The following is a 55,952-nucleotide window of genomic DNA, read 5'->3' as shown; positions in this document are numbered from 1 at the left end:
ACCCGTAACTCCGCCTTGAGAGGGCGACGTCTTAACCAATTTGACCAACGGGCAAAATACTCTTATTATTATACATTCATTCTGAACAATGTCAACCTTATTTTTTAACAAAAAATTGCACGTAAAAGCAGCATATGAAGATAATTATACAATAACAAACACAGAAAATTATAACAATATCGAATACCTGACTATTAATGAATTGACGTGAAAACATGAAAAAAATTGTAGTTACACTCCACTTCAATAATCTAATATATAATTCTCTCAAATCTGTATTCATTCTTCATTCTATCCTCTTTTATAATCAATTACCAAGTCAGGAACAGCTTCAAAATTGCGATTATAAAATTGCACATGCAGATTATTCTGCACACCAATCTCAATCAACGCGTAGGTCCCGCCTATACTGCTGTATTTCCCTCTTGGAAAGCTAATACTACCTGGATTAAGAAATAAGCACCCATTATTCATTTCTGCACCTAAAAGATGTGTGTGACCGTACAACGCAATTGTTGCTTCATTTTCCTGCGCTAAGAGGTCCAGACTATTCAACCCGCTATTTACACCATATAAGTGCCCATGTGTCAATAAAACAGTTTCAGAGCCCACAGTAGTAACTATTTTTTTTGCAAATCTAGAATCATAATCACAATTTCCCTTTACCACATGAAAATCATTGAATAATTCATCATCCGCTTCAAGCTCTGAGTCCCCACAGTGGAACATCGCATTAACCTTTCCCTTATACTTTTTCAGAAGTCTTACCAAGATGTCACGGTCTCCATGGCTATCACTCACTACCAATATTTTTTCACCCATTATTCTTTAACCCACCAATCGTCAAATTTTTCACTCAATTCCTTAATTGCCTGTCCGCGATGACTAACCTTATTTTTCTCAATGGGTGTTAATTCTGCAAAAGTTTTGTCAAGCTTAGACAAATAAAATAATGGATCATATCCAAAACCAGCAGCACCCCGTAATTGCTTCAATATCCGCCCCTTAACATTCCCACTAACTATCAGTGGTTCTCTCCCAATACGAGTAACAACTAACGAAGTATGAAATACTGCAGTTCTTTCCTCATCAGGAATATCTTCCAACTTACTAAGTAACTTCTTATTATTAGCAGCATCATCATGATCACCTGCGTAACGCGCAGAGTAAATCCCGGGTTCTCCTCCGAGCGCATCCACCATTAACCCAGAATCATCAGCTACAACAGCTGTCTGCAACAGGTTAGTTAATGCCCATGCCTTGATCAATGCATTTTCCGTAAAGGTTTCCCCATTTTCAATAATTTCTGGAATCTCGTCTAATTCATTTAGGGTTTCAACCCTGAAACCTTTTGGTTCAAAAAAAGCCCTGAATTCGCGAGCTTTCCCCTTATTTTTTGTTGCTATTAATATTCTTTTCATAATAAACCTCACTGTTAAATAATGTAGTTCTCTTCACTAATTATACAGATAAACCTTGATAGTAGCAAAAATCTTCACTATTATTTAAATTTTAAATTAGTTACAACTTTTTTTGACATTTCAATGTATAATCATTAGTAGATCGAATTAAAGGAGAGTCGTCATGGACGTAAATAAATATCTAGAATTGTCACAAAATAAGGGGTTGGAAAATACTCTTGGCTATGAAATTATACGTGACATCTTGGTCCCAGAACTAATCGGGGATAACTCCAATATTCTCTATTGGGCGGGAAAGCGATTGGCACGCAATGTATACCTTGCTAAAGATGATGATTTGCCAGTCTTCTTTTCTAAAGCCGGCTGGGGAGATTTAAAACGAATTAAAGGACATCAAAAACAGCAACTTTTCGAATTATCAGGTGACGTTATCCAGTTGCGCAACGACATTATTGAACAAGCTGATTTTCTATTAGAGGCCGGCTTTCTTGCAGAGACAATTCAATTACAAACCGGTTTTGTTTGTGAAGCTATCATTAAGGAAATCAAAAAAAAGAATGGCACCGTATCTTTCTTAGTCCAATTAGATCCGGACGATCCAATTGACAGCATATTGATTCCCGAAAAAGAACCACTTCATTTCTCTGAATAATTTGTAATTAGACTCTTAGAAATGTGAAAATCCTGTTGCTTTAAATATTACTATAGCATGGGTTAAAGGGGTTTGGGAAAATGCGTTCTTGGATAAAAATAAGCATAATAATTGTGATTTTAGACCTCTTAATCGTATTTGGAGTCTATCACTGGTATGAAAAACTGATTTGGAAAACACCCTACTATAGCAGCACACAAGATATTGAACTTGTATCTGATGATCAGCAAGTCCAGCGCTTGACGTCACAGCAGTATCATGGATTTATCCGCTTGACTCATCGCGCAATCAAACGACAACTAGATGGATATAATTTCGAAGATCTGCATGGTTATAATATAGAAATCTGGAAAACAAAGCAGCCACATGTCTATTACATCAATTACGTTTGTGGAACAGATTTTTTGGTTCAACGCTTCAGTACTGTGATGAGCATTCGCATAAAAGAACCAACACTTAGAGGAAATCCGCACTTTAAAATTGTGAAATTTATCAGTCATTTGCCACGCTAACAAGCAATGCCTGCATCTAAATACTAAAAAATAGATCCTGAGTCAAAATTTAACTTTTGACTCAGGACCATTTTTATTTTATATAAATCTTAGCTATTTTAATAATTAATAATCTAAATTCTGCCACTTCTTCGTATAAAAATAATTATCCATCTTATATTGCGGTTTTGCCTGTTTTTTTGTCAAAAACGGATTAACATACTGATCAACGGCCAGCCAGCCACGCCAACCAAGATGAATTGTATCTTGCATAAAGTATGGCTTTTTACCTTCTTTAGACAAATTCGCAATGTGGGTGAATCCTTGTGAATTTAATTGATACGTAATCTTATTGTTAAAAGTTTGAATCATCGACATTGATAATCCAGTATATTTTGCCCATTTTTCATTGACTGGTGGAATGATAAACAAAACATTTATATGATGCTTTGCAAACTCATTTAATACAAGCTGAAAATCTGAATACTCGACAGACTTGACATAACTAAAGTTTCTTTGTTCCCCTGCCAATTTTTTGTAAACAGGTTTTAATTTGTGATTCCAAAAATTATTATCAATACGCAAAGAATTATTTGTTGTATTGGCCTTGCCTAATTCATACCCTATCTTGTCAAGTTTAGCTTCATTATAAACTGCAGGTAGTTCCTTTTCTCTTTTTTTAATCAATGCTTCTCGATTATTTAGCGAAATCGTTGAAAATAATTGATCTTCATGATCAAGTTCGTTTTTTACCGAATGCAAATAGGTCTTCTGAAAGCTAGTTAATCGTTGTCCTGCAGCAATCCGCAAAACACTATCATCAATTTCATCCGTAGAGTCTTTAGGATTTAGCGCGAGTAATCTTTCAGCCGCGTATCTATTTTCAGTTGTTGGCTTTGCCTTCAGTAACCAATTCACAATTTCCGGTCGTGGGTAAAAATAATTGAAAGCTGCAGGATCAATTCCACCTTTAACAAACCATTGTGGTGAAATAATAAACACAGCTTTTTTATTATTCAATTCATTGCCAAATCCCTGCATCTGCCAGAACTGAGTTATCGACTGCGTTCCTGCAGTTCCTAGTAAAAACGGACGATAGCTACGATGATATTTTTGCGCCAATACTGATGGATGAAGTGCGTCTATTCTTGAAAGTTCTGATGATCCAAAAAAAGGAACATAATTTTCCTTAAAAGCTGCACGTTTAACCGCCATTCCCTTAAAAACCTGTGGGGATTGGGAGAGCGCTGCCTTTTGAATCGTGCTTTGTGAAATTTTATCTGGCCTGAATGGGGAAAACAAGAAACCAAGAACAATTATGGCTGCACACACAACCGGGCCGAAAATCAAGAATAGTCTTTTGAAAATAATCATGCTTTTAATGATTCAACTTTCGCAATAATCTTGTTAGGTGTTTCCCATTCACTACGTTCAAATTCTGAAACTGGTACATCGACTCCGCATTGTGTTTGCAATTCAAGTAGTAATTGCACAGTTGCCATTGAATCAATCAGGCCTGCATCAAAGAGATTAATATCAAGGTTAGTTGCAACCTCATCGCTTCCGGTTAAATCTTGTAAAATTTCAATAATTTGTTCTTTCATTTTAAAAACTCCCTTTTTATTTCATAATATGGTGAAACATCATTGTGTTTAAGAAACCTGAAAAAATCAAGAAACTAAAACAAACTGTATTAAATGTTAGAAAAATAGCAAATAATTTCGTAAAACGATTACTTGGAATTTGCTGGCGGTGCTTCTTTTTAAAACGCAACCATGCATCACAAATAATGATTGCACACGCATGAAATAAACCATAAACAATGTAATACCATGTTACTCCATGCCAGAATCCCATTATTAAGAATAATGTTAAGTACCCTAAGTTAGCAATCGTTATGCGACTTTTAATCAGTTTCTTCTTCATTATAAAAAATACCAGTCGCATATAAATGTAATCTCTAAACCAAAATGACAATGTCATATGCCACCTATTCCAGAATTCCTTAATATTTGGAGCAGCAAACGGTTTGTTGAAATTCATTGGCGTTGCAATTCCCATAATATAGCTCGTTCCAACTGCGAACAAGCTATAACCCGCAAAATCAAAAAACAAATCCATTGACCAAATATACATATAGGCAACAAGCCACCAGGATAATCCGCCATGTGCTAATGCATTTTGAGCAACTTGTGGCATTAGAAGTGTTCCAAAAAAGTACGCGATAAAGAACTTATAAAGAAATCCCAGAAAAATATACCAAACTCCCTTTTCAAGTAAATCCAAATACTTTTCCCGCGAAAGCTGCTTATTATAATCTCCGATAAATCGACGATATCGATCAATCGGACCTGAAGAAATAGTTGGAAAGAATAGTAAAAACTGGATTGTTTGCCACAACTTAAATTCTTTAATTGCTCCATCACGAATTTCCATAATCATTCCAACGATTTTGAAAGTAATATAACTAATTCCCAAAAAACCGATAATTGAAACTTGTCCACCATAAATCGCGGGTGTAATCTTGACAATTATCAAAGGAATAATAGCTATAAACACAGTCAGATAGAATATCCATGAGTTATTTGACCTTAACCTATAATTAAAATATAGCTTAATCAAAATAATTTCTAAAACCACATAAACAATTAAAGCGATTCCTTGGTGCCACTTTATCCCCCCAAAGGACAATAGTAAAAAGCCAAAAGAAATAAGTGTTTGATACCAATAAATTTTCTTTTCACACAGATTCGCAATAACTACTGGTAACAGCGTCAAAGCTATCAACAAAAAATATGTTGGATTTTGATACGGTTGCATATTAATCATTAGCTATTGACCTCGTTCAGAATCTTCTTACGATCCACCTTGCCATTATTAGTAAGTGGTAATGACTCTACATAAACATATTTCTGTGGAATCATATAGGGCATCATCAAAGTCGTTAGTTCTGTTTTGATTGCCTTTGTTAGTGCAAATTCCGATTTAAACTCGTTTTCCTTTGGAACTACATAGGCCACAATTTGTGTTGCTTTATGATTAACATCGTACTTAACCGCACATGCAGCCTGCTTAATCAATGAGACCTGGTTTAGATGGTGATCGACTTCTTCAAGCTCAATTCTGAAGCCATGAAGCTTGACTTGAAAATCAATTCTTCCATGATATAACAGCTGTCCCTCATCATCAATTTCAGCTAAGTCACCAGTGCGGTAGGCATGCTTGCCCTTAAAATCAACAAATGCTTGCTGCGTTTTTTCAGAATTATTCAAATATCCTTTAGAAACACTTGGACCAATTATTAGTAGCTCTCCTGACATTCCAGCTGGTAATTCATGCAGATCTTCATCCACAATCAACAATTCGGTATCATCCTTGGCAACTCCAATTGGTAATCTAGGATAACGCTCAAGAACATTTTCATTAATCAGCACCTGACTAACCGCAACTGTAGCTTCAGTTGGCCCATATGTGTTATAAATACTTGCTTTTGGAAAACGCTCCTGCAGCTTCTGTGCTGCCTTATGCGTGAACTCCTCACCACAAAATAGAAAATGTGTAATTGTGGGATAATTATCTTCATTGAAATTCTTATCGAGTAAACAGATATCCATGAATGAGGGTGTTGAAACCCAGATATTTAATTCTAATTTTGGCAGTAGTTCAAATAACTTTTTAAAATTATCAGTTACTTTCTTCGGTAATACAGTCAATTTTCCACCCTGTGTTAGTGCAGGATAGAGCGACATTACAGATAAATCAAATGAATATGCCGGTTGCGCTAGAAATGTTTTTCCAGCTGTAATTCCAAAATCACTTCTCATCCAATCCAAGAAGCTTTGCAAATTATTAGCACTTATCTGTACCCCCTTGGGCACTCCCGTAGTTCCCGAAGTAAAGATTGTATAAAAGATATCATCATCGCTAACTTGATATTTCGCAGCAGTAAAATCTTTTGTCTCATTATCAAAAGTCTGCTCTAGCGCTTCTCTATCTAAGATAGTGAGGCCTTCTAATTTTACCGTTAACTTTTCAACAGCAATGCATGCTGCTGGTTTTGCAATTTCATTAATTTGAATAATTCTTTCGTTTGGTGATTCCCCATCTAATGGTATATATGAATGCCCTGACTTTACAACTGCTAAAAAAGAAACAAGCATTTCAAAGGTTTGTCCACCAAATACCAAAATAGGTGCTTTTTTGGGTAAGTCCAAACTTATTAATTTCTGAGCCAAAGAATCCGACATCTTCCTCAACTCTAAATATGTGCGCTTGTCACCCAGATAATCATACACAATTGCATCTGGCATCATTTCGGACCATTTATCAATTTGTTGAATAATGTTCACGAGCAAAAACATCTCCCTTTTTAAAACTCATTATAGATAAAGTGCGGACCATTCATGCCACTATAGCTAAACAAGTACACTAAGCCCAATATAATAACTGTATAAAAAACAGTTTTTAAAAGAAATTTTGTAACTTCGTTTTTAATCAACCTATTACTAAACTCTTTCAAACAAAGTCCCCCCAATTCCTTGATTGTTACTAAATTCAAGTTCATATAAAATTCGTAATAAATTCACAAGGAATTCACAATTTATACAACTATAATGATTACATCTCTTGTAAGTTGTTACAAGTAATTTTCCTATAAGATTTCTTAAAGAATTTGTAAAGTCTACTTAACTTTGTAATACTTTTGTAAAAAAGTAAAGTAGCATATTGACAAATCATATAGTTTTCCTCACTAATCGCATAAAAAAGAAGCTGCACAAATTACTAACTTTGCTACAACCTCAATTTTTATTTTGCAAATAGTCTACATCAGACAGATGTCCATTTAACTCTACTAGTTAATTATTTTTGTCTCTGAACTCTCCTTCAACAACATGATCATCCCCATGATTGCTACCATCATCTTCTGGCATAACAGATGCTGCAATAATATAAATAATTGCACCAATAACCACTTGACCTGGAAAAATTATCAAAATTGCACCAATAATGCGTACGACTGCCTTGTCTAATTCTAAATATTCTGCAAGTCCGCCTAAAACTCCTGATAATATTTTATCTTTTGACTTCATCAATTTTTTATTTTTCATTATTTATCCCACCTTATTTTATTTCGTTATCGCCAGATATATTTGATAGTTTAATTTGAGTTAGCTTCTTTTTCCCCTTTATAACTTGGCTTCCAACATCTTTTCCGAATAAAGTATTATCACCATCTCCATTCACCATCGAATATCCCGTATTACTGCTATCTAATAGTGATATTGTATTATCACCATCACTATTATTAATACTGAGGTTTCCAGTTACACCAATCTTTGTGCCCTCAAAGTCTCCATCGGTAAGCTTGAGTTGTCCGCCACTAATAGTCGAACCAAGAAGATCAATATCTCCGTTAGAGTTTGTCATTGTAACATTATTAAACGTACTTTCGTGGTCAGTCAAGTCTCCATTTTCTAATGAAAATATTCCAGCAGTAAGCTGACTTTGCGCTGTTATATCAACATCCCCATTTTCACTAGCTATCTTAAGCCTATCAGCAGTAAGATTTGCGATATTTGTATCACCATCAGTATTTTTAACTCCAATCTTTTGAGCCTTAATATTTTGAATATTTAGATCTCCTTCAGCAAGGTTTGCACTAATATCTTGTAGAATAACTTTTTTTGGTACTGTAATTACGATTTTCTCACCATTTTCAACTATGTTTGAAATACTAACATAATTATTCAAACTCTTTTTTTGCTGAATATTCAAGCTCCCATCAGAAATTGAAACACTGGGCTGATATCCTCTAATACCTTGATAACTGACTTGATAATGTGCACCTCTAGTAATTACAATATCATTTGTGTTATCTTTGATATTTATTTTTTTAAAACTAGTATTCTTCGATAATACCTGTTTTTTTTCAATTTGCATTAGTATTTGCGGCTTCCAACCATCCAGATATAATAATTTAGCACCGTTTTTAATGTATCCATAACCAGTAAGAAATACTCCAATTAGCATAATACAAAGACCAATAACTATCGTTTTCTTCATTTTCTCTCACCACCCGCTTGTCTACTTCTGAATTTCTTGTACAAATACCGTGCAAAATTCGCAATACACTGTAAAATAACGCGACAAATCCAATAAGCAATTGGTAACAACACCAGTAAGAGCCCTAAAATTATTAGAAATACACCGATATAAAAAAGACCTGTATTTAAACTCTGAAACAATAATGAAACACCTAGATACAATGCAAGCGCCATTCCAACAATTAGACCAGCGAATAAGACAACAACTATAATTATCATTGAAAGAATAATCGCTACCAATGCAATCAACAAACCTCCACCAACTCCAAGTGTCACTGGTGATGATAATACTACTAAAATTATCAGCCAAATCATTTTAGAACTTTTATTTGCTGGCCTAACTTTTTCTTCTTTTTCATCATCCATTTTAACTGAGTGATCTGCCATTATTTTACGTGCCAATTGCTTTGGTGTTCCAAGTCGTGTTTCAATTTCTTTTCTTGTTGTAATTCCTGCGTCAGAAATAAATTCAGAATAAAAACCGACTGCTGCTTCGACCTCGCTTGTTGACAAACCGCTTAACAGTCCCCCCAGTTCTGCTAAATATCTTTGGCTATCCATTCCCATTTTCCCCCTTTCCCCCAAAAAAGATCTGATCCAAGCTTAGCTTATAGCTTTCCCACATCTTCTCTACTGCATGAAGATGATCAATCCCCTCAACTGTAATCTGATAATAACGTCGATTTCGTCCCTGGTAAGATTGATCATATGTTGTTAAAAAACCATCTTTTTGAAGGCGGCGTAAAACTGGATACATTGTTGATTCTGAGATAGCAATTGCAGCCTGTATATCCTGAGTTAGCGCATAACCGTAATAATCCTTTTGCGCTAGTAATGCCAGAACCATTCCATCCAGCAAATCAGCTGATATTTTTATTTTCATAGCTTAACCTCCGCTAACTTTGTAACCAACAATATTATATGTCGTATAATATTGTTTATGTAATTATTATATAAAAAAAAGCAAAAAAGTCAAATGACTTTTTTGCTTTTAATGAGTTTCAATCAGAAACAAATTAAATATATTGTTCCAACTTAGCCTGTAACTGTTCCTTTGGATGATAACCAACCAAAGTATCGACAACTTGGCCATCTTTCTTAATCAAAAGTGTAGGAATACTCATAATTCCAAATTCACTTGCTGTTGCCTGATTTTGATCAACATCAACCTTAGCAAAAGTTACCTTATCACCAATTTCTTCGGATAATTGTTCTACAACTGGTGACTGCATGCGACAAGGTCCACACCATGTTGCCCAAAAATCAGTCAATGTGACACCCGTACTTGTCTCTTTTTCAAATGTTGAGTCTGTCAATTCTTTAATCATTTAATACGCCTCCTGCTATTCTTTAGTAAGTAAATCATAACAAATTATGTGATAAAATCAAGCTTTCTGCCTTACTACTTAAAATATACTACAGTTGCACCATTTCCACCCGCATTAGGTGCCGCAAATTTAAAACTTTTCACAGCTCGGTTTTGTGACAAAAAATCAGTGATTCCTTGCCTTAAAGCCCCGGTCCCTTTTCCATGGACAATTGTCACAGTTGAATATCCCGCCAAAACCGCAGCATCTAGATATCGATCCACCTTTACAAGTGCTTCCTCATAACGTTCGCCACGTAAATCCAAGGTTGGTGATACATGTGCTATATTAGCAGATTTAACACTTGTTCTAATTGCTGTCTTCTTATTATCTTCGACTTTGATTTTCTCCAAATCATCTTCTGCAACCTTCATCTTGAGAATTCCCAGCTGAACTTCCCATTCATGATTTCCGGCTTTGCGCAGCAATACCCCGCGTTGTCCATATGATTTCACAAGGACATCATCATCTGGCTTCAGAATCTGCTTCTCTCTTGCACGACGCAAGACACTATTCTTCTTCAAATTCGTAGGCTGTTCAAGATTATTCAACCGCGTCTTTGCAGAAATTAATTCATCTTCTTTAATAACTGTTCCTGCATTCAGTCGCATTTGTCGTAACTCAGTAATAATTTTTTCAGATTTTTGAGACGCTTGTTCAACAATTTCGTTGCCTTTTCTTTTTGCCTTATCGAGCAAATTTTCTCGTTGATTAACAAACTCATCATATTTCTTATCTAAATCATTATGGAGTTTACGAGACTCTTCTAGATTTTTGTGTAATTCTATTGATTCCTCTTCAACCTGGTGTCTCTTTGAAACCAGGTCTTGAATCATATCATTCAAATCTTGATTTTGTCCTGCAGTTAGTTGTTTTGCCTGCATTATGATGACCTCATTAAGGCCTAGTTTCTGCGAAATGTCTAAAGCATTGCTACGCCCAGGAATTCCTAACAACAAATGATACGTTGGCTTTAAGCTTTCTATATCAAATTCCATACTTGCATTGATTGTTTGCGCACGCTCATAGCCATATGCCTTAAGCTCTGGATAATGGGTCGTTGCCATTACATAACTGCTCTTAGAACCAACATAGTCAAGGATTGCAATTGCAAGTGCTGCGCCTTCTTGTGGATCTGTCCCAGCCCCTAACTCATCGAATAAAAGCAATGAATTATCATCAATCTCAGATAAAATCGAAACGATATTAGTCATATGCGATGAAAAAGTACTCAAACTTTGCTCAATTGACTGCTCATCTCCGATATCAGCAAAAATGTTGTCAAAAATACCAATTCGGCTCTCTTCGAAAGCTGGAATAAAAAGACCAGCCTGTCCCATTAACTGAACTAAACCAAGTGTTTTCAAAGTAATTGTTTTTCCACCTGTGTTTGGTCCGGTGACAACAATCGCTTTGTAATCATCACCTAACATAATATCATTTCTGACTGCTGCTTTCATATCAAGCAGCGGATGCCAAGCTTGTCGCAAATAAACCCTATTTTCAGCCGAAAGCAAAGGTTCCGTTGCTTTAATCTGGGCAGCATATTTAGCTTTTGCATTTACAAAATCAAAAACACCCAGTAGATGTACATTCTGGCGAATTTCTGTCGTATAAGGCGCAATCAATTCTGAAAGCTCCCGCAAGATTCGCACAATTTCTTCTTTTTCGTTTGCTTGCTGTTGCTTCAAGCGATTATTCAATTCCACAATCTGCCTTGGTTCAACAAATACTGTTTGCCCTGAAGCACTTTGATCATGGACAACACCTCCAAAATGGCTACGATATTCCTGCTTAACAGGAATCACATATCTGTCATTCCTAATCGTAATAACTGCATCACTTAGATACTTGGATGAGCTACCATGCACTAATCCATTTAATTGAGCTCTCAATTGACCCTCAATCGCTGCAATCGAACGTCTGATTCCAGCTAAAGCAGCTGAAGCCTCATCCATTACATGACCATCACCCTCAATTGAAGTTAATAAGCGTTTGTTAACTTCAGGTAAAACTTGCAATTCATCAGCTAATTCATCTAGTGAAATCAACTCAATTGCATCATCATCGAGTTTTACAAAAAATCTTCTAACCTCATTTGTCGCACGCAAAACTTTGCTGATAGCTGCTAATTCTTTGCCATTCAAGCTGGCTGCAATATCTAAGCGCTTTAATGATTGCGAAACATCCAATAATTTAGGAACTGGGATTGCGCCTTTCATTCGCAAAATATCTGCACCATCTCTGGTTTGCGCAATTCGCTGTTTAATTTCTGCTATATCACTACTTGGTTCAAGTGTTGCTGCTTGCTTCTCCCCCATTGGAGTACTTACAAAAGGCAATAGATTTTTTTTTACTTTGGCAAACTCTAGAGTCTTCAAAGTTTTACTATTCACAAAACTTCCCCCTATACACTACTATCATTTTCTTGCAGCCAATCTTTTATATTCTGTGACATCACAGGCGTCTTTTCCAAAATAAATTGAGCCACTCCCGATTCAGAAACTGTCTCTCTGACACTCGTAGTTGGCCAAGACTGCATAATAATTAAAGCTGCAAACGTAATTAAATAAGTTAATATAATTGAAACCGCCCCACCCGCTAAAGCGTTTAGTTGGCCAATCACCGGAATCTTCTTTACTAGATTAAATGTTCTGATTATCCGATAAACTACAAATCCACCTACGAGCATAATCAACCAGTATGCCAATCCATAGTAAAAAGTTGAACTCCCGCTTAAACTTCCTTGATCCGCACTCCATGTTGCAGAGCTCTGATTGAAGGATTCTACCAATTGCTGTAACCAGCCACCAACCGTTCCTGCAAAACTATGTGCAATAAAGAACAGCACCACTAATCCAACCAAATTCAGCAACATCAATAGTAATCCTCGATGCATTCCATGTATAAAAGCCAAAAACAATACTACAATAATGATCACAGATAATATCATCTAATCACCTACTTTTCTCTTGCATCCAACAACGCTTGTAGCTTTTCAACCTCTTCTTCTTTATACAACTGATCTGAAATGGCATTAATTGCCAACAAAACAGCCGCACGTTCCTTACTTAGACCTGGCATTAGCCTTTGAATTTCTTCAAACTGTTCTTCAACAAGTTTTACTACTGTACCCATATGTTCGTCTGTACTATTTCCGATAATAGTATAATCATCACCGGCAATTTCTGCCCTGAACCGGCGTTTTTCGTCAGACATTCTTATATCCCTCCCAGATTGAATTATATGACGTTAATTCTAGCATACTATCATAATAAATCTGTGTAATTATCCAATATTTATCAAAAAACAAAATCTTTATTATATCTAATACCTAAAAACTGACACTGGTCATAATTTCTTCATAGATTCCAACTCTGTAATTTCAAATTAATACTCAAAGTTTTGCCTTCTCAAGCTGAATCTTCATTAACTTGCGTACCACAACGCCAAAATATAAGGGCCAAGTCAAAGTATAACTTTTGACCCAGCCCCCAAAAAATTTTACTAATAATCAGACAGAAGCTGGGTCAAAAGTCAAATTTTGATTCAGTTTCTCTATTTATTCCGTATAAACGTGTTTCATAAGTCAAAATTCTCTGTCTAACTTCAAATTTTCTCAACTTATGGCACACTCCCTACTGCATATTCTCATCGTTCAAAAATGTATCGAGTACACCCTCAACCATATCCCATTCATCATCACTCTCGATATCATGTAACTGTGCATCGACAGCTTCTCCATCTTCGTCCGGATCAAATGAGAACGCTAAAACATCAACTTGTTCTTCAGGCTGTGCTCCAGAAGGAATTAACAAAATGTACGACTTACCATAGTCATCCGACTCAAAAGTAAAGAGCACCTCATATAATGTCTCATTTCCATCTTCATCAACTAAGGTCATTAGGTTGTCATTATCATTCATCATGTAATACCTCATATTCTTATTTTTTATTAGTTCTGCAAAAGAGGCCCTTTCTTATCCAGATAGTTTTGTAAAATCAGACCTGCTGCTACCTTATCAATTACTTTTTTCCTCTTCTTGCGTGACGTATCAGCTTGTTCAACCAGCATTCTTTCTGCAGCAACCGTCGTAAGCCGCTCATCTTGAAAATCAATTGGCAATTCAAAAGTTGTTTTGAGTAATTCGCCATATTTTTTCGACGCTTCAACTCTAGGCCCAGAAGTATTGTTCATATTCTTGGGTAATCCCACCACAAAGCCACTGACTTCATACTGCTGTACAAGTTCCTTCACACGTTCAATTCCAAATTCTTCATTATCCTCATCAATAGGAATAATTTCAATTCCTTGTGCTGTCCACCCAAGCAAGTCGCTAATTGCAACTCCAACAGTCTTAGATCCAACATCTAGTCCCATTAATCTCGTCACTTCTTATCCTCCTTATGCAGGTAAGAGCGGACCAATTCCTCAACAATCTCATCGCGCTCATGCTTTCTAATCAGATTACGTGCATCATTAAGTCTTGGAATGTATGCCGGATCCCCCGAAAGAAGATATCCTACTATTTGATTAATCGGATTATAACCCTTTTCTTCTAAAGCTTGGTATACAGTTACTAAAGTTTCATGTACATCCTTTTGGTGATTATCACCAAAATCAAAATACATCGTTTTATCTAACGAACTCATCGCAAGCACCTCCGCATGCATAACCTAATACTATTTTACTAAAGAAAAAAGATTGTCACAATCAAAACACGTGCTTGTAATCATACCGTAACACAATTGTTAATTTTTATTACTACTTATCCTATAAGTTATTACCATTTCTTTCAAGTATAAAAAGGAGTTGAACCAATTATTGATTTGGTTCAACTCCTCCGACCTTCAGTACACTTTATGGGTGGGTGTGCCATAAGTTGGGAAAATTTGAGTACCAACTATAAATTGCGAACATAGTAAGAACTTCGCTATGAGTAATTCGAAGTTAGACGGAGAATTTTAACTTATGAAACACGTTTATTCGTAATAACATAGAAGAACTGGGTCAAAATTTAACTTTTGACCCAGTCCCGGAACACTACTGAAAACAAGTTAATTATAGCTTAAACCAATTAGGCAGTCTTATGATTGAAAACTCTGGCCAAGAAATCACCAAGTAACTGAATAATTAATACAATAACCAATACTAAAAATGTGGCTACAAGTGTAATATCATTAGCGAAGCGCCCATAACCATAAGCAATTGCCATGTTTCCTAGTCCACCAGCACCAACTGCCCCAGCCATTGCAGTTAAGCCAACTAAACTAATCATTGTCACAGTGGTAACTCGAATTAATTCGGAACGTGCTTCCCTAAGGTAGACATCAAAGACCAAGTCCCAAAAGGTCGCTCCTATTGATTGTGCCGCCTCAATAATTCCATGATCAACACTCTTCAGGGCAACTTGAACCTGACGTGCATAGAAAGGAAAAAGTCCTAACGATAGTGGTACTAAAGCACCCAGCGTTCCAATCTGCGTTCCAACGAGCAGGTTAGTAACGGGAGCTATAAAAGCCAACAGAATAATAAAAGGAATTGCTCTGAAGAAAGATACAATCTTGTCGAATATTCCAAAAAATGCTTTATTCGGCAAAATTCCATCTGTATCAGTCAAAACTAATCCGACCCCAAAAAACAGTCCCAGTAATCCGCCGAAAATTGCTGGCCAAAAAATCATATAGAAGGTTTCACCAATAGCTGTTAGCCAACCGCCATCGCCACTCCAACCTTGGGCTACAACATTAGGAAAATATTTTGCAAATAGGTCAGCCATTCTTCTTCACATCCCGTTCTTTAACATCCTTAATGATAACTTCTTGTTCCTTCAAATAGTTAATTGCTTTACTACGACTATCCTCTGTTCCTTTCAGAACAACAAAAATTGTTCCAATTGGTGTGTCGCGCAGAATTTCGATATTACTGTAGATGATGTTGGTCTCAACGTTAAAATCACGGTATAGCTTGACCAGAATTGGTTCACTAACTTTTGAACCCTTATAAATGAGCTGCACTAAGCGCTCATCTTCGGTTAACTTGTTAAGTTCAGATTCTTGCAATACCGCAATTGCTTTCGCAGAACCGCTACCTAAGAATTCCCGTGTCAGTTGTTCCTTAGCATTAGTGAAAATCGAAATCAAATCACCGCGTTCAATAATCTGACCATCTTCCATGACAGCAACTTTATTTGCAATCCGTTTAACCGCATCCATCTCATGTGTAATTAAAACAACGGTTAACCCTAATTTTTCATTAATTTCTTTCAACAAATCAAGAATTTGACTCGTATTTTTAGGGTCAAGTGCCGAAGTTCCTTCATCTGAAATCAAAATCTCTGGATCATTTGCCAATGCTCTCGCAATAGCTACTCGCTGCTGCTGTCCACCCGAAAGCTGTGCGGGATATACATCTGCTTTTTCACTTAAACCAACAAGATCCAATAAATTTTTTGATTTTTCTAAAATATTCTTTTCTTTCAAATTACTGTGTTTTAACGCAAAGGCAACATTTTGTATTACAGTTTGTTCATTAAGCAGATTGAAGTGTTGGAAAATCATTCCTATCTTTCGTCTTCTTTCACGCAACTTCTTATCACTGATAATCTTCTCACCAGAAGCATCCTTCTCATATAAGATCTCGCCATTAACCTCAACCTTTCCAGAGGTAGGATGCTGTAACAAGTTGATTACACGAACCAAAGTTGACTTACCTGCACCTGAATAGCCCACAATTCCATATATATCACCTTTTTCAACATGCAGAGTCACATCCTTTACGGCATCAACTTTCTTATCTTTTTGCGTAAATGTCACACTTACTTTTTCTAATCTAATCGCTTCGCCAGCCATACACTCTTAGCCTCCTACTTATGAACAAGTGTAATTATTTTAATTTAATATCCCATGCACTAATTTCTGCTGTACCATATTGTTTCTTAATTTCCTGTTTTGTCTTTGCTGTTTCGTATGCTTTAACAACTTCTTTGTACACTTTTTTGTTCCTATCTTTCTTATTTGCAGCAATAATATTAATCCATTGTTCTGAATCCTTATTGACTGGTTCTACATAGATTGCAGATTTGTAATCAATTTTTGCAGCTTGCGCATAATTTGTATTGACAACTGCTGCAGTTACATCTGATAACGAACGTGCAGTCTGGCTAGCATCTAATTCTTTGATTTGCAAATTTTTTGGATTCTTAGCAATCGTTTTAATTGTTGCTAAGGCTGTATTTTTTTTCAGTGTAATCAGGCCTGCATTCTTCAAGAGATACAATGCTCTTGATTCATTTGTTGCATCATTAGGAACCGCAATTGTTGCACCATCGGGAATATCTTTAATTTTCTTAACCTTATCAGAATACAAACGAATTGGAGTAATAAATGTCTTACCAATTGCTACAATGCTGGTTTTGTTAGCTTTGTTCCATGCATCTAAGAATGCGTAATGTTGGAAAGCATTGAGATCAACATCACCATTTGCTAAAGCCTTGTTAGGTTGTGAATAATCAGTAAATTTCTTAAATTTCAAAGTAATATTGTACTTTGACTTTGCTGTTTTAGAAACTACTTTCCAAATTGCATCGTCTTGTTTAACACCTGACATGATTCCAATAGTAACTGTTTTGCTAGCAGCTTTCTTTTGTCCCCCACCAAAACTAAAATATCCTACAATAATAATTACAATTGCTACAATCGCCCAAATAATAATATTTTTCTTTTTCATAATTGAATGCACTCCTCATTTTTACACTTTTTGTTACAATTTTTTATTTTTCACTTTCTATCCCCACAGTATTTTTTAATCGAAATAAAAAACCCGTCCTATGAAAAGGACGAGCTAGTCGTGGTACCACCTTAGTTTGTGACAATAAATCATCACCTCAGTAAATCGCAATATAGCCTCTAGAAAACTATATAACAACCTTGCAATTATAACGTCTGCAACCACGTCAACGGCTTAACACTCACCATCACCATTCCAAGTCCATCTTCCAAAATATCTTGTTTCACTTCTTCACACCAACCAGAAGCTCTCTTAGAAACTCAATTCTGTACTCTACCCTTCAAGATGTTTTCATTCGATTATTAATACTATAAGATACATTCTAATCGAATCTTTAATTTTGTCAAGAAAAAAATAACGTAAGACTTTTTTTCTCTATCAGAAAACATTTTATTGTACTAAAGATTATTATACTGGATGCCAATCAGCAGTTATGTTTTTTCTATTTTAATAAATATTCCTTTGCAGCTTCCAGGGCAGCAATAATTCCCTCCGGTTTCTTTCCTCCAGCTTGGGCCATATCAGGCCGTCCACCGCCACCGCCACCTACAAGAGGTGAAATTGTCTTGATTAAATTACCTGCTTTTACGCCTACTTCAATGGCAGCTGGGGAAGCCGCAACAATCAAATTGACTTTATTTTCAGCAGTAGAAGTTGCCAAAACGAGTACATCCGAAATACGTTTTTCTTTCCATTGGTCTGCTAACTGTCGCAACTGATCCATTCCTGAGACTTTAACCTGCGCAGCAATTAACGTCAAGCTACCAATTCTCTCACTTTTATTGAAGATATCAACTGCTTGTTGCTTTGCAAATTTAGCTTCTAATGAACTTTTTTGCTGCTCCAGATCTTTGATCTCAGCTTGCAGTGCTTCAACTTTTCGAGGGACTTCCTTAACTTGAGTTATTTTCAATTGATTAGCAACATCTTGTAACAAGTTACCCTTTTGTTCTAAAAATTCAAAGGCTTCCCGTGATGTAACAGCTTCAATCCGCCGAACCCCTGCACCAACACCAGATTCAGCAATGATTTTGAACAACCCAAGCTCACCAGTATTAACAGCATGATTACCTCCACAGAATTCCATTGAGTAGTCACCAATTTTTACAACACGAACTAGATCACCATATTTATCAGCGAATAATGCGATTGCACCCATTTTTTTAGCCGTTTCTAAATCTGTTTCAACCGTATTAACTTCAAGATTAGCCCATATTTTTTCATTAACGATCTGCTCAACTCTGTGTAAATCTTCAGGAGTCACTGAACCAAGATTTGTAAAATCAAAGCGCAGATAGGTTGGTTCAACCAGTGAACCTGCCTGGTGTGTATGTTCTCCTAAAACATCGCGCAGTGCCTGATCTAACAAATGCGTTGCAGTATGATTCTTACGTACTTTATTGTGGAACGTCTTGTCAACAATTAACTTGTAATCTTCATTGATAGCTAATGGACTAAGGATCTTCACTGTATGCATATTTTGTCCGTTTGGCGCATGCTGAACATTTGTGACCTCTGCAACTACAGCACCAGTTTGATTCATAATTACACCTTGATCTGCAACCTGTCCACCCATTTCAGCATAGAAAGGTGTCTCACTGAAAATTAAATCAGCAAACCCTGTAGCAACGGTATCAACTAATTGATTATTAACAATAATATCCTTTAGCGTTCCCATGGTAATCAACTTCTCATAACCAACGTACTTGCTCTTTGTTTTAATATCCGTCAAAAGTCCATTTTGCACACCCATCGACTTAGCATTGCTGCGAGCTGCACGGGCACGTTCTTTTTGTTGTTTCATCTGTTCATTGAATTCAGTCTCATCAACTGTAAAATTCTGTTCTTGGACATATTCAGTTGTTAATTCAAATGGAAAGCCATAAGTATCATAAAGTTTGAAGGCCAGCTTACCAGAAAGTTTATTTGAGCCCTTTTCTTTTGCATCAGCAATCATTTCATTCAGTAATTGCAGACCGTCTTTCAGTGTTTCATTAAAACGATCTTCTTCCATTCTCACTACCTTGGCAATATAATCAGATTGTTCCAAGACTTCCGGATAATATGACTTCATTATCTGCCCCACAATTGGTACCAAGCGGTAAAGGAACGCTTCATCAATTCCAAGCTTTTGCCCATGCATTACTGCCCTTCTGATCAATCTTCTGATAACATATCCCCGACCTTCATTTGAAGGCAAAGCGCCATCACCAATTGCAAAAGTTACGGCACGAATATGATCTGCAATAACCTTAAATGAGACATCTGTTACTGGAGAATCACCATATTTTGTGCCATTTCCTAATTCTGCAGATTTCTCAATCAATGGTAAGAATAAATCTGTTTCAAAGTTAGTGCGTGCATTCTGGAAAACAGAAACAACACGTTCCAATCCCATTCCCGTATCAATATTCTTATGCGGTAGTGGTTCATATGTTCCATCTGGTTTGTGATTGAACTCAGAGAAAACAATGTTCCAGATTTCAAGATAGCGCTCGTTTTCACCACCAGGATAATTTTCTGGGTCGTCTTCTGAAAGGTTATTGAATTCTTGCCCGCGATCATAGAAAATTTCTGAATCTGGTCCACTGGGTCCTTCACCAATATCCCAAAAGTTGTCTTCAACCTCATAAACATGGTCTTTCGGAAGCTTAACTTCTTCCAACCAAATACGTTTTGCTTCGGTATCTTTTGGATAAACAGTGATATACAACTTATCTGGATTCATTCCAAACCATTTTGGACTAGTCAATAACTCCCATGCCCACGTGATTGCTTCTTCCTTAAAATAATCTCCTACTGAAAAATTTCCCAGCATTTCAAATAAAGTATGATGTCTGGCGGTATGCCCAACATTTTCAATATCATTTGTCCGGATACTTTTTTGTGAACTAGTAATTCTTGGATTATCTGGAACTACTGACCCATCAAAGAACTTCTTCATTGTAGCAACACCAGAGTTAATCCACAGTAAGGTTGGATCATCATGTGGAACAAGTGGTGCACTTTGCATTACCTTATGTCCCTTGCTCTTAAAAAAATCTAAATACATTTGTCGAATTTGTGCACTTGATAATTGCTTCATTTCTTCCCTTTCCTTTCAAAAAAAACAATAAAAACACCGTTGCTAGTAAGGACGCCTTCTTGGCGCGGTACCACCTTACTTGCAACGATGTTTGTCGTTTACCTCTTTAGACTCGATAACGTTGAGCTAACGTAATTATCTATAAATCATATAGTCAGGGAGCATTCAAATTACTAGTTGAGTTCTTTCATCTTAAACAAACTCTCTCTAAAAACTAAAATAACTATAAATATATCCTGAGACATTCAAAGTATAGCCAATCTGCCAAAAAAAGTCAATTAGTGTTCCTTCCGCTCAGCACGTGTTTTTTGCCTCTTAGTAATTTTACGATCTTGCTGCTCTTGACGTTTAATTGCACGCTTGATTTTGTTTTTATATCCTGGCTTTCTCTTTTTCTTTTCCTTTTTAACCATTCCAACAAGTTTACCATCAAGTCGTTCCTTCTTGACATGCCGCTTTTCACGCCGGTCTCGATCGTATGAGTCAACAACTTCGCCATTCTTAATTGCCTTAGGCTTGAACTTCACACCCATCTCTTCAAGTTCATCAATCTTTTCATCATCGCTTGGAGCGTATAGGGTAATCGCAATTCCAGTCATCCCGTTTCGCCCAGTTCTTCCGACACGATGGATGAAGAATTCCAAATCATTTGGAATATCATCATTAATGATATGTGATATTCCTTCAATATCAATTCCACGAGATGCAAGATCAGTTGCAACAACATACTGATAATCAAGATTTTGAACTTCCCGCATCACACGTTTTCTTTCACGCGGTTCAATTCCGCCGTGAATCTTAGCTACTTTTAGACCCTGTGCTCGTAAATAATCAGTTAATTCATCAGCTCTTACTTTAGTATTAGTGAAGATTAAAGCCAGATAAGGCTGTCCCATCGTCAATAAGTTGTAGATCAGCCCATTACGATCTCGACCTTTTGTTGATAATAACCAATTATCGATTGTTGGACTGATTACATCTTTATTTTCGACAACTTCTACAACAGGTGACTGCATATATTTCTTCAAGAAAGGTTTCAGTTTTTCTGGAATGGTTGCTGAAAAGACCAGCATCTGTAAATCCGTAGGTAATGTTGAAGCAATTGCATCAACTTCCTTCAAGAAACCCAAATCAAGGGTCATATCAGCTTCATCTACTACAAGAAAGTGTGCCTTATGAATATCAAGTGCACCATTTTTTACCAAATCAAGTACACGCCCTGGTGTACCAATTACGATTTGCGGTTGCCGACGTTTTAATTTCTCAATCTGACGTTGTTTATCAGTTCCACCGACATAATTACCTGCCGTCAGCTCTTGCGCTGGATATTCTTCTACAATTTGCTTTGTTGCTTCATATATCTGATAAGCCAATTCACGACTGGGTGTCGTAATTACGGCCTGAACTTCTGCAACGGAAGGATTAAGTGCATTAATAATTGGCAATAGAAAAGTATGGGTCTTCCCACTACCTGTTTGTGATTGTCCTACTACACTTCGACCGTCCTTAATCAATGGAATTAACCGCTGCTGAACCTCGGTTGGAATAGTAAAGTTTATTTTCTTCAAAGCCTTATTGATGTAATCGTTAAAGCCGAATTGCGCAAATGTTTCTTTCATTAATCTTCTCCTGTATAACTTGCTGCAATTGCATCAAGTTTCTTTAGATAATCAGGAATCTGCTGGTCATCATGCATGAAAGCGCCACTCGCTAACGGATGACCGCCACCACCATATTCCTTCGCCAACTCATTGATGACAGGTGCTTTGGAACGAATCCGCAGTCTGAATGAGCCATCCTTTTGCTGTACAAGGACCGTCCAACACTTCACACCAACAACTTTACCAATTAACGGAACAATTGGTGCAGTACTTGCATCTTTTAAATCAAACTGTTTCATAACTTCACTGGTCAAAATAATATAAGCAGCACCATTTTCAGTAAACTCCATGTGTTCATAAACATAGGCTGCTAATCTGGCAACAGGCAACGCAATACTATCAAGCCTGCGATTAATCTGTGCAGCATCAAAATCATGCTCAATTAACTGTGCAGCGACAATCAATGTGTGCGCAGTAGTTGCATCATACATAAATCTGCCAGTATCACCAATTATCCCAGCATAAAGCATTCTCGCTGCATCATCTGGAATCACCAAGTCATTCGCATTTGCAAAATCAACAATGATCTCTGAACAGCTCGATGCATTGGTTTTAACCCAACAAGGATCTCCGTAAGGATCCTCGTTAGGATGGTGATCAATCTTGATTAGGGCTTTCCCATTTAAATAGCGTTGGTCATCTACTCTTGGCTGATTCGCAGTATCCGTTACAATTACCAATGCATCACGGTATAGTTCATCAGTTACTTCTTCTGGTTCAGCAATCCATGCTAATCCATTAACCTTTTCCCCAACTTGATAAATCCTCTTTTGTGGGAAGTTAGCTCTTAAAATGGCTGCCAAACCACATTGTGACCCATAAGCATCCGGATCAGGTCTTTGATGCCGATGAATAATGATCGTTTCAAATTCCTTAATTTTTGCTAATATTTCTTGCTCTACTGCCATTCTAATTCTCCTTAAATTTCAAAACTCTCGCCAATTGCAACTGATACCCCAACACCATCCTTTAATTGTGCAAGGTATGCTGTTGGATCTTGCTTAATAGCAGGAAAAGTGTTGAAATGAATTGGTAAAACATGCTTTGCCTGCACAAAATCTGCAGCAATCACAGCATCCTCAATGCCCATTGTAAAATGATCACCAATTGGGAAAAAGGCTAAGTCAACTCCTCTACCGCGATTAATCAACTTCATATCCGAAAATAACGCAGTATCACCAGAATTATATAGAACTTTACCATCTATGTGCATCTCAAACCCTGCAGCAACACCTAATGTCCGCGGAATCGAGCCCTCAATTGGAAGTGCTGCAGTATGCCAAGCAGGCACTAACTTGATCTTGCCGAAATTAGTCAAATATGATCCGCCAAAGTTCAATCCTTCTGCTGTAACTCCTTGCTCATTCAAATAAGCTGCTAAATCTGTGATTGCAATTACCTGAGCACCAGTTTTTTTAGCAATCTCAATGGTATCGCCAACATGATCATAATGTGCATGTGTCACAAGAATATAGTCAGGGTGACACTCAGCAATTTTCAAGTCTGTCAAGTTATTTCCAGTAATAAAAGGATCAATTAAAATGTTTGTTTCATTTGCTGTAATTATTTCAATAATAGAATGCCCATGCCATACAATCTGCATACATTACTTCTCCTTAATCAAAAAAGATTTTAATATCTCTAGTATACCGATAAAAGAGGATAAATACAAAGCGGGTCACGTTTGCCATAAAGGCAATTCAATATTTTCAAATTGCAGTGATGCTAAATTTGTCATCGTCAGCCCCAGGAGGCGAACATCAATTTCACTTTGAACCTCATCAAATAATTGTAACGCATGAAATACAAAAGTCTCTTGACTATTTTGATAAAAATTATCGAGCGTTCGCCTTTTAGTAACCGTTTCAAAATTACTATTTCGAACTTTTATTACAATCGTTTTGCCATGCAACTGCCGCTTAATCAACTGGCCAATTAATAAACTTGCCAAATGATTAAACATTTCTTCAACCTCAGCAGTACTCTTTAATGCTTGAGCAAAAGTTCGTTCATTGCCCATTGACTTTCGCTCTCTTTTCCATTCAACCGGACGTTCATCAATTCCGCGTACATGTTGATAGAATGCTTCACCCATTTTCCCAAAACTCGCAATTAATTCAAGTTCACTCTTCTTCAATAAATCCAAACCAGTATTAATATTTAGTGCATGCATTTTTTCAGCCGTTTTGACCCCAACGCCCCGAAACTTCTCAATTGGTAGAGGCGCTAAAAAAGACAAGACATCTTCTTCTCTAATCAAAGTTGTTCCAACTGGTTTGTGATAGTCCGAAGCCGTTTTAGCAAGAAATTTGTTATATGAAATTCCTGTCGATGATGTCAATTGCGTCTTTGAGAATATCTCTTGTTGCAACATTCTCGCAATAATCAAGGGATTATGAATTCTTTTTTTATTTTGTGTCACATCAAGATATGCTTCATCGAACGCGATTGGTTCAATTATATCTGTATATTCATGAAAAATTTCATGAATTTGAGCCGAAACCTCGCGATATTTTTTAAAATCAGGTGCTACAAAAACAGCATCTGGACATAACTCCATTGCTTTTTGCGCACTCATTGCCGAATGGATTCCTTTTCCGCGTGCAACATAATTAGCAGTTGCAACAACTCCTTTTCCACCCGTATGTCTAGGATTTTTTGCAATAACAACGGCTTTCTCTTTGATTTTTGGATTATCCCTCATCTCAATTGAGGCATAAAAGGCATCCATATCAACATGAATTATTTTTCGTTTCTCGGTCATAAAACAAGCCATCTTTCCTTCATCATCTCATTATAAGATGATACAGGAACAAACGTTCGATTACAAATAAAAAACTAGGAGTCAATAAAAAAACTAGATCAAAAGTTAAATTTTGATCTAGTTCCTTGCTTTTTTACTTACCGGTAAATACCCAGTAATTTCCATCATGTGCTAATAAATCCTTTGATTCTTTTGGCCCCATTGAACCACACTCATATTCAGCTAAGGCTCCGTTACCAGCATCCCAAGCTTCACGAATGGAATCAACAAACTTCCACGCATACGCAACTTCCTCCCAATGAGCAAAGTTAGTTGCATCACCAAGTAATGCATCCAATAACAGCTTCTCATAAGCTTCTGGGACAACCTCATGCTCATTATTAAGCTGCAGGTCCATCCGACTAGGCTCTAAATCAAATCCTTGACCAATTCTTTTAATATTAGTCTGTAAGAAAACTTGTCCCTCAGGTTCAACATTGATTGTCAAAATATTACGCCCAAGCTTTTTAGAATCAAAGAAACTTGTTTCCATTTCTTTAAAAGAAACATCAATTCGCGTTGTTTTCTGAGTAAGTCGCTTTCCTGTTCTAATATAAATCGGAACACCCGAGAAATTCTCGTTGTTGACAAATAATTTGCCAGCAACAAAAGTTTCTGTGGTCGAATCATCAGCAATCTCATTCTCTTGTAAATATCCAACTTGCCCAGCACTAGCAGTGTATTGCGCTCTGACAAAATTTTCAGCAACCTTTGCTGGAGAATATTTCTTTAGTGACTTAAGAGCATATATTTTTTCACGCCTAATATCGGACTCTGAATAGGAAGCAGGCATATTCATCGTAAGTAAAGAAACGATTTGGAGAATATGATTCTGTACCATGTCTCTTAATGCACCAGCAGTTTCGTAATATCCAGCGCGCTCTTCAACACCCAATGCCTCACTCAACGTAATTTGAATATTATCAATATAACGGTTGTTCCAAACAGCTCTGAATAAATTATTGCTAAAACGAAGTGCCATTATGTTTTGAATCATTTCTTTGCCTAAATAATGATCAATTCTAAAAAAAGATTCTTCAGGAAAGTATTTGCTAATCGAATCGTTTAATTCTTTCGCAGATTCAAAATCACGACCGAACGGTTTTTCAACTATTACACGATTATATCCCTTATCTGTTACGATACTTTGTGACTTCAAGTGCTGTGCAATTGTACCAAAAAAACGTGGCGACATTGCCAAATAAAATAAGCGGTTACCTTCAATTTGATACTTTGAATCCAATTTTTCTGCCAGCTTGCGCAGTGTTACATAATGTTCTGTATCATTAACATTATGCGACTGATAATAAAAATGCTCTGCAAATTCGTCTTTTTGGTCCTGCGCTGCATCATCATCTATAATTGAATCTTTTACAACACCTTGTAAATGCTCATCGGTCCATGGACGTCTAGCAGTACCAATTACTGCAAAATTATCCTTTAAAATACCTTTTTTATATAATTGAAAAAGAGAAGGATAGAGTTTGCGCTTTGCAAGGTCTCCTGTTCCACCAAAAATAATAAAGAGCGCCTTTTGTTCAATTTCCATAATAGCTAGCACCACTTTCATCTATACTTGTTACATTCTTTTGTATAGTGTACTTGCAATTTTTTGATAAAACAAGTGTTCAGCAATTTTTTAGATTAGCAACTTGAAAAATTAAATAAGATGTACTCCCTTATCGACATAAATAATATCACCAACAACACCCGTTGAAAGCTCGCTAACTAAAAATGCTGCTGCTCCTCCAACTTCATTAGTCGTTACAGATTTTCCGTCAACTGTTCTTTCTTCGGAAATCCGTAATAAATCACCATGATCCTTTACCCCCGTGACAGCAAGCGTCTTAATTGCACCCGCTGAAATTGCATTAACGCGAACACCATATTTAGCCATATCACGTGCAAGATAACGTACATTAGCTTCAAGAGCTGCTTTGGCAACACCCATCACATTATAGTTAGGAATAGCACGTTCTGAACCAAAGTACGTTAACGTAACAATGCTTGCAGGATTATTAAGGATTTCAATTCCATATTTTGCTACCGCAATCAATGAAAATGCCGAAATATCTTGAGCAAGTGCATAGCCTTCTCGACTAGAGTTCATGATATCACCAGCAAGTTCATCCCTATTTGCATAAGCAATTGCATGAACAATTCCATCAATCTTACCAAATTTTTCTTTAATTGCTGCAAAAGCATTCTTGATGCTGTCATCACTTGAAACATCACATTCAACTAAACGTTCTTCATCCGAAATAAGGCGCAATAAGCTCTTCTTGATACGTGCATTTTGATAAGTAAATATCAACTCTGCTCCATTATCAAGCATTGCTTGGGCACATCCCCATGCAATGCTGCGTTTATTTGCAACCCCCATTATTAATATTTTCTTACCACTAAGTAGCTTTTCCAATTTTTATACCTCCACTTACCATCTAAAACTTTCTAAATCTCTCGTACCTTTTTACAAGTAATTCATTTGGAGACAAACTCATTAATTCTTTCATTTCTTGTTCAATTATTTTCTTAATAGCCCGACACACCCTTTTGTGCGAGTGTGATTCAGGAATGATTCCCTCAATAACTTTTTGTGCCAATAACTTTTCGGGGGTGAGCTGCATCACTTCTGCAGCCTCATCAGCACGTTTGCTGTCTTTCCATAAAATTGCAGCAAATCCTTCTGGAGATAACACTGAATACATGCTGTTTTCGACCATCCAGACTGAATCACCACAAGCCAATGCAAGCGCTCCACCACTGCCACCTTCACCATAAATTACCGAAATAATCGGTACCTTTACCTCACTAATTTCCAGCAAATTACGTGCGAGTGCCTCTCCTTGACCACTTTCTTCAGCTGATTTTCCAGGATATGCACCAGCTGTGTTTACGAAAATAAAAACAGGCCGCCCAAATTTTTCAGCTTGCCTTATTAAACGCAATGCTTTTCGATAACCAGATGGCTGGGGACACCCAAAATGTGTCAACATTCGCTCTTGTGCACTCTCACCTTTATTGGTCGCAATCACTGTTACAGATTTATCAGCCAAGGTTGCAATTCCACCAACGATTGCAGCATCATCACCTGAAAGCCGATCGCCATGTAACTCAAAGAAGTTCTCAAAAATACCATTGATTAACTCATACGCAGACATTTTTTCTTGGTTACGTGCACCGGCAACTATTTGCGCAGCAGTCTTTTTCCTATCTAAAATATTAACCATTGACCAATCCCCCCTTACTGTGGGATTCCAGCAACCATTCTAACTTCTGCTTTAAATCTCTTCTTTGCACAATTGCATCAATAAAGCCGCGTTCCAAAACTGTTTCTGCATCTTGCAAATTATTTGGAACTTTCTGATGAATGGTCTGTTCAATTACTCTTTTTCCAGCAAAGCCTATTAAGACTCTAGGTTCAGCCAAAATAATATCACCTTGCATCGCAAAACTAGCGGTCACACCGCCAGTCGTCGGATCAGTCAGCACAGTGATGTAAAGGAGTCCTTCATTAGAGTGGCGCCTAACCGCAGCAGAAATCTTTGCCATCTGCATCAATGAAAAAATCCCTTCTTGCATTCTTGCGCCACCCGAAGCAGTAAATAAGATAACAGGCAATCTTTTTTTCAATGCATCTTCAAATAGATGAGTAATTTTCTCACCGGTAACTGTCCCCATAGAACCCATTATAAAGTTAGGATCCATAATCCCTAGTGCAAATTCTTCTGTTTGAATTTTTGCAATGCCTGTCAAAATAGAATCATTTAATCCCGTATTTCTACGGCTTTTTTCTAATTTTTTATTATAATCTGGAAAATTCAGTGGATCAGTGGTTTTCATATCTGCATCAAGTTCTTTAAAATCATCAACTAACCAAGCAAGTCTCTCTCTTGCTGTAATTCTAAAACCATATTCACAATTTGGACATACTTGATACGTTCCAAGATCTTTATGATATAAGGACTGATGACACTTAGGACAAGCTATCCACAACCCCGAAGGAACACGTTCACCGGCTTTTTTATCAGCCTTGATATGCTGCTGACCCAGTGTCTTTAATTCATTGAATAGTTGCATAGTTTACCTGTCCCCCTTCCAGACAGTCATAAATTCCTTCTCCAAATATTCCGTTGTAAATTGATTTTGCACAAAGCTTTTATCCGACAATACTGCTAAATGAAATTGCTGATTTGTCTTAATTCCATCAAGAACCAATTCGTTTAACAAACGTTTCATCTTAGCAATTGCTTCATTTCGATCTTTACCATGTGCAACAACTTTGGCAATCATTGAATCATAAAAAGGAGAAATCATTGCTCCAGCATACAGAGCAGAATCAATTCTCATTCCAAGATTTCCAACTGGAAAATACAGATACGTAACTTTACCAACTGAAGGTGCAAAATCATTTGCGGGATCTTCAGCATTAATACGGCATTCAATTGCATGACCGAGACAATTAATATCACTTTGTCCAAATGGCAGTGTCTCTCCAGATGCTACCTGTAATTGAACTTTGACCAAATCTATACCTGTTACCATCTCGGTCACAGTGTGTTCAACTTGAATACGCGTGTTCATCTCCATGAAGTAAAAGTGATGCTCTTCATCCATTAAATATTCCAGCGTCCCAGTATTGATATAATCAATCGCATTAGCGGCTTTAATCGAAATCTCTCCCAAAAACTCTCTTTGTTCTGCAGAAATCAAATCACAAGGGCTCTCTTCAATCACCTTTTGTTTATTTCTTTGCAACGAACAATCCCTCTCAGGAAAAAATACTGCATTGCCTTGCTGATCACGGAAAATCTGAACTTCAATATGTTTAACATTTTCCATAATTTTCTCCAAATACATTCGATTATCACCAAATGATCCAAGCGCCTCTTGTTGTGCTTCAACGAAGGCTTTCCCAAGTCCACGAGAACTTGCAACTCGCCTGATACCTTTACCGCCGCCACCTGCTGCTGCCTTTAGCATCACAGGATATCCAACTTTTAAGGCAACCGCTTGTGCTTCCTCCACATCAGATATGAAACCTTCACTGCCTGGAATAACTGGAACACCGCTCAACCTCATTTGTTCGCGTGCATTTGCCTTATTACCCATCAAATCAATTGTTTCAGATTTAGGGCCAATAAACACAATCCCGCAAGCTTCACACATTTCAACGAAACGGCTATTTTCAGATAAGAAACCAAAGCCCGGATGAATTGCCTCGGCTCCAGTCCCTACAGCAGCACTCAAAATATTTTTCATATTCAAATATGAATTTTGAGCCTTTGCAGTTCCAACACAAACTGCTTCATCTGCCAGTTGAACATGCAAACTTTCCCGATCAACATCTGAATAAATCGCCACAGACTTTATTCCCATTTCTTTCAATGAACGGATTATTCGCACTGCTATTTCGCCACGGTTAGCAACCAAGACTTTTTTAAACATCAAATCACCTTACCTTAACCAATCATAAAAGTCAGTTCAGCTGAGCAGACCTTTTGACCGTCAACTGTTGCCAATGCTTTCCCAAGACCGACATTATTTCGAATTTTATCTAATTTCACTTCAAGAATCATTGTATCCCCAGGGCGAACCACTCTTCTGAATTTAGCATTCTTGATTCCCCCAAAATAGGCTGTTTTACCTTTAAATTCAGGCAAAGACAATAATGCAACTGCCCCAGTTTGTGCAAGAGCTTCAACGATTAATACTCCTGGCATCACGGGATTTCCTGGGAAATGTCCATTGAAAATCTCTTCATGTGCAGTAACATTGCGCCGTGCAATTGCAGATTCACCAGGAACCAGTTCATCAACACGATCAATTAAAAGCATCGGATAACGATGTGGAATAATTTTTTGAATCTCAGTAATGTCTAATGCCATCTCTAATTCTCCTCGATTCTAAAAAGTGGTTGTCCAAACTCAACAAGTTCCTCATTCTTAACAAGAACTTCCTTAACAATTCCGGTGACGTCACTCTTTATCTCCGTCATCATCTTCATTGCCTCAATAACACAAACAACATCACCTTTTTTGACTGCTGAACCGACTTTGACAAACGTTGGTTTTGAAGGTTCCGGCTGCAAATAAACACTTCCAACCATTGGTGCATCAATGGTTAGTCCAGGAGTTGGAATCGTTGGATTTGAAGATGGTTTGGAATCCTTCTGCGTTTTCTTAGACTCTCGTTGAGGATTTACATTGGTTTGCAACTGCTGAATCATCTGTCTAGATAATTCATTCTTACTTAATTTGAGTTTTAAGCCTTCTGTTTCAATCTCAAGTTCACGCATTGGTGAATCATTAAAATCTGATATTAACTTTTGTATTTCAATAAATTCCAAACTTACTCACTCCATTTTCTAAATGCCAAAACAGCATTATGACCACCAAAACCTAGTGAATTGCTGATTGCATATTTAAGTTCTGGAGCCTCTTGTTGATTTTTTGTAACGACATTAACGTGGCATTCGGGATCTTGTGTCTTCAGTCCAACATTCATTGGTAACTCACCTTTTTCAAGTGCAGCTAAAGTTATAACTGCCTCAAGTGCTCCCGCAGCCCCTAAAAGATGACCTGTCATACTTTTAGTACTACTTACCTTGACTTGGCTGTCTTCACCAAAAACTCGATTGATTGCAACAGATTCTCCTACATCATTTGCATGTGTTGCAGTTCCATGGGCATTAATATAGCCAACAGCATCCGGTGTGATGCCCGCTTCAGTAATTGCTTGCTGCATTGCTCGAGCTGCTCCTTCGCCAGTTGGATCAGGGGAAGTCATGTGAAAGGCATCGCATGTGCTCCCATAACCAACAACTTCGCCATAAACTTTAGCTCCACGTTTTTGAGCATGTTCTAGACTCTCTAAAACTAATGTTGCTGCACCTTCACCCATTACAAAACCTGAGCGATCCACATCAAAAGGAATTGAAGCACGTGTTGGATCGGTCTCCTTTGATAATGCTGTCAAAGCAGCAAAACCAGCAATCCCAATTTCATTAACCGAAGCCTCAGAACCACCTGCTAACATTACTTGCGCACGTCCCTCACGAATCTGGCGGAATGCTTCACCAATTGCATTCGTTCCAGAAGAACAAGCAGTCACGACAGCTGTACAAATATTCTTAGCCTTAAAGCGTAAAGCAATATTACCTGCCGCCATATTGACAATTGATGTTGGAACAAAAAGTGGTGATACTCTTTGCGGACCTTTTTCATTCATTTTAGTTACCTGTTCTTGGATAGTGGTCAAGCCACCGATACCAGAGCCATAGATAACGCCCATATCAAACGAATCAGTGTTCGTCTCATCAATGCCTGCTTGTTCAACTGCAGCGACAGCACTATCAACAGCATATTGAGAAAACAAATCCATTCGTTTAGAAGGCTTTTTGCCGACTCTCAGCGTAGGATCAAAATCTTTTACCTCAGCAGCAATTGTTATTCCTGTCTCTGATGCATCAAACTTAGTAATTTTGTCAAATCCAATTTTACCAGAGAAAATATTTGCAATAAATGTTTCAACATCATTTCCAACAGGTGTTACTGCACCCATTCCCGTGATTACAACTCTACTCATCAAACAACCTCCTAAATAGTCATCCCACCGTCAACTGTAATTACTTGGCCAGTTATATATTCATTTTGTGCAAGGAACACAGCCGTTTGTGCAACTTCCTGTGTTTCGCCAAAACGTCCCAATGGAATTTCTGTTAAAACCTGATCTTTTACCTTCTGATCTAAGACATCTGTCATGTCACTCATAATCATTCCAGGTGCAATTGCATTACATCTGATATGTCTAATTGCACCTTCACGAGCAATTGTCTTTGTCAAACCAATAATTGCTGCCTTGCTGGCTGCATAATTTGCTTGACCCATATTTCCATGCAGACCAACAACACTAGCCATGTTGATGATTACGCCGCTGCGCTTGCGCAACATTTTTTTGAAAAGCGGTTGTGTTAAGTTAAATGTTCCCATCAAATTAGTTTCAATAACACTGCGAAAATCTTCTTGTTTCATACCAATCAGTAATTTATCATTTGTAATTCCAGCATTATTAATCAAGACATCCAACTGTTCATTCTCCTGAAAAACTTCCTCTTGCATTCGCTTAACATCTTCTAGGTTTGAAACATCACCCAAAACAATCTGATATTCAACGCCTAGACCAGCTATCTTAGAAAGCAGTTCTGCTGGAATAGCTTTTCTTGCATTCAAAATAACTTTGCTGCCCTCTTTGGCAAAAGCCATTGCAGTTGCAGCTCCAATTCCGCGAGAGCTTCCAGTAATAAATACTGTTTTTCCTTTTAAATTCATTCTATATTAACCTCTTAATCATGATTTGCTGTAATAAATTTAGTATAGGTCGCAATATTTTCTATATTAAAACTATTAATTTGCTTATCAATTTGCTTAGTGAATTTGCATAAAGTTTTGCCTGGTCCAAGTTCTACAACTGTATCAATGCCGTCAACTGCAATCATTTTCTGCAGACATTCACCAAAATGTGTAGGTAAGATAACTTGTTGTGCAAGTACTTGTTTAATAGTATCCACAGAAAACAGTTCCCCAGTAGTATTACTGTACACTGGGATTGTCAACTTATGAAGTTCAACATTTGCTAAGCGTCTTTCCATTTGAAAGCTTGTCCTTTGAAAAAGCGGGGTATGAAACGCCCCGCTAACATTCAATGGAATGACTTTTCTTATATTCTTCTCTCTAAATAAATCAAGCGCACGCTCCACCGCTTTTTTATGTCCGCCAATCACAACTTGGCTTGGAGAATTGTAATTTGCAAACGTAACAACCTCATCGACCGTACTTGCCTGCTCACATATTTCAGCAATAACATCGTGTTCAGTCTTCATTACAGCCAGCATTGCACCCTCTGTTTCATCAGCATCAGTCTGCATATACGCCGCACGATCTCGTAAAACATTAAAACCATCTGCAACATCAAATGCACCAGACGCGATCAATGCCGAGTATTCTCCCAAGCTCAATCCAAGCATTCCATGAGCATTCAAGTTCGGCAAATCTCTTTGCAGCATGCGATATATTCCAAGGCTCATTGCCACAATTGCCGGTTGAACAAACTTGGTTTGCGCAAGTTGGTCAGCTTGATTCCTAAAAACTGTAGGTAAATCTATTCCGACGCTTGTACTGACCTCATCAATCAATGAACGAAAAAGTTCATCGCTTTGATAAAAGTCTAGTCCCATCCCGGAATATTGTGCTCCTTGACCACTAAATAAAAAGCCAATTCTCATAATCGAATCTCCAAACTATTTTGCGGCAACTTCTTTTTTGACATAATCAACAACATCTTTAATTGTTTTCACATTCTCGTCAGCTTCAAGCTTAATATCTAATTCATCTTCAAGTTCGTTCATGATTTCAAAAACATCTAAGCTATCAGCTTCAAGATCTTCTTTAATGTCAGCATTCATCTTTACATCTGCTGCATCTACATCCAACTGTTCAACTACGATACCTTGTACTTTTTCAAAAATTTCTTGTTCTGTCATTTTAATAACACTCCTATTTTATTTAGTATTTTATAATTTGTGTACCAACCGTCAAGCCGCCACCAAAACCACTTAAAGCAACGATTTGACCGCGCTTGATTTTACCTTTTTGTACTAACTCATCCAGCAGCAGCGGCACACTTGCTGCCGAAGTATTTCCATATTCAGCAATGTTCATTGGAAATTTTTCAATCGGTTGTTGCAACTTCTTAGCAATCTGTGTAACTATTCGTGAATTAGCTTGATGCATGACAAACCAATCGATTTGTTCGAGCTCTATGCCAGCCTTTGCGGCAGCATTCTGGATTGATAATGGTACCTTATGCGTTGCAAATTTATATACATCCCTGCCAGACATTGAAAAAGCTGAGATTTCATGCTTACCCATTCTAGGAAACTCTTCAATTGCATTTGTCTTTCCTGCTTCTAACTTGTCACCCAATTCACCATACGTCTTTAAATCTTTTGCTAAGATTCCAGAGTCGCTTGCGCTTTTTTCAAGTAAGATTCCTGCAGCTCCATCTCCAAACAAGACAGCACTCGTTCGATCCGACCAATTAATTACCTTCGAAAGAACCTCTCCGCCAATCAGCATTACCCTTTTGATGTCTTCTTGCAACAAGAAACCCTCAGCAACTGCCAATCCGTATACAAATCCCGAACATGCCGCGCTAACGTCAAAGGCAACCGCATTAACAGCCCCAACTTTTCCTTGAACCAATGCTGCTGTCGCAGGTGTGTAGCTATCAGGTGACATTGTTGCAACAATGATTAGGTCGATTGATTCAGGACTCCAAGAACTTCCTTGCAGCAGCTTTATTGCGACTTTACTACATATTTCTGCTGTATTTTCATTGAGACTAATATGTCTTTGCCGAATACCTGTCCGACTGCTAATCCATTCATCAGATGTATCCATAACCTTCCCTAAATCATCATTTGTAACTATTTTTGAAGGAACATAACTAGCAACTTCATTGATTCTTATTTTTTCCAACGTAACCTTTACTCCTTAACTCTATGAATGTTCTCGCAAAAAACTTTCAAGATTTCGTAGAGCTTTTTCAATTGTTTTGATTTCATCGGGTTCAACATCTTTTAGAAAGCTGTCAATCATCATTCGATGAAAAGCATCATGTGCGCGATACATCAAGCGGCCCTTTTTCGTTAACCCTAACCGAATTACTCTTCTATCATCATTACTCCGAATTCTTTTGACATAGTCCTTTTTTTCTAATCTGTCAATTGTCGAAGTTAACGTACCTGGAGTTAAATGCAGCTCCTTGGCAACTTGCGATGCAGTTTTTTGATCATACATTGTAATCACATTTATTGCATGCATGTCTTTGATTGTTAAATTCTTAAAACGGCTCTGTCGTAACTCATTTTCTTCAATCCACAATATGTCTCCATATATCCTAACTAGGGAATCATTGATCGTTTTCACTTGTTTTTTCATCCATTGTGCTTCCATTCGTTGTATATTTCATACTTTGATTATCAAAGTAAATGAGTAAAAAAACAACCCTTTTGCTTATATTTTTTCATTTCTCTCAGCTACGACAAACATTAACTCTGCTACACATGCATTTTCACCATTCACGACTGCCTTTGTTTCGACAATTCCCATGTTTTCTTTCTTCTTCGTTAAAGTAACGTGTAATTTTAAAACATCACCCGGTCTAACAACACGACGAAACTTAGCCTTATGAATTGCTCCAAGATATGCTGTTTTCCCGAAAAATTCTGGTGATTTCAAAATCAAAATTGACGCTGCTTGGGCCAAAGTTTCAATAATTAGTACCCCAGGCATAACTGGATTACCCGGAAAATGTCCACGAAAAAATGATTCGTTAATCGTAACATTTTTTGTCGCTACGATGCTTTCACCTGCAACCAATTCATCAACATAATCAATATAAATTATCGGAAAACGATTAGGTATCAAATCCATTATTTCTTGTGTATCCATGAATGCCACATTCGTCACCTCACTAAAAATAATATTTCGAACATCAAAATATTCGATGATTGAATAATATTACAATCGCTGAAAATTGTCAAACAGCAGCCTTTTCATGCAAAATATATATTTATTTTGATTAAATATATATTTTTAATAATGGGTTCAGCCTGAAACTATTTTTCCATTATTTTCCTCAATCTTCAAATTTAAGGCAATCATCTCGAATGATAAATTAACTTTTATGTTATGGTATCATAATTTTTATAATAGAAAAATGCAAACTATTTTTTTATTTGTCCTCTTCTTTCAAGCTATCTCCCTTTCAATTCTAATCCAAAATTAATAATTAAAAATAAACTTTTCTCAGATAATCAAACATCCTGAAAAAATATTCTCAGTCCCATAATGAAAAAACGAGGCCACCACAAAACAATTGTTCTGCGGCAACCCCCATATAACAAATAAGCATACTTCTTTCGTTAACATTCTGTAACCTAATCGAGTTAGACCTGGTCAGGACTGGTCAAAAGTTAATTACTTTGTTTCATCTTCAGAATTATTTTCTGTTTTTTCTATCGTCTTTGGCTTTTCAACAACTGTTGTTTCCTTGGTAGTCGCAGCTTCTCCAGCTGGAATGACACGTCCAATAGCTGTTCGGTCAAATGTCAGAAAAATGCCTTCACAATCAAGTGTCACTGTCTGATCAGCATCATTAATACTGTCAACAACACCATGTAAACGCCCAATTGTAGTTACCTGATCACCTTTTTTTAACTGGTTCATCATTTCTTTACGCTTTTGCTGTTGCTTCTTTTGTGGACGGATCATCATGAAATACATCAAAGCCATGATTGCAACAAACATTATAACTGTTGATAAAGTACTGTTCATTTTATATTCACTCCTATTAGTATTACTAAGCTTAACTTTAGCAAAGATTTGTGTTAGTTGCTAGTATTTTTGTAAAAAAATTAAAAATTGCGTGCATTTTTTTCATTAAACCCATATTCTTCAAAGAAAGCTTCCCTAAACTCTAGTAAATTGTCATCCAAAATTGCCTGGCGCACCTTCTTCATTAAGTTCAACAAGAAATAAAGATTGTGATAACTTGCTAAACGTAAGCCAAAGATTTCATCTGCTTTTATCAAATGACGAATATAGGCTCTTGTAAAATTGCGACACGTATAGCAAGCACAATTCTCATCAAGGGGCCTAAAATCGCGTGCATATACAGCATTTTTTACCACTAAGCGTCCATGTGAAGTCATACAAGTTCCATTACGTGCAATACGCGTCGGTAAGACACAGTCAAACATATCGACCCCACGGATTACCCCATCAATCAGCGCATCCGCAGATCCTACTCCCATTAGATAACGTGGCTTATTTTCTGGAAGAAGCGGTGTCGTGAAATCTAGGACATGGTTCATCTCTGCCTTGCTTTCGCCAACAGAAAGACCTCCAATTGAATAACCGGGGAAATCCAATGAAACTAATTGTCTCGCACTCAACTCACGTAACTCTTGATGCCCTCCACCTTGAACAATGCCAAACAATCCCTGACGTTCAGGATGTAAATGAGCATTTAAGCCACGTTCCGCCCAACGACTTGTCCGTTCAACCGATTTTTTAATATACTCATAGCTCTCAAAAAAAGGAGGGCACTCATCAAAACTCATCATGATATCCGATCCGAGTGCATTTTGAATATGGATTGCTTTTTCGGGAGACAAGAACAGGTTCTCCCCACTTAGATGACTCTTAAAGTGTACCCCTTGTTCAGTAATATCACGCATCTTTGCAAGTGAAAAGACTTGGAATCCACCTGAATCCGTCAAAATTCCTTTTTTCCAATTCATAAATTGGTGCAAGCCGCCTGCTTCTTCTACAATATCTTCTCCAGGTCTTAGCCAAAGATGATATGTATTAGAAAGGATTATGTTAGCCCCCATCTTATCAAGTTCCTCAGGAGCTAAGGATTTCACAGATGCTTGCGTTCCAACAGGCATGAACATCGGTGTAGGAAAGGTCCCATGAGGTGTAATGATTTCCCCTAAACGCGCCCCAGTGTGCTTTTCTTTTTTGATTAAACGATATTTTATCGCCGGTTCAGTCATTTGAATTCTCCATTTCTAAAAACAATTAATTATTTAATAAACATTGCATCTCCAAAGCTAAAGAAACGATACTTTTCATCGACAGCATGCTTATATGCATTCAAGATGTTCTCTCGCCCAGTAAATGCAGAAACAAGCATTACAAGTGTTGATTTGGGTAGATGGAAATTCGTGATGAATGCTTGAACCACTTTCCATTCGTAGCCGGGTTTAATAAAAATATCTGTCCACCCACTATCAGGCTTAATTTCTCCACCAAATTTGGAACCAATTGTCTCAAGCGTTCTGATAGAAGTCGTCCCTGTTGCAACAATCTTACCACCATTTTTACGAACATCATTCAGTACTTTTGCAGCATCTGCATTCAAACGATAGAATTCACTGTGCATTTTATGATCTTCAATATTATCAACGCTAACCGGTCTAAACGTCCCTAGGCCTACATGTAATGTCAAATAAACTAAGTGAATTCCCTTGTCTTCAATTTTTTGTAGCAATTCCTTTGTAAAGTGCAATCCAGCAGTTGGAGCCGCAGCTGAACCAACTTCTCGTGAATAAACTGTTTGATACATTTCAGGATCATCCAATTTTTCCTTAATGTAAGGCGGCAATGGCATTTCACCCAATTTGTCTAAAATCTCCATGAAAATACCAGCATACTCAAAGCGAATCATACGTCCACCATGTTCCAGTTCTTGTGTGACTACTGCACTGAGCTGCCCATCACCAAAGTTAATTCTAGTACCAACTTTTGCTCTTTTTGCAGGTTTAACCAGTGTTTCCCAGTTGTCTCCTTCTGTATTATTAAGTAATAGTACCTCCAGATGGCCTTCTGTATCCGGCTTTGTACCATAAATACGGGCAGGCATAACTCGTGAATCATTCATTACAAGTGCATCTCCAGAATTTAATTGATCAATCACATTATAGAAGATATCATCCTTATACTCACCCGATTTACTATCCAAAATCAGCATTCTAGAATGATCACGTTCTTTCAATGGAGTTTGTGCAATCAATTCTTGTGGTAAATCATAATCAAAATCCTCTGTTGTTAGATGTTTCTCTGACAAAATAGCCACCCTTTTCAATAATTATTTTTCCCTATTGCAATTCCAAGATGTTCATATGCTGCTGTTGTGACAACCCGTCCTCTCGGAGTACGCTTGATAAAACCGATTTGAAGAAGATAAGGTTCTATCATATCGATAATTGTCTCAACATCCTCTCCAACATTTGCTGCGATTGTATTTACCCCTACTGGACCACCGCCATAAAAACTAATCATCATCTTCAATATCTTACGGTCCGTGGCATCAAGCCCCTTATTATCTACACGCAACTGGTCCAATGAAGAACTAACAATTCCTTCTTCAATAACTCTCTTTTTTGCTACCTGTGCAAAATCCCGGACACGTTTTAGCAATCGATTAGCAATTCGTGGTGTCCCACGTGAACGTAATGCAATCTTCTTTGCACCTTCAGGAGTAATCTTTGAATTAAATATTCCAGCAGAACGAACAACAATCTGTGCAAGTTCCGCTTCAGAGTAATAATTCATGCGTGCAATTATCCCGAAACGATCTCTCAATGGTGCTGAGAGCAGCCCTGCACGAGTGGTTGCTCCAATCAATGTAAAAGGCGGTAATGTAAAGTGAACCGGATGTGCGGTCGGTCCTTGCCCTATCACAATATCTACAAAATAGTCTTCCATCGCTGAATACAGAACTTCTTCAACCACTCTTGGGAGTCGATGAATCTCATCAATAAATAATACATCACCAGCTTCAAGTTCATTCAAAAGTGCGACCAGATCACCGGGACGTTCGATTGCTGGGCCGCTCGTTGTTTTAATCTGTACTTGCATCTCGTTAGCAATCACCATTGCGAGTGTAGTTTTACCAAGTCCCGGAGGACCATATAAAAGCACGTGATCAAGTGCTTCCTCTCTAGCTTTAGCTGCTTCAATATACACAGCCAATTCATTTTTTAAGTTCTGCTGCCCTATATATTGTGCAAAGAAACGTGGTCGCAAAGATAATTCATTCTCATCGTCTTCAAATTGCGAATCACCCGAAACAACACGATCTTTCTCAACCATTACAAGTCCTCCTTTCTTCTAAATTTAGTTATGCATCAGCAATTTAAGTGCTGCTCGCAAATAATCGTCAGTCGAAGCAGCATCCACCTGCTTTAATTGTTTTGTTATCTTTCTAGTTTCTGTCTTAGTATACCCTAATGCATCAAGGGCTGCGAGTGCCTCAGCAAGATTATTGTTAGGGATACCTGCAACCTCTAAGTCTAAACTCTGTTGTCCCTCCAAGTTGCTTTGTTCACTAAGATCATCCAATTTTCCCTTTAAATCTAATACGATTTGTTGTGCGGTCTTCTTACCTACACCAGGAAATTTAGTCAAGTAGACAACATTTTCGCCATTAATTGCTTCAACTAACCCTAAATGATTGTCGCTGGCCAAGATAGCTAATGCACTTTTTGGACCAATTCCAGAAACATTTAATAACTTCAAAAAGAGGTTCTTCTCAGAAAGATCCCAAAAGCCATACAAGGTAATTGCGTTTTCACGCACAGCTTGATAAATATATACCCTTTTTTGTTTTTTTAAATCAACATGGTACCTGAATGGATTTGCAACATAGACTTGGAAGCCAATACCTTGAATTTCAATAACGATATAATAAGGTGTAACGTTTGTAATTGATCCAGCAAAATATTCGTACATGCTTAATATTCCCTTCTTTAATCCAGCGCACGCTGACTCTGATGCGAATCTTGAATTCGCTTAAACATATGTTCCATATCTGAATTGCTGAAGTGTACCAATACTGGCCGTCCGTGGGGACAATTAAATGGATTCTCGCAACTCTTCAATTCTTCTAACAATGCTTTCGCCTGCAAGTTATCCAAATGATGATTTGCCTTTATTGACCTTTTACAACTCATCATGATAGCCGTTTTTTCGCGATAAGTCGCAATATCAATCCTACCGTCTTTCAAGATATAATCAATTAATTCACGCAAAATTGATTCTTCCTGTCCTGCTTTAAACCAAGTGGGATGTTGATGAACAATGTAGCTATTTCTGCCAAATTCTTCAAGGTTGATTCCAATCGCCGCGAGCTTGTCAAGGCTTTGATTTATCAACAAAATATCGCTTGTAGAATAATCCAGCACAATTGGAACTAACAAACTTTGCTGGCTGGTTCCAACTTCACCAATCTTTTTGCGGTAAAATTCATATTTACAGCGTTCCTGTGCCGCATGCTGATCAACAATATATAAACCGTCATCACTTTGTGCAAAGAGATATGTCCCGTGCATCTGCCCAATATATACTAAGTCTGGAAATCTCTTTTTGTCTTTTGCCTCTGTTAATTCAATTTCTTTTACCGGAGTTTCAGCATTATTTTGACTTGCACTGCGTTCAATCCCGTACTTTTTATCCCATTCAACTAAATTAGTTGCCAAGTCAGTTTTCTTTTCAACTACAAAAACATCAGGGACAATGTCCTTACTTTCTTTCTTACCCGGTTGCACGTTCTTGCTTGTTTCCACAACCGGCTCTCCATCAATGAATTCTTCTGTTTTTTGCGAGTGTCCAGTTTTTCCATTTTTTGTTTGGTAGAATCTAGAGGACTCATTCAAATCAATCTCTAATTGTTTTAAATTAACCGTGGATTTCTCTTTTTTTTCAAGGTTCTTTAACGCATTGGGAATTAGGTTCTCTGGCGCAATTCTTTGTGCAATACTTGTTCGTATGAGTGCCCCAAGCTGTTCTTCCTTGCTAATTCTGACTTCTTGCTTTGTAGGATGAACATTGACATCAATCAAAAGTGGGTCCAAAAAAATTGCGAGGACAGCAAATGGATAGCGACCAACCATCAGCTTAGATCCATATCCTTTAATAATAGCATTTGTCAGTTGATAATTTCTAATATACCTACCATTAATCAGGATACTAATATAATTCTTAGATGCTCTCGTTAATTCAGGCAAAGATACAAACCCACTAATCTTAAAATCAAGATCTTCATTCGAAAAAGCCAGCATCTTCCTAGCATTATTAACACCATAGATTGCGCTAATTGTCTGTTGTAAGTTCCCATTACCAGCAGTCTGCAACAAAATTTTACCATTGCTTGAAAATGAAAAAGCTATATTCGTGTTGCTTACCACCAAACGATTCATGATGTCACTGATTGCAGCTAATTCAGTTTGAATACTTTTAAGATATTTCAACCTGGCAGGTGTATTAAAAAAAAGGTCAGCTACAGTGATCGTTGTTCCTTGCGAGCGTGATACCATCTTCTTTTCAAGAATCTGACCACCCTTAATCTTAATAGCTGTACCAGCAGCATCTTTAGTAGTTGTTTCCAACTCAACTTCTGCTACTGATGCAATACTTGGAAGGGCCTCTCCTCTAAAACCAAGTGTTCTGATTTTGAATAAGTCCTTTTTCGTCAAGATTTTACTAGTCGAATGCCTTTTAAAAGCGAGTTCCACATCGCTATCTACAATCCCGTCTCCATTATCAATAACTTGAATCTTAGTTAATCCGCCTTCTTCCACTAAAACATCAATCTGTGAACTGTGAGCATCAATTGCATTCTCAACTAGTTCTTTGACAACAGAAGCTGGGCGCTCAACAACCTCGCCCGCTGCAATCTGATCAGCTAATATATCTGTTAATTCATGGATTTTCCCCAAGATAGGCACCTCCAATCTAACCTTCTAGTTACTTCCTTAATTCCTTTTGCCATTCATACAATTTATTAAATGCTTCAAGTGGAGTCAGTGACATTAAGTCTGCATCTTTGATTTTATGCATAATTTTCTCTTTTTTATTTGCTAACTTCTTTTCTGGGGGACCAAATAAGGAAAGCTGTTCCTCTTCAACTATCTCCGAATCGGGTTGAACTTTTTCTTTCTGTTCTGCTCGGATAACATCTAAGCTGGTCGTTGCCTTGGGAGCATCTTTTCCATCCCTCTCGAGTGCAGTAAGAATTTCAGTGGCACGCTCTAGCAGCTCAGTTGGCATTCCTGCTAACTTTGCAACATGAATACCATATGATTTATCGGCTGGACCTGCCTGCATTTTATGCAGAAATATCAAATCACCATTTTTTTCAACTGCCCCAACATGAATGTTCTCCAATTCAGACAGTGTTGCCGCCAAGCCTGTAAGTTCATGATAATGTGTAGAAAACAGTGTCTTAGCATGGACATGATTGTGCACGTACTCAATAATTGCCTGTGCGAGTGCCATTCCGTCATAGGTTGCAGTTCCTCTACCAATCTCATCAAATAAGATAAGCGAATTTTTCGTGGCATGTGCAAGTGCCTGATTGGCTTCTTTCATCTCTACCATGAATGTCGATTGACCAGCAATCAAGTCGTCAGCTGCCCCAATTCTTGTAAAAATCTGATCAAAAAGCGGTAATTTTGCAGAACTAGCTGGTACAAAACAACCAATTTGGGCCATAACTACTGTTAACGCAAGCTGTCTCATGTAAGTGCTTTTACCCGACATATTTGGCCCAGTAATCAATAAAACACTCAAGTCCTTAGGCATTACTACATCATTAGGAACATAACTTTGTTTACCCATAACTTCCTGTACAACCGGATGCCAGCCATCCGTAACTTCAATATCATTACCATTTTCAATTAACTTTGGCATAACAAAATGCTGTCGCTCACTAACTACAGCGAAGCCCTGTACAACATCTAATGCAGCGATTGCCTTTGCAAGTCTTTGCAGACGTTTAATCTGATCTTTAATTCGTTCGCGAATATCAACAAATAGCCGATACTCCAAGTCAGTGGCCTTCCCCTGTGCACCAAGAATCAATTCTTCTTTTTCTTTCAGTTCTGGTGTAATAAATCTTTCGGCATTTGTCAGTGTTTGTTTGCGCTGATACCTCTCTTCTGGCAACTTAGCTAGGTTGGCTTTTGAGACTTCAATAAAATACCCGAAAACCCTGTTAAATCCAATCTTAAGTGTTGATATTCCAGTTGCATTCCGCTCCTCTTTTTGCATTTGTGCTAACCATTGCTTGCCATTTTTCATAGCATCAGTATAGCCATCAAGTTCGGAATTATATCCTTCTTTAATCAGACCACCATCTGTAACTGATAACGGCGGCTCATCAACAACTGCTTGCTCAATCAAATCAACTACATCTTCCACTGGGTCTAGTTCTTCAATAATTGGTGTCAATGAATTATCATTGATCGTCTCTAAGACGTATTTAATCTTAGGTACTTGTTGCAAAGACTGCTTTAACTGAATCAAATCACGCCCGTTAACACTGCCAAAAGCTACCCTGCCAGCAAGCCGTTCTAAATCATATACTTGAGTCAAATCTTCTTGCAATGCACTGCGTTCAAAATAATGATCCAGCAGTAACTTGACCATCTTGTAACGTCTTGTAATTTTATCTTTTTCCAATAATGGTCGATCAATCCATTGTTTTAATAATCTACCGCCCATCGCAGTCCTAGTCTCATCAAGCAGCCATAATAATGTTCCTGCCTTTTTTCCAGTACGGCTGTTCTCAAGTAGCTCCAGATTTCGCTTTGAATAATGATCCATTTTAAGAAAATATCTTGGTTCGTAATGAATTGCGCGTTGCAAGTGTCCTAAACTGCGCTTTTGCGTAGTACTCAAATAACTGATTAAATATCGGACCGTATCAATTTCTAGTGTATCCTTCAAATCTTGAATCGCATAATTAAATTCAGCATTTTCAGTAGTCTCATTTTGTCGTGAAATCAAAATTTTTAATGGCGCTAAATCTTCCAAAGTCGCCGTTGTTACTGTCTGATTCACAACCAGTTCCTTGGTTTGCAAACTAATTAATTCGTTAGTTACCTGTTCAAGTGAGCTTAAAGTTGCAGATTTTAGTTCACCCGTGGATAAATCAGTATATGCAAAACCATATAGCTTTCCTTCTTGATGAAGTGCAGTCAAATAATTATTTTTTTTTGCTTCATTCACTGAATTATCAATCATTGTTCCTGGTGTAACCAGCTGAATTACTTCACGTTTTACCATTCCCTGTGCAAGCTTAGGATCTTCCATCTGCTCACAAATTGCAACTTTATAACCTTGTTCAACTAAAATATCAATATAGTTCTGTGCTGCATGATGAGGAACACCACACATTGGAATTTTATCAGCAGCATTTTTGTTACGGGTGGTCAAGGTTAGTTCTAATAATTGTGAACCCTTGATTGCATCATCATAAAACATTTCATAAAAATCACCCAACCGGTAAAACAAAAAAGCATCAGAATATTGTTCCTTAATCTTTAAATATTGCTCCATCATCGGGGTATTCTTTGTTTTCTGTGGCATCCCTTAGCCTCCTTTACTCCTTTTTAATCCTCAAAAGGATGATCTGCATTAATTTGAATAGCTTGAATCTTCTTCGCAGTCCCATCATCCTTTAAATCAATTATACATCCTGATAGACTTTGTCTTCCGTCTTCATCAACTTCAAATCTTGTTGGCATTTGATTAAGGAATCTTTCAATTACATTTTCACGTCGCATTCCAATAATACCGTCGTAAGGTCCTGTCATTCCAACATCAGCCAAAAATGCCGTCCCTTGCGGTAAAACTCGTGCATCATTTGTTTGGACATGTGTATGTGTCCCAACAACGGCAGAAATCTGACCATCAAAAAACCAGGCAAAGGCCTGCTTTTCACTTGTTGTTTCAGCATGAAAATCAACAAAAATAAAATCTGTTTCTTTTTTTATTTCAGTAATTAATGCTGTTGCAACAGCAAAAGGATCGTCAGACGGGGTCATAAAAACTCTTCCCTGCATATTAATTACAGCGAGCTTTTGTTGGTTTATTTGCATTATCGTATGGCCAACACCTGGCACCTTGCCTGCAGGTAGATTAGCAGGCCGAACCATTTTTTTTGCACTGCCTATAAATTCATTTATTTCTGGATTATCCCAGACATGATTACCCATTGTAATAACATCTGCTCCTAAGCTTAGAATCTTTTTGTAGACTTTTTCATTAATTCCTCTTCCTCTTGTTGCATTTTCTGCGTTAACGATCGTTGCTTGTGGGTGAAATTTTCTTTTTAATTTAGGAAGATATTCTTCAATCATATTCTGACCAGAATTCCCCATAACATCACCAATGAACAAAATTCGCATTTTTTTCCTCTTTTCTACAAAACTCATAATCTTAATTCTAGCATTTTTCTTGAATTGTTGTGCACCTTGATGTGCTTTTTTACTAATTTTATTTGAACAATCAAAAAAGGAACTGGGTCAAAAGTTAAATTTTGATTCAGTTCCTCTACTTATTCCGTATAAACGTGTTTCATAAGTCAAAATTCTCCGTCTAACTTCGAATTACTCATAGCAAAGTACTCGCCATGTTCGTAATTTCGAGTTAGTACTCAAATTTTCCCGACTTATGCACACTCCCAATCAAAAAAGCTGCGACAGACTTGTTACAGTGTCACAGCTTCCATATTCAATCGCATTTACAAATTCTTAAACTTTTCAAAAATTTTCTTATTACAAGATAGTACAACTACAAGAAACCATTTGCTTACTTAGCGTATTCAATCGCACGAATTTCCCTGATAACAGTAACTTTAATGTGGCCAGGATATTCCATCTCTTCCTCGATTTGGTTTTTAATATCCCGTGCCAACACTGTTGATTCCAAGTCACTAACTTCATTGGGCTTAACAATCACACGTACCTCACGTCCAGCTTGAATTGCATAACTCTTCTTAACACCAGCAAAGGCATTAGTAATTTCTTCAAGCTTTTCAAGTCTGTGGATATAACTTTCAAGCGACTCACTTCGAGCACCTGGTCTAGCTGCAGAGATTGCATCTGCAGCTGCTACCAAGACAGCAATTGTATATTTAGCCTCAACATCTCCATGATGTGAAGCAATTGTATTAATAACTGTGTCACTTTCATGGTACTTCTTAGTAAGCTCAACACCAATTTGAACATGCGAACCATCAACCTCATGATCAATTGCTTTGCCAATATCATGCAGCAAACCTGCACGCTTTGCCAAATTAACATCTTCACCCAGTTCAGCTGCCAATACACCCGTGATTTTAGCCACCTCAATCGAATGGTCAAGTACATTTTGACCGTAACTGGTCCGGAACTTCAAACGTCCAATTGTTTTAATCAAGTCAGGATGAATTGAATGTAGTCCTAATTCAAAAATGGCCTCTTCACCAACATCACGAACCTTTGCATCCATTTCTTTGGTAGACTTCTCCACCATCTCTTCAATTCTGGCAGGATGAATCCGACCATCTTGAATCAGTTTTTCAAGCGTCAGCTTAGCGATTTCTCTTCTAATCGGATCAAATCCACTCAAAACAACAGCTTCTGGAGTATCATCAATAATCAAATCAATCCCTGTCAGTGTCTCTAACGTTCGAATGTTACGGCCTTCACGCCCAATAATGCGGCCTTTCATCTCGTCATTTGGTAATGAAACTACTGACACAGTTGTTTCTGAAACTGTATCCGCAGCACTTCTTTGAATAGCCTGTGCAATTAAAATTTTGGCAGTCCGATCAGCACTTGCCTTTGCTTCATCTTCGCTATCCTTAATCATAACTGCCATCTCATGACTTAATGCTTCTTTTGTTTCAGACATCACTATCTTATGAGCATCCTCATGTGATAATTCTGCAACTCTTTCTAATTCTAATGCTTGTTCATTAACCAATGAATCAGCTTTTGCTTGTTTCTTTTCAATTTCTTTTTGTTGCTGTTCCATGTGATTTTCTTTTTGAATCAGGCTTTGCTCGCGTTTTTCAAGTATTCCGTCTTTTCTATCAAGATTTTCCTCTCTTTGTAGTAACCGATTTTCTTGTTTTTGAACCTCTGATCTACGTTCCTTTAATTCACTTTCTATCTCGCCACGATAACGATGACTCTCATCCTTAGCTTCTAAAATAGCTTCTTTTTTTTGTGTCTCTGCCTCTTTTTCAGCATTCTTCAAGATCCCTTGCGCAGTTTGCGAAGCAATATCGAGTGTTTTCTCGTAACTCTTCTTATGAGCTACAATGCCCCCAGCAAATCCAATTCCAAAAGTTATAATAGCGATGGCGAGGATAATAATTGCAAAAATCAAACTTTCACCTCCACATCGTCAAAAAATGATTAAAAAATAAACAATCATTACTTTTTAGATGTATTTTAATTTATCCATACGTTTGTATTCTACGTTGTAAAACTATGTTATGTCAACATAAAACATGCTACTTTGTATAATACAAATGATTCTAGCCACCATATTAAAGCTGATTCATACACCAAAACAGAGCTGTGTCAAAAATTAAAATTTGATTCAGCCCCATTATTGTTTCTGTCTAAATACCTGAATAAGTCCATGTTTTTCTATCCAACATGGAAAGCAATTGGTTATTTTATAATTTAGAATACAACAATTACATTTCTTCAGGTGCCTGCACACCTAACAAACGCAGTGACTCATTTAACACTGTTGCAACGCTCTGCACTAGCGCAAGCCTTGAAAGCGTTTGTTTGTCTTCGACCAAAATTTTTGTATGTGCATAATACTTGTTGAACGCTTTTGCAAGATGCAAAGAATATTTGGCAACGACTGATGGTTCGTATTCTTCAGCAGCACGCTTAATTACAGCTGGGAATGCTGCAATTTTAGTAATAACTTCCCATGAATCTTCATCTTCTAATTGATATGTCAGCTCAGCAGTTAATTCAGGATTATCCGCTTTTCGTAAAATACTCATTGCTCTCGCGTGTGAATACTGAACATATGGCCCTGTTTCACCTTCAAAGCGCACAACTTCTTCCAAATCAAAATCAAAATTATTCATTCTTTCGTTCTTCAAGTCATGGAATATTACTGCACCAACTCCGACTTGATCCGCAACCTTTTCCTTATTATTCAAATTAGGATTTTTTGCTGCAATTTGTTTTTCAGCTAACTTGATTGCATCATCCAAAACCTCTTCCAGCAAGATAACTCTGCCTGCCCTAGTAGAAAGCTTCTTCCCGCCTTGAGTAATCAATCCAAACGGAATATGATGGATATCCTCTGACCAGCTCTCACCCATCTCGTTCAAGACAGCTTTTAATTGCTTAAAATGATTTGTCTGTTCATTCCCAACAACGTAGAGTGATTGTGCAAAATCATAAGTCCGCTTACGATAGATTGCAGCCGCCAAGTCTCTTGTAATGTACAGCGTTGCTCCATCTGTCTTTTTGATTAACGCAGGATTAAGATCATACTTCTCAAGATCAACAATTTGTGCTCCTTGACTTTCCTTCAACAAATGACGTTTTTCAAGCAACGAAACTACTTCATTCATCTTGTCATTGTAAAAAGCCTCTCCGTTGTATGAATCAAATTCAACACCTAATATGCCATAGATTTTCATGAATGACTTCAGCGACTCTTCTCGAAACCATTTCCACAAATGAACGGCTTCTTCATCGCCATCTTCTAATTTCTTAAACCACGCACGTGCTTCTTCATCTAATTCAGGATGAGCAACATCTTCTTGATGGAATCTTACATAATATTCAAGTAACTTATTGATTGGATCTGCCTTAACCTCTTCTTCACTGCCCCAAAGCTTATATGCCTCAATCAACTTACCAAATTGTGTACCCCAGTCGCCCAAGTGATTAATTTTAATTGGGTTATAATTAGTTTTTTGCAGTATCTTCGCAATTGAGTTGCCTATCACTGTAGAACGCAGATGCCCCATTGACATTGGCTTGGCGATATTAGGCGAAGACATATCAATCGGTACATTTCCCGCATTTCCAATATTCTGATTCCCATATTTCGTACCTTCCCCAATGACTTGCTGCAAAATATCTGCACTAAAATTACGCTTGTCTAAGAAGAAATTAACGTATGGCCCAACTGCTGCAATTTTTTGAAAATCAGTTTGATCAATCTGTGCTACAATCTCTGCTGCAATCGTCTGTGGTGCTTTATGCATAACTTTAGCCAATGGAAAAGCTGGAAAAGCAAAATCACCCAATTCTAAACTTTTGGGTTTTTCAAGTAATTGATAAACTTTGTCTTCTTGAATTTGACCATCTAAAACTTTAACTAATGCATCTGTAACTAATTTTTTGTAATCCATAACCTTCTCCTTTTTTGTGTATAAAAAAACTCCTACATTTGAAAAAATGTAAGAGACGAGATAAACCCGCGGTACCACTCTAATTGATTAGTAATCCACTCATTATTTAATTGTCTTCCTAGAAAATACGTTTCGTATTAGTTTCAATCCTTGGCTCACATCAACCCAAGGTTGCTTAAAAATTCACTAATCTACTGGTTTTCATAATTGGATTGTATGGCAACTGCTATAAAAGCGGGTGACGAGAATCGAACTCGCGACATCAGCTTGGGAAGCTGGAATTTTACCACTAAACTACACCCGCACAACAAACAGTAGTATAGCATAAAACACTTTCTATGTCAGTATTATTTTACAGCAACTTTTTTCATGTCTTTCAGTCTTACAATTACTCGATTATGAAAATCATTAACTGCTACTTCATCAGTAGCATCATGTTCCACAATCGCCACCATTGCTGAATTCTCATAAATTTTTTCTATTGCACCGATAAAATCATGACTCAATGTTCCAAACTTTTTGCATTTGACCTTTTCGCCAATTTCAAATTCTGTTTCCATGTGACCTACCTACCTTCATTCAATAATCTTTAGCATAATATCAAATTTGAATATGCAAATCAACAATTTAAACTGATTTTTCATGATGCTTTTAAAAAAATTACAATACTTGCTGATCTTTTTCATATTGTTTCTTCTTTAACATCTGCATTGCTTTAAAATAAGACACAATCAATACACAACAAGAACCTAACCACGCCAACGGATTAGCAAAGCATGCACCGACGTATCCAACTGTTGTTGCTAAGAAAATTGCAGCTAAGCACCTCATTAATAGCTCCATAATCCCAGCAATGGTCGGAATAATACTGCGTCCAAGACCTTGCAGTGTATATCGCAAAATAAATAATGTTGCTAAAAGCACATATAGACTGCTGTTAGCATTGAAATAAACTTGCGCTAACTGCAATACTCTTTCTTCTGAATTGCCCACAAATAAAACAACTAAGTCCCTCCCAAAAAAGATAACGAGGGCACCTGCAACAATGCTAAATAAACCAGAAACCAGTAAACACTGCTTTACACCCTTTATAATTCTGCCATACTTTCCAGCACCATAATTTTGGGCAGTAAAAGTGGCCATCGCGACCCCAAAAGACATCATTGGTTGAATTGCCACTTGATCAATCTTGCTTGCTGCCGTTGTAGCAGCTACAGCAGTTGTTCCTAAGCCATTTAAGGCAGATTGAATCATAATACCGCCAATTGCAATGATTGATGCTTGAAAGGCCATTGGCAATCCAATATAGAGATGCTGTCTAAAGTCTTTCATTGAGAAAGTTGTAAAATCTTTTTTCTTGACCTGTAGTAAAGGAATCTTTCTCATAATATAAATAATACATAATATCACTGAGAAAATTTGGGCAATCACCGTTGCATATCCTGCACCGTCAACTCCCATATGAAATACCAAAATAAAAATCAGTTCAAGAATAATGTTAACAACTGCTGCAACGATCAGAAAATAAAGTGGTGTCCGGCTATCCCCAAGTGCACGAATAACATTTGCCAATAGATTAAATGCCATAGAAGAGAAGATTCCTCCAAAAATAATTGAGATAAACAGCTGTGCATCAGCTTCAATTGCCTTTGGTGTCTGCATCAGATTTAAAATATCACCAATAAAATAAAGACTCAAAGAAGTTAAAATAACAGTTGCAATAGCGCTGATTATAATACTGATGGCAAAGCTTTGCCGAACTTTACGATAATTACCCGCACCAAAATATTGTGCTGTAATGATAGAAAGGCCAGCTGTCAATCCTTGAGCAAAACCAATTATTAAAAATTGGATACTTCCTGTTGCCCCAACAGCCGCCAATTGATTAACTCCAAGAGTTTGTCCAACAATCAGAGTATCCGAAATACTATATAATTGCTGAAAAAGATTGCCTACTAACAATGGAATGGTAAACATTAAAATAAGTTTAATTGGACTTCCTTCGGTTAGCTCCCTCATTAACTTACCCCCTTCAAAATTTATAATAGATATCACTTTATGAAATCATATTTTATCATGATAGCATATCGACTAGGGAGTGTGCCATAAGTCGGGAAAATTTGAGTACTAACTCGAAATTACGAACATAGTAAGCACTTTGCTATGAGTAATTCGAAGTTAGACGGAGAATTTTGACTTATGAAACACGTTTATACGGAATAAGTAGAGGAACTGAATCAAAATTTAACTTTTGCCCCCCCCTTGTAACTAACATCCTACTTGGGATAGTAGTACAAATGTCTTACGACTTCTACTTGTGTGGTTACACCATCGGGTGGCCGACTTACACCCGTTTAATCTAAAGAATATATCCTTAGATTGTTAATTCTGTAAAGCTAGTTGGTTCATTAGTAACCCAGTTAGTCGTTTTTCTCTTGTGGATACCGTTTTGTTACATATTTTTGAATCTCATTAACAAATGCTCTCGTCGAAGGCGTTTGTTTCGTTTCAAAATGAGAAATCAAGCAGATTGTACGGTAAAAATGTTCTTTAAAAGGATAGTGATTCACGTTTCCTGATAATTTTTGCAAAGCCAGCTCGGGTAAAATGCCTAGTCCTAACCCACTCTCTACCATGGCAATAATGGAGGCATCATCAATACTGTATTGAATTGAATTAACTGAAACATCATAAGTATCTAGGGCCCTTTTTGTATCACGATCGTAATCTATTTGTTGCAAAATAAAATTTTCATTTTTAATGTTTTCTTTCGTAACTACTCCCGCTTGTGGATTAAAACTTTCTGGAGCGACACAATAAATTGGATCACGATGCAACGGCAAAACTTCTAATTTTTCCTTGATTGGCAGGGCACTAAAACCGATATCAAGCGTTCCTAACCGTACTTGTTCCGCAACCTCATTAAAATTTCCTTGTGTAACTGATAACTCAATCTCTGGATACTTCTTCTTGAAACTCTGAATAATATCTGGTAACCAGTTGATACAAACACTGCTAAATGCTCCAATTCTAATTCGTCCTTGGTTTAATCCATTGATTCGTGCTGCTTCTTCTGACAACTTTGCCTCGGAATTTAAGATATCCTGAATAACGGGTAAGACCTTTTGTCCATCTGGAGTCAGCTTTACTCCTGTTCTGTTGCGAATAAATAATGCAAATCCAAGTTCCTTTTCTAGACCTGCAATCGAATGGCTGATTGCTGAAGGTGTAACATTTAATTGCGTTGCTGCAGCAAAAAAGGTTTTGCGTTTTGCAACCTCACTGAAAACTGCATAAGAAAATGTGGACATATTTAACACCTCTATATTTCAATAGTGAATTTTCTTCATCTTAAATTGAAAAAAATGAATTTTACTTAATATAAAATTAACGGTACACTTTAAATATCAACAAAACAAGTAAAATATCTGAGGAGGATTTATTATGATACCAACTTTTTCAAGCCGCATAAATCAAGAACCTACTAGCCTTGACGCATTATTCGCGTTGAGTGGCCGAGCTGACTTGATTTCATTTGCAGGTGGCTATCCAGATCCTGCTCTTTTTCCGAAAAAAGAACTTAACAATGCATTCGAGAGTAGAATAAAGAATGCATCCGCTGAAATTTTCCAATATCGTTCAGTGTTAGGATATGAACCATTACGCCAAAAAATTGCTAATTATACTAAGACAACTGGCACAAGTTGCATGCCCGAAAACATTATGCTGACACAAGGTGCACAACAAGGAATTAAACTTCTCGCAGGGCTCTTTCTCGATGATTTCGACGGCGTTGTAGTTGAAGCACCTACATATGCAGGTGGACTTGAAGCATTTAATGAACACAAACCAACTTATTATGAAATACCAATGGAAGACAACGGGATGAATATCGATGTTTTAGAGGAAACATTGGAGGACAATGATATCAAACTCATTTATACCATCCCCAATTTCCAAAACCCAACAGGCTATTGTATGTCTATCGAGAAAAGAAGACGACTTGCTGAATTAGCTTCTAAATACAATGTCATTGTTATTGAAGATGACCCTTACCGTGAACTGCGTTATGCTGGTAATTCACTTCCTTCAATTAAATCCTTTGACTTAACTGAGAATGTTGTTACTTTAGGAAGTTTTTCAAAAATTCTGTCACCTGCTCTTCGTTGTGGTTGGTTAGTTGGTGCCAAAGAAATTGTTAAGCAGCTGTCATCACTAAGATTATCTTATGACTGCCAATCTTCAAACATTTTGTTGGAAGGCATTGATGAGTATCTGGAACATAATGATCTTGCAGCACATATCTCTGAACTAAGGACTGCTTATCAACAGAAAATGGATGCAATGCTGACTGGACTTTCAGAGAATCTTCCTTCAGAATGCAGTTTTTCTAAGCCAAAGGGCGGGTTTTTCATTTGGGTGGACTTACCTGAATCACTTGATGCACGTGACTTATTAAACAAAACAAAAAAAGTTGCCTTTTTGGAAGGTTCCTCTTTATTTGCAACTTCAAAAGAAGCAAATCACCTTAGACTTAATTTTACTGGAATTACAGAGGAACAGATTAAAGAAGGCTGCATCGACCTTGGAAATACAATTAAAAGTGCTCTTTTGGCATTAGCAATCTGATTATTTGCGGCTTTATTTCAACTTAATACAACTTCTTATTTTAAATAAGTGTGGAACAGGGGGGTGGGGGGGGGTTCTTTGTAATTTGGAAACCCCGCAAGGCAGCAGATGATAAGTATTATATACTAAAAAAATAGAATATTATAA

General features: G+C 37.3%; 56 protein-coding genes, 1 tRNA gene and 1 other annotated feature. Of the genes, 3 read left to right on the top strand and 54 right to left on the bottom strand.

The features are described from left to right. Positions 1 to 291 precede the first annotated feature (291 nt). Both ABF682_RS08195 and ABF682_RS08190 read right to left on the bottom strand, forming a co-directional pair. Positions 292 to 822 carry a metallophosphoesterase gene (locus ABF682_RS08195; protein WP_415619481.1) on the bottom strand — a complete coding sequence of 177 codons (531 nt, stop codon included), beginning with the start codon at positions 820 to 822 and terminating at the stop codon, positions 292 to 294. Then, positions 822 to 1,421: an XTP/dITP diphosphatase gene (locus tag ABF682_RS08190; protein WP_415619480.1), complete on the bottom strand. Its 600-nt coding sequence runs from the start codon at positions 1,419 to 1,421 to the stop codon at positions 822 to 824. Before ABF682_RS08190 ends, ABF682_RS08195 begins: the two co-directional genes overlap by 1 nt. 163 nt (positions 1,422 to 1,584) lie before the next feature. Between ABF682_RS08190 and ABF682_RS08185 the strand changes: the two genes are divergently transcribed. Then, positions 1,585 to 2,073: a YslB family protein gene (locus ABF682_RS08185; RefSeq protein WP_289978199.1), complete on the top strand. Its 489-nt coding sequence runs from the start codon at positions 1,585 to 1,587 to the stop codon at positions 2,071 to 2,073. An 80-nt stretch (positions 2,074 to 2,153) separates the two neighbouring features. After that, positions 2,154 to 2,585: a hypothetical protein gene (locus ABF682_RS08180; RefSeq protein WP_289978197.1), complete on the top strand. Its 432-nt coding sequence runs from the start codon at positions 2,154 to 2,156 to the stop codon at positions 2,583 to 2,585. A gap of 105 nt (positions 2,586 to 2,690) precedes the next feature. On the opposite strand, the gene dltD is transcribed toward ABF682_RS08180, so the two are convergent. The 52 genes from dltD to ABF682_RS07920 all read right to left on the bottom strand — a co-directional run bounded on the left by dltD (position 2,691) and on the right by ABF682_RS07920 (position 54,487). Further along, positions 2,691 to 3,938 carry a D-alanyl-lipoteichoic acid biosynthesis protein DltD gene (dltD, locus tag ABF682_RS08175; protein ID WP_289978195.1) on the bottom strand — a complete coding sequence of 416 codons (1,248 nt, stop codon included), beginning with the start codon at positions 3,936 to 3,938 and terminating at the stop codon, positions 2,691 to 2,693. Further along, complete coding sequence (dltC, locus tag ABF682_RS08170) at positions 3,935 to 4,168, bottom strand: D-alanine--poly(phosphoribitol) ligase subunit DltC (protein ID WP_415619479.1); 234 nt, start codon at positions 4,166 to 4,168, stop codon at positions 3,935 to 3,937. The genes dltD and dltC overlap by 4 nt, the downstream gene beginning before the upstream one ends. A gap of 16 nt (positions 4,169 to 4,184) precedes the next feature. Continuing rightward, entirely contained in the window at positions 4,185 to 5,393 is a 1,209-nt protein-coding gene (gene dltB, locus ABF682_RS08165; RefSeq protein ID WP_289978190.1) for a D-alanyl-lipoteichoic acid biosynthesis protein DltB, read from the bottom strand. Continuing rightward, positions 5,393 to 6,919, bottom strand: coding sequence for a D-alanine--poly(phosphoribitol) ligase subunit DltA (gene dltA, locus ABF682_RS08160; protein WP_289978188.1), 1,527 nt, complete (start codon positions 6,917 to 6,919; stop codon positions 5,393 to 5,395). The genes dltB and dltA overlap by 1 nt, the downstream gene beginning before the upstream one ends. Positions 6,920 to 6,933: 14 nt before the next feature. Further along, on the bottom strand, positions 6,934 to 7,083 hold the full coding sequence (locus tag ABF682_RS08155) for a teichoic acid D-Ala incorporation-associated protein DltX (protein ID WP_289978186.1): 150 nt from the start codon (positions 7,081 to 7,083) through the stop codon (positions 6,934 to 6,936). A 337-nt stretch (positions 7,084 to 7,420) separates the two neighbouring features. After that, complete coding sequence (locus ABF682_RS08150; protein ID WP_289978185.1) at positions 7,421 to 7,672, bottom strand: PspC domain-containing protein; 252 nt, start codon at positions 7,670 to 7,672, stop codon at positions 7,421 to 7,423. Between the two features lie 13 nt (positions 7,673 to 7,685). After that, entirely contained in the window at positions 7,686 to 8,627 is a 942-nt protein-coding gene (locus tag ABF682_RS08145) for a DUF4097 family beta strand repeat-containing protein (protein ID WP_289978183.1), read from the bottom strand. Beyond that, positions 8,624 to 9,229 carry a DUF1700 domain-containing protein gene (locus tag ABF682_RS08140; protein ID WP_415619478.1) on the bottom strand — a complete coding sequence of 202 codons (606 nt, stop codon included), beginning with the start codon at positions 9,227 to 9,229 and terminating at the stop codon, positions 8,624 to 8,626. Before ABF682_RS08140 ends, ABF682_RS08145 begins: the two co-directional genes overlap by 4 nt. Beyond that, entirely contained in the window at positions 9,222 to 9,551 is a 330-nt protein-coding gene (locus ABF682_RS08135; protein WP_289978178.1) for a PadR family transcriptional regulator, read from the bottom strand. The genes ABF682_RS08140 and ABF682_RS08135 overlap by 8 nt, the downstream gene beginning before the upstream one ends. A 133-nt stretch (positions 9,552 to 9,684) precedes the next feature. After that, on the bottom strand, positions 9,685 to 9,996 hold the full coding sequence (gene trxA, locus ABF682_RS08130; protein WP_289978176.1) for a thioredoxin: 312 nt from the start codon (positions 9,994 to 9,996) through the stop codon (positions 9,685 to 9,687). A 74-nt stretch (positions 9,997 to 10,070) separates the two neighbouring features. Then, positions 10,071 to 12,431: an endonuclease MutS2 gene (locus ABF682_RS08125; protein ID WP_289978174.1), complete on the bottom strand. Its 2,361-nt coding sequence runs from the start codon at positions 12,429 to 12,431 to the stop codon at positions 10,071 to 10,073. An 11-nt stretch (positions 12,432 to 12,442) separates the two neighbouring features. Further along, positions 12,443 to 12,988 carry a CvpA family protein gene (locus ABF682_RS08120; protein WP_415619477.1) on the bottom strand — a complete coding sequence of 182 codons (546 nt, stop codon included), beginning with the start codon at positions 12,986 to 12,988 and terminating at the stop codon, positions 12,443 to 12,445. Between the two features lie 8 nt (positions 12,989 to 12,996). Continuing rightward, the gene (zapA, locus tag ABF682_RS08115; protein ID WP_289978172.1) at positions 12,997 to 13,254 is read right to left on the bottom strand and encodes a cell division protein ZapA; all 258 of its coding nucleotides are present in this window, start codon (positions 13,252 to 13,254) and stop codon (positions 12,997 to 12,999) included. Between the two features lie 419 nt (positions 13,255 to 13,673). After that, positions 13,674 to 13,961 carry a DUF1292 domain-containing protein gene (locus ABF682_RS08110; RefSeq protein WP_289978649.1) on the bottom strand — a complete coding sequence of 96 codons (288 nt, stop codon included), beginning with the start codon at positions 13,959 to 13,961 and terminating at the stop codon, positions 13,674 to 13,676. A 29-nt stretch (positions 13,962 to 13,990) separates the two neighbouring features. Further along, a complete protein-coding gene (gene ruvX / locus ABF682_RS08105; RefSeq protein ID WP_289978169.1) occupies positions 13,991 to 14,428 on the bottom strand; it encodes a Holliday junction resolvase RuvX in 438 nt (145 codons plus the stop codon). Continuing rightward, positions 14,425 to 14,688 (bottom strand): IreB family regulatory phosphoprotein, encoded by a 264-nt coding sequence (locus tag ABF682_RS08100; RefSeq protein ID WP_057868933.1) that lies wholly within the window; start codon positions 14,686 to 14,688, stop codon positions 14,425 to 14,427. The genes ruvX and ABF682_RS08100 overlap by 4 nt, the downstream gene beginning before the upstream one ends. Before the next feature lie 425 nt (positions 14,689 to 15,113). Then, positions 15,114 to 15,815 (bottom strand): methionine ABC transporter permease, encoded by a 702-nt coding sequence (locus ABF682_RS08095; protein WP_289978162.1) that lies wholly within the window; start codon positions 15,813 to 15,815, stop codon positions 15,114 to 15,116. Continuing rightward, positions 15,808 to 16,887 (bottom strand): methionine ABC transporter ATP-binding protein, encoded by a 1,080-nt coding sequence (locus ABF682_RS08090; RefSeq protein WP_415619476.1) that lies wholly within the window; start codon positions 16,885 to 16,887, stop codon positions 15,808 to 15,810. The genes ABF682_RS08095 and ABF682_RS08090 overlap by 8 nt, the downstream gene beginning before the upstream one ends. A gap of 34 nt (positions 16,888 to 16,921) precedes the next feature. After that, positions 16,922 to 17,764 (bottom strand): MetQ/NlpA family ABC transporter substrate-binding protein, encoded by an 843-nt coding sequence (locus tag ABF682_RS08085; RefSeq protein ID WP_415619475.1) that lies wholly within the window; start codon positions 17,762 to 17,764, stop codon positions 16,922 to 16,924. A gap of 102 nt (positions 17,765 to 17,866) precedes the next feature. Continuing rightward, positions 17,867 to 18,117, bottom strand: a binding site (T-box leader). 149 nt (positions 18,118 to 18,266) lie between these two features. Beyond that, positions 18,267 to 20,909 carry an alanine--tRNA ligase gene (alaS, locus tag ABF682_RS08080; protein ID WP_415619474.1) on the bottom strand — a complete coding sequence of 881 codons (2,643 nt, stop codon included), beginning with the start codon at positions 20,907 to 20,909 and terminating at the stop codon, positions 18,267 to 18,269. Positions 20,910 to 21,187: 278 nt separating this feature from the next. After that, the gene (locus ABF682_RS08075) at positions 21,188 to 22,528 is read right to left on the bottom strand and encodes a DEAD/DEAH box helicase (RefSeq protein WP_289978154.1); all 1,341 of its coding nucleotides are present in this window, start codon (positions 22,526 to 22,528) and stop codon (positions 21,188 to 21,190) included. After that, a complete protein-coding gene (locus tag ABF682_RS08070) occupies positions 22,528 to 23,478 on the bottom strand; it encodes a DHH family phosphoesterase (RefSeq protein WP_289978152.1) in 951 nt (316 codons plus the stop codon). The genes ABF682_RS08075 and ABF682_RS08070 overlap by 1 nt, the downstream gene beginning before the upstream one ends. Positions 23,479 to 23,489: 11 nt before the next feature. Continuing rightward, positions 23,490 to 24,173: a metal-dependent hydrolase gene (locus ABF682_RS08065; RefSeq protein ID WP_415619473.1), complete on the bottom strand. Its 684-nt coding sequence runs from the start codon at positions 24,171 to 24,173 to the stop codon at positions 23,490 to 23,492. 75 nt (positions 24,174 to 24,248) lie between these two features. Beyond that, positions 24,249 to 25,334, bottom strand: coding sequence for a DNA polymerase IV (gene dinB / locus ABF682_RS08060; protein WP_415619472.1), 1,086 nt, complete (start codon positions 25,332 to 25,334; stop codon positions 24,249 to 24,251). A gap of 133 nt (positions 25,335 to 25,467) precedes the next feature. Next, complete coding sequence (gene zwf, locus ABF682_RS08055) at positions 25,468 to 26,922, bottom strand: glucose-6-phosphate dehydrogenase (RefSeq protein WP_415619471.1); 1,455 nt, start codon at positions 26,920 to 26,922, stop codon at positions 25,468 to 25,470. A 111-nt stretch (positions 26,923 to 27,033) separates the two neighbouring features. After that, entirely contained in the window at positions 27,034 to 27,792 is a 759-nt protein-coding gene (gene fabI, locus ABF682_RS08050) for an enoyl-ACP reductase FabI (protein WP_289978145.1), read from the bottom strand. A 22-nt stretch (positions 27,793 to 27,814) separates the two neighbouring features. Then, complete coding sequence (gene accA, locus ABF682_RS08045; protein WP_415619470.1) at positions 27,815 to 28,603, bottom strand: carboxyltransferase subunit alpha; 789 nt, start codon at positions 28,601 to 28,603, stop codon at positions 27,815 to 27,817. Next, positions 28,596 to 29,453 carry an acetyl-CoA carboxylase, carboxyltransferase subunit beta gene (gene accD / locus ABF682_RS08040; protein WP_289978142.1) on the bottom strand — a complete coding sequence of 286 codons (858 nt, stop codon included), beginning with the start codon at positions 29,451 to 29,453 and terminating at the stop codon, positions 28,596 to 28,598. The genes accA and accD overlap by 8 nt, the downstream gene beginning before the upstream one ends. Before the next feature lie 3 nt (positions 29,454 to 29,456). Next, positions 29,457 to 30,821 carry an acetyl-CoA carboxylase biotin carboxylase subunit gene (gene accC / locus ABF682_RS08035; RefSeq protein WP_289978141.1) on the bottom strand — a complete coding sequence of 455 codons (1,365 nt, stop codon included), beginning with the start codon at positions 30,819 to 30,821 and terminating at the stop codon, positions 29,457 to 29,459. A gap of 14 nt (positions 30,822 to 30,835) precedes the next feature. After that, positions 30,836 to 31,261: a 3-hydroxyacyl-ACP dehydratase FabZ gene (gene fabZ, locus ABF682_RS08030; protein WP_289978139.1), complete on the bottom strand. Its 426-nt coding sequence runs from the start codon at positions 31,259 to 31,261 to the stop codon at positions 30,836 to 30,838. Between the two features lie 2 nt (positions 31,262 to 31,263). Continuing rightward, the gene (gene accB, locus ABF682_RS08025; RefSeq protein ID WP_415619469.1) at positions 31,264 to 31,722 is read right to left on the bottom strand and encodes an acetyl-CoA carboxylase biotin carboxyl carrier protein; all 459 of its coding nucleotides are present in this window, start codon (positions 31,720 to 31,722) and stop codon (positions 31,264 to 31,266) included. A gap of 2 nt (positions 31,723 to 31,724) precedes the next feature. Then, entirely contained in the window at positions 31,725 to 32,960 is a 1,236-nt protein-coding gene (gene fabF / locus ABF682_RS08020; RefSeq protein ID WP_289978136.1) for a beta-ketoacyl-ACP synthase II, read from the bottom strand. An 11-nt stretch (positions 32,961 to 32,971) separates the two neighbouring features. Continuing rightward, positions 32,972 to 33,703 carry a 3-oxoacyl-ACP reductase FabG gene (fabG, locus tag ABF682_RS08015; RefSeq protein WP_415619468.1) on the bottom strand — a complete coding sequence of 244 codons (732 nt, stop codon included), beginning with the start codon at positions 33,701 to 33,703 and terminating at the stop codon, positions 32,972 to 32,974. Between the two features lie 14 nt (positions 33,704 to 33,717). Beyond that, positions 33,718 to 34,656: an ACP S-malonyltransferase gene (locus tag ABF682_RS08010; protein WP_289978128.1), complete on the bottom strand. Its 939-nt coding sequence runs from the start codon at positions 34,654 to 34,656 to the stop codon at positions 33,718 to 33,720. A gap of 15 nt (positions 34,657 to 34,671) precedes the next feature. Next, positions 34,672 to 34,914, bottom strand: coding sequence for an acyl carrier protein (locus ABF682_RS08005; RefSeq protein ID WP_289978125.1), 243 nt, complete (start codon positions 34,912 to 34,914; stop codon positions 34,672 to 34,674). Between the two features lie 22 nt (positions 34,915 to 34,936). Then, entirely contained in the window at positions 34,937 to 35,911 is a 975-nt protein-coding gene (locus ABF682_RS08000) for a beta-ketoacyl-ACP synthase III (protein ID WP_415619467.1), read from the bottom strand. A 21-nt stretch (positions 35,912 to 35,932) separates the two neighbouring features. Then, positions 35,933 to 36,373 (bottom strand): MarR family winged helix-turn-helix transcriptional regulator, encoded by a 441-nt coding sequence (locus tag ABF682_RS07995; protein WP_289978120.1) that lies wholly within the window; start codon positions 36,371 to 36,373, stop codon positions 35,933 to 35,935. A 75-nt stretch (positions 36,374 to 36,448) separates the two neighbouring features. Next, positions 36,449 to 36,895, bottom strand: coding sequence for a 3-hydroxyacyl-ACP dehydratase FabZ (fabZ, locus tag ABF682_RS07990; protein WP_289978118.1), 447 nt, complete (start codon positions 36,893 to 36,895; stop codon positions 36,449 to 36,451). Positions 36,896 to 37,414: 519 nt separating this feature from the next. Next, positions 37,415 to 37,771, bottom strand: a complete 357-nt coding sequence (gene yajC, locus ABF682_RS07985; RefSeq protein ID WP_289978116.1) for a preprotein translocase subunit YajC — start codon at positions 37,769 to 37,771, stop codon at positions 37,415 to 37,417. 80 nt (positions 37,772 to 37,851) lie between these two features. Beyond that, entirely contained in the window at positions 37,852 to 38,997 is a 1,146-nt protein-coding gene (gene tgt / locus ABF682_RS07980; protein WP_289978114.1) for a tRNA guanosine(34) transglycosylase Tgt, read from the bottom strand. A gap of 29 nt (positions 38,998 to 39,026) precedes the next feature. After that, the gene (gene queA, locus ABF682_RS07975; RefSeq protein ID WP_289978113.1) at positions 39,027 to 40,070 is read right to left on the bottom strand and encodes a tRNA preQ1(34) S-adenosylmethionine ribosyltransferase-isomerase QueA; all 1,044 of its coding nucleotides are present in this window, start codon (positions 40,068 to 40,070) and stop codon (positions 39,027 to 39,029) included. Positions 40,071 to 40,084: 14 nt separating this feature from the next. Next, entirely contained in the window at positions 40,085 to 41,098 is a 1,014-nt protein-coding gene (gene ruvB / locus ABF682_RS07970; protein ID WP_415619466.1) for a Holliday junction branch migration DNA helicase RuvB, read from the bottom strand. A 24-nt stretch (positions 41,099 to 41,122) separates the two neighbouring features. After that, positions 41,123 to 41,737, bottom strand: coding sequence for a Holliday junction branch migration protein RuvA (gene ruvA / locus ABF682_RS07965; protein WP_289978109.1), 615 nt, complete (start codon positions 41,735 to 41,737; stop codon positions 41,123 to 41,125). Between the two features lie 17 nt (positions 41,738 to 41,754). Next, complete coding sequence (mutL, locus tag ABF682_RS07960; RefSeq protein ID WP_415619465.1) at positions 41,755 to 43,722, bottom strand: DNA mismatch repair endonuclease MutL; 1,968 nt, start codon at positions 43,720 to 43,722, stop codon at positions 41,755 to 41,757. Positions 43,723 to 43,750: 28 nt separating this feature from the next. After that, complete coding sequence (gene mutS / locus ABF682_RS07955) at positions 43,751 to 46,375, bottom strand: DNA mismatch repair protein MutS (protein WP_289978102.1); 2,625 nt, start codon at positions 46,373 to 46,375, stop codon at positions 43,751 to 43,753. Between the two features lie 23 nt (positions 46,376 to 46,398). Further along, complete coding sequence (locus ABF682_RS07950; RefSeq protein ID WP_289978100.1) at positions 46,399 to 47,196, bottom strand: TIGR00282 family metallophosphoesterase; 798 nt, start codon at positions 47,194 to 47,196, stop codon at positions 46,399 to 46,401. Between the two features lie 403 nt (positions 47,197 to 47,599). Further along, complete coding sequence (gene rny / locus ABF682_RS07945) at positions 47,600 to 49,165, bottom strand: ribonuclease Y (RefSeq protein WP_289978097.1); 1,566 nt, start codon at positions 49,163 to 49,165, stop codon at positions 47,600 to 47,602. 316 nt (positions 49,166 to 49,481) lie between these two features. Continuing rightward, positions 49,482 to 51,176 (bottom strand): arginine--tRNA ligase, encoded by a 1,695-nt coding sequence (argS, locus tag ABF682_RS07940; RefSeq protein ID WP_289978095.1) that lies wholly within the window; start codon positions 51,174 to 51,176, stop codon positions 49,482 to 49,484. 233 nt (positions 51,177 to 51,409) lie between these two features. Beyond that, a tRNA-Gly gene (locus tag ABF682_RS07935) sits at positions 51,410 to 51,480 on the bottom strand. 43 nt (positions 51,481 to 51,523) lie between these two features. Then, on the bottom strand, positions 51,524 to 51,736 hold the full coding sequence (locus ABF682_RS07930; RefSeq protein WP_289978094.1) for a DUF2187 domain-containing protein: 213 nt from the start codon (positions 51,734 to 51,736) through the stop codon (positions 51,524 to 51,526). Between the two features lie 100 nt (positions 51,737 to 51,836). Next, complete coding sequence (locus ABF682_RS07925; RefSeq protein WP_289978091.1) at positions 51,837 to 53,195, bottom strand: MATE family efflux transporter; 1,359 nt, start codon at positions 53,193 to 53,195, stop codon at positions 51,837 to 51,839. A gap of 401 nt (positions 53,196 to 53,596) precedes the next feature. After that, positions 53,597 to 54,487, bottom strand: coding sequence for a LysR family transcriptional regulator (locus ABF682_RS07920; protein WP_289978090.1), 891 nt, complete (start codon positions 54,485 to 54,487; stop codon positions 53,597 to 53,599). A gap of 133 nt (positions 54,488 to 54,620) precedes the next feature. On the opposite strand from ABF682_RS07920, the gene ABF682_RS07915 reads away from it, so the two are divergent. Further along, positions 54,621 to 55,805 carry a PLP-dependent aminotransferase family protein gene (locus ABF682_RS07915; RefSeq protein ID WP_415619464.1) on the top strand — a complete coding sequence of 395 codons (1,185 nt, stop codon included), beginning with the start codon at positions 54,621 to 54,623 and terminating at the stop codon, positions 55,803 to 55,805. The last annotated feature ends 147 nt before the right edge of the window (positions 55,806 to 55,952 follow it).

It is taken from the genome of Liquorilactobacillus sp. (genome assembly GCF_047719775.1).
In the GTDB taxonomy this organism is placed as follows: Bacteria; Bacillota; Bacilli; order Lactobacillales; family Lactobacillaceae; genus Liquorilactobacillus.
This window is presented reverse-complemented; position numbering and strand designations above follow the sequence as displayed.

What these genes read in the sequence shown, in the direction of transcription:
- ABF682_RS08195 (WP_415619481.1), bottom strand. Translation starts at nt 822, where the DNA reads ATGGGTGAAAAAATATTGGTAGTGAGTGATAGCCATGGAGACCGTGAC.
- ABF682_RS08190 (WP_415619480.1), bottom strand. Translation starts at nt 1,421, where the DNA reads ATGAAAAGAATATTAATAGCAACAAAAAATAAGGGGAAAGCTCGCGAA.
- ABF682_RS08185 (WP_289978199.1), top strand. Translation starts at nt 1,585, where the DNA reads ATGGACGTAAATAAATATCTAGAATTGTCACAAAATAAGGGGTTGGAA.
- ABF682_RS08180 (WP_289978197.1), top strand. Translation starts at nt 2,154, where the DNA reads ATGCGTTCTTGGATAAAAATAAGCATAATAATTGTGATTTTAGACCTC.
- dltD (WP_289978195.1), bottom strand. Translation starts at nt 3,938, where the DNA reads ATGATTATTTTCAAAAGACTATTCTTGATTTTCGGCCCGGTTGTGTGT.
- dltC (WP_415619479.1), bottom strand. Translation starts at nt 4,168, where the DNA reads ATGAAAGAACAAATTATTGAAATTTTACAAGATTTAACCGGAAGCGAT.
- dltB (WP_289978190.1), bottom strand. Translation starts at nt 5,393, where the DNA reads ATGATTAATATGCAACCGTATCAAAATCCAACATATTTTTTGTTGATA.
- ABF682_RS08150 (WP_289978185.1), bottom strand. Translation starts at nt 7,672, where the DNA reads ATGAAAAATAAAAAATTGATGAAGTCAAAAGATAAAATATTATCAGGA.
- ABF682_RS08145 (WP_289978183.1), bottom strand. Translation starts at nt 8,627, where the DNA reads ATGAAGAAAACGATAGTTATTGGTCTTTGTATTATGCTAATTGGAGTA.
- ABF682_RS08140 (WP_415619478.1), bottom strand. Translation starts at nt 9,229, where the DNA reads ATGGATAGCCAAAGATATTTAGCAGAACTGGGGGGACTGTTAAGCGGT.
- ABF682_RS08135 (WP_289978178.1), bottom strand. Translation starts at nt 9,551, where the DNA reads ATGAAAATAAAAATATCAGCTGATTTGCTGGATGGAATGGTTCTGGCA.
- trxA (WP_289978176.1), bottom strand. Translation starts at nt 9,996, where the DNA reads ATGATTAAAGAATTGACAGACTCAACATTTGAAAAAGAGACAAGTACG.
- ABF682_RS08120 (WP_415619477.1), bottom strand. Translation starts at nt 12,988, where the DNA reads ATGATATTATCTGTGATCATTATTGTAGTATTGTTTTTGGCTTTTATA.
- zapA (WP_289978172.1), bottom strand. Translation starts at nt 13,254, where the DNA reads ATGTCTGACGAAAAACGCCGGTTCAGGGCAGAAATTGCCGGTGATGAT.
- ABF682_RS08110 (WP_289978649.1), bottom strand. Translation starts at nt 13,961, where the DNA reads ATGAATGATAATGACAACCTAATGACCTTAGTTGATGAAGATGGAAAT.
- ABF682_RS08100 (WP_057868933.1), bottom strand. Translation starts at nt 14,688, where the DNA reads ATGAGTTCGTTAGATAAAACGATGTATTTTGATTTTGGTGATAATCAC.
- ABF682_RS08095 (WP_289978162.1), bottom strand. Translation starts at nt 15,815, where the DNA reads ATGGCTGACCTATTTGCAAAATATTTTCCTAATGTTGTAGCCCAAGGT.
- ABF682_RS08090 (WP_415619476.1), bottom strand. Translation starts at nt 16,887, where the DNA reads ATGGCTGGCGAAGCGATTAGATTAGAAAAAGTAAGTGTGACATTTACG.
- ABF682_RS08085 (WP_415619475.1), bottom strand. Translation starts at nt 17,764, where the DNA reads ATGAAAAAGAAAAATATTATTATTTGGGCGATTGTAGCAATTGTAATT.
- alaS (WP_415619474.1), bottom strand. Translation starts at nt 20,909, where the DNA reads ATGAAGCAATTATCAAGTGCACAAATTCGACAAATGTATTTAGATTTT.
- ABF682_RS08075 (WP_289978154.1), bottom strand. Translation starts at nt 22,528, where the DNA reads ATGAAAGAAACATTTGCGCAATTCGGCTTTAACGATTACATCAATAAG.
- ABF682_RS08070 (WP_289978152.1), bottom strand. Translation starts at nt 23,478, where the DNA reads ATGGCAGTAGAGCAAGAAATATTAGCAAAAATTAAGGAATTTGAAACG.
- ABF682_RS08065 (WP_415619473.1), bottom strand. Translation starts at nt 24,173, where the DNA reads ATGCAGATTGTATGGCATGGGCATTCTATTATTGAAATAATTACAGCA.
- dinB (WP_415619472.1), bottom strand. Translation starts at nt 25,334, where the DNA reads ATGACCGAGAAACGAAAAATAATTCATGTTGATATGGATGCCTTTTAT.
- zwf (WP_415619471.1), bottom strand. Translation starts at nt 26,922, where the DNA reads ATGGAAATTGAACAAAAGGCGCTCTTTATTATTTTTGGTGGAACAGGA.
- accA (WP_415619470.1), bottom strand. Translation starts at nt 28,603, where the DNA reads ATGGTTAATATTTTAGATAGGAAAAAGACTGCTGCGCAAATAGTTGCC.
- accD (WP_289978142.1), bottom strand. Translation starts at nt 29,453, where the DNA reads ATGCAACTATTCAATGAATTAAAGACACTGGGTCAGCAGCATATCAAG.
- accC (WP_289978141.1), bottom strand. Translation starts at nt 30,821, where the DNA reads ATGTTTAAAAAAGTCTTGGTTGCTAACCGTGGCGAAATAGCAGTGCGA.
- fabZ (WP_289978139.1), bottom strand. Translation starts at nt 31,261, where the DNA reads ATGGCATTAGACATTACTGAGATTCAAAAAATTATTCCACATCGTTAT.
- fabF (WP_289978136.1), bottom strand. Translation starts at nt 32,960, where the DNA reads ATGAGTAGAGTTGTAATCACGGGAATGGGTGCAGTAACACCTGTTGGA.
- fabG (WP_415619468.1), bottom strand. Translation starts at nt 33,703, where the DNA reads ATGAATTTAAAAGGAAAAACAGTATTTATTACTGGAAGCTCTCGCGGA.
- ABF682_RS08010 (WP_289978128.1), bottom strand. Translation starts at nt 34,656, where the DNA reads ATGAGAATTGGCTTTTTATTTAGTGGTCAAGGAGCACAATATTCCGGG.
- ABF682_RS08005 (WP_289978125.1), bottom strand. Translation starts at nt 34,914, where the DNA reads ATGACAGAACAAGAAATTTTTGAAAAAGTACAAGGTATCGTAGTTGAA.
- ABF682_RS07995 (WP_289978120.1), bottom strand. Translation starts at nt 36,373, where the DNA reads ATGAAAAAACAAGTGAAAACGATCAATGATTCCCTAGTTAGGATATAT.
- yajC (WP_289978116.1), bottom strand. Translation starts at nt 37,771, where the DNA reads ATGAACAGTACTTTATCAACAGTTATAATGTTTGTTGCAATCATGGCT.
- tgt (WP_289978114.1), bottom strand. Translation starts at nt 38,997, where the DNA reads ATGACTGAACCGGCGATAAAATATCGTTTAATCAAAAAAGAAAAGCAC.
- ruvB (WP_415619466.1), bottom strand. Translation starts at nt 41,098, where the DNA reads ATGGTTGAGAAAGATCGTGTTGTTTCGGGTGATTCGCAATTTGAAGAC.
- ruvA (WP_289978109.1), bottom strand. Translation starts at nt 41,737, where the DNA reads ATGTACGAATATTTTGCTGGATCAATTACAAACGTTACACCTTATTAT.
- mutS (WP_289978102.1), bottom strand. Translation starts at nt 46,375, where the DNA reads ATGCCACAGAAAACAAAGAATACCCCGATGATGGAGCAATATTTAAAG.
- ABF682_RS07950 (WP_289978100.1), bottom strand. Translation starts at nt 47,196, where the DNA reads ATGCGAATTTTGTTCATTGGTGATGTTATGGGGAATTCTGGTCAGAAT.
- argS (WP_289978095.1), bottom strand. Translation starts at nt 51,176, where the DNA reads ATGGATTACAAAAAATTAGTTACAGATGCATTAGTTAAAGTTTTAGAT.
- ABF682_RS07930 (WP_289978094.1), bottom strand. Translation starts at nt 51,736, where the DNA reads ATGGAAACAGAATTTGAAATTGGCGAAAAGGTCAAATGCAAAAAGTTT.
- ABF682_RS07925 (WP_289978091.1), bottom strand. Translation starts at nt 53,195, where the DNA reads ATGAGGGAGCTAACCGAAGGAAGTCCAATTAAACTTATTTTAATGTTT.
- ABF682_RS07920 (WP_289978090.1), bottom strand. Translation starts at nt 54,487, where the DNA reads ATGTCCACATTTTCTTATGCAGTTTTCAGTGAGGTTGCAAAACGCAAA.
- ABF682_RS07915 (WP_415619464.1), top strand. Translation starts at nt 54,621, where the DNA reads ATGATACCAACTTTTTCAAGCCGCATAAATCAAGAACCTACTAGCCTT.